This window comes from Pseudomonas monteilii NBRC 103158 = DSM 14164 (genome assembly GCF_000730605.1).
GTDB classification, from domain to species: domain Bacteria; phylum Pseudomonadota; class Gammaproteobacteria; order Pseudomonadales; family Pseudomonadaceae; genus Aquipseudomonas; species Aquipseudomonas monteilii.
The window spans coordinates 1-57671 of record NZ_BBIS01000046.1; the positions used below are offsets into that span (position 1 = coordinate 1).

Sequence of the window (57671 nt, forward strand, 5' to 3'; positions counted from 1 at the left end):
GCTCGATCTTCCAGGCACTACCCTAATATCGACATACACCCACACCCACTCAATCCCTTGTGAACACCCGTTCACCCAGCCCCCTCTCTCCCGTACACTGCGCGATTGCGACAGTGTTTGTCGCATTGCCGAAAACCTTGTCAAAACTGGGTTTTGCGCTGTAACAAGTTGTCGCTTGGCCGCAAGGACAGGCGCGGATCAGTCCTTACAATCCCCCCATCGCTCGCCACTTCCAGGCCAGCGTTCCTCTTCAGGAGACTCAGATGTCCGTTGAGCAAGCCCCGGTGCAACGTGCCGATTTCGACCAGGTCATGGTCCCCAACTATTCTCCGGCGGCCTTCATTCCTGTGCGAGGCGAGGGTTCCCGCGTCTGGGACCAGTCGGGTCGCGAGCTGATCGACTTTGCCGGTGGCATCGCGGTAAACGCCCTGGGCCATTGCCACCCGGCGCTGGTCAAGGCCCTGACCGAGCAGGCCAATACCCTCTGGCACGTATCCAACGTGTTCACCAACGAGCCGGCCCTGCGTCTGGCCCACAAACTGGTGGATGCTACCTTTGCCGACCGGGCGTTCTTCTGCAACTCCGGCGCCGAATCCAACGAGGCTGCTTTCAAGCTGGCCCGTCGCGTTGCACATGACCGCTTCGGCCCGGAAAAACACGAAATCATCGCCACCGTGAACAGCTTCCACGGCCGCACTTTGTTTACCGTCAGCGTCGGTGGCCAGCCGAAGTACTCCGATGGCTTCGGCCCGAAGATCACCGGCATCAGCCACGTGCCCTACAACGACCTGGAAGCGCTGAAGGCACAGATTTCCGACAAGACCTGCGCCGTGGTGATCGAGCCGATCCAGGGCGAGAGCGGCGTGGTGCCGGCCGACAAGGCCTACCTGGAAGGCGCGCGCAAGCTGTGCGACGAGCACAACGCCCTGCTGATCTTCGACGAAGTGCAAACCGGCGTGGGCCGTACCGGTTCGCTGTATGCCTACCAGCACTACGGCGTGACGCCAGACATCCTGACCAGCGCCAAGAGCCTGGGCGGCGGCTTCCCGATCGGCGCCATGCTGACCACCACCGAGCTGGCCAAACACCTGGCTGTCGGCACCCACGGCACCACCTATGGCGGCAACCCGCTGGGCTGCGCCGTTGCCTGTGCCGTGCTGGATGTGGTCAATACCCCGGAAACCCTGGCCGGCATCAAGGCCAAGCATGAGCGCTTCAAGACCCGTCTGGAGCAGATTGGCCAGAAGTACAACCTGTTCAGCCAAGTACGTGGCGTTGGCCTGCTGTTGGGCTGCGTGCTGACCGCAGCCTGGCAAGGCAAGGCCAAGGACGTACTCAACGCTGCCGAAAAAGAAGGCGTGATGGTGCTGCAGGCCGGCCCGGACGTGGTTCGCTTTGCGCCAAGCCTGGTGGTTGAAGACGCCGACATCGATGAAGGCCTGGAGCGCTTCGAGCGCGCCGTGGCCACGCTGACCAAAGGCTGATCCGCCTGCGGCCACTTCGCCGGCCCCAGCCCTGGCTGAGTCGGGCCGGCGATACCCGATTCCAGTGCAGGTGCCTGTGCACCTGCCGTTTTTCCGTGCCGCCGTAAGCGGCCCGTATTCCAAAGGAGTGACACCATGCTGGTGATGCGCCCCGCGCAAATGGCTGATCTGAACGAAGTGCAGCGCATGGCTGCAGACAGCCCCATTGGTGTCACCTCGCTGCCGGACGACGCTGCTCGCCTGGGCGACAAGATCGCCGCTTCCGAGACTTCCTTCGCCGCCGAGGTCAGCTTCAACGGTGAAGAAAGCTACTTCTTCGTGCTCGAAGACAGCGAAACCGGCAAGCTGGCTGGCTGCTCGGCCATTGTGGCGTCAGCAGGCTACTCCGAGCCGTTCTACAGCTTTCGCAACGAGACTTTCGTGCATGCCTCCCGCGAGCTGAAGATTCACAACAAGATTCACGTGCTGTCGCTGTGTCATGACCTGACCGGCAACAGCCTGCTGACCAGCTTCTATGTATTGCCAGAGCTGGTGAACAGTGGCTGGGCCGAGCTCAACTCGCGCGGTCGCCTGCTGTTCATGGCTTCGCACCCGGAGCGTTTCGCCGACTCGGTCGTGACCGAAATCGTCGGTTTCAGCGACGAGCAGGGCGAATCGCCTTTCTGGGATGCCATCGGCCGCAATTTCTTTGACCTCAACTATGCCGACGCCGAGCGCCTGTGTGGCCTTAAAAGCCGCACCTTCCTCGCCGAACTGATGCCGCACTACCCGATCTATGTGCCGCTGCTACCTGATGAAGCGCAGGAAGCCATGGGCCAGGTGCACCCGCGCGCGCAGATCACCTTCGACATCCTCATGCGCGAAGGCTTCGAGACCGAGCACTACATCGACATCTTCGACGGCGGCCCGACCTTGCATGCGCGTACTTCGGGCATTCGCTCGATCGCTCAGAGCCGGGTAGTGCCGGTGAAAATCGAAGAAGCGCCAGCCAAGGGCGGGCGCCCGTACCTGGTGTGCAACGGCCAGCTCCAGGACTACCGCGCGGTGCTGCTGGACCTGGACTGGGTACCCGGCAAACCGGTAAGCCTGAGCGTGGCGGCAGCCGATGCACTGGGTGTGGGGGAGGGCGCCAGCGTGCGCCTGGTGGCGGTCTGAGGTCTGGTGACAGACGTTTCGGGATTGATGCGTTAGCAGAGTTTCGCGCCGGCCGATGCCGTCGCACAAGGAGATAGCATGATCGTTCGTCCTGTACGCAGCAGCGATTTGCCTGCGTTGATCGAATTGGCACGCAGCACCGGTACCACCGGGCTGACCACGCTGCCGGCCAACGAAGAGCGCCTGAGGCATCGCGTTGGCTGGGCGGAAAAAAGCTTCCGTGGCGAGGCCGAGCGTGGCGACACCGACTACCTGTTCGTGCTGGAAAACGACGAAGGCCTGGTGGTGGGCATCAGTGCCATTGCCGGTGCCGTCGGCCTGCGCGAGCCTTGGTACAACTACCGGGTCGGCCTGACCGTCAGTGCCTCGCAGGAGCTGAAGATCTACCGCGAAATCCCCACCCTGTTTCTGGCCAACGACCTGACCGGCAACTCCGAGCTGTGCTCGCTGTTCCTGCGCAGCGACTACCGCTCCGGGCTGAATGGCCGCCTGCTGTCGCGCGCGCGCATGCTGTTCATTGCCGAGTTCCCCGAGCTGTTCGGCAAGAAAATCATTGCCGAGATGCGCGGCATGTCGGACGAGCAGGGGCGTTCGCCGTTCTGGGAAAGCCTGGGCCGGCACTTCTTCAAGATGGAGTTCAGCCAGGCTGACTACCTCACTGGCGTGGGCAACAAGTCGTTCATCGCCGAGCTGATGCCCAAGTTCCCGCTGTACACCTGCTTCCTGTCAGAGGCAGCGCGCAATGTGATCGGCCGTGTGCACAAGGACACCGAGCCGGCGCTGGCCATGCTCAAGCAGGAAGGCTTCAACTACCAGGGCTACGTCGACATCTTCGATGCTGGCCCGGCCATCGAATGCGACACCGCCAAGATCCGCGCCGTGCGCGAGAGCCAGACCCTGGTGCTGGCGGTCGGCACGCCGGGCGATGACGCCACCCCTTACATCATCCATAACCGCAAGCGCGACGACTGCCGTATCACGGCTGCACCTGCGCGATTGGCCGCCGGCACCCTGGTGGTCGACCCGCTGACCGCCAAGCGCCTGCGCATGGGCGCCGGCGACAATGTGCGTGCGGTGCCGCTGTCGGCTAGCCGGGAGGCCCAATAAATGACCACGCATTTCATCGCTGGCAAGTGGCAGGCCGGCCAGGGCGAAACCCTGCAGTCGCTGAACCCGGTGACCCAGGCCGTGATCTGGCAAGGGCAGGGCGCCGATGCCAGCCAGGTGGACGCTGCCGTGCGGGCCGCGCGCCAGGCTTTCCCGGCCTGGGCGCAATTGAGCCTGGAAGCGCGCATCGATGTGCTGGAGAAGTTCGCGGCGCAATTGAAAGCGCACGCCGAAGCCATGGCTCAGTGCATCGGCGAGGAAACCGGCAAGCCGCTGTGGGAATCGGCAACCGAAGTCACCAGCATGATCAACAAAGTGGCGATTTCGGTGCAAAGCTACCGCGAGCGCACCGGCGAAAAGAGCGGCCCGCTGGCCGATGCCACGGCGGTGTTGCGGCACAAGCCCCACGGCGTGGTGGCAGTCTTCGGCCCATACAACTTCCCCGGTCACTTGCCTAACGGCCACATTGTGCCGGCGTTGTTGGCAGGCAATTGCGTGGTGTTCAAGCCCAGTGAGCTGACCCCCAAGGTGGCCGAGCTGACCGTCAATTGCTGGATCGCCGCTGGGTTGCCGGCGGGTGTGCTGAACCTGGTGCAGGGCGCACGCGAAACCGGTGTGGCGCTGGCTGCGAACCCGGGTATCGATGGTTTGTTCTTCACCGGTTCCAGCCGCACCGGCAACCTACTGCACCAGCAGTTCGCCGGCCGCCCGGACAAGATCCTGGCCTTGGAAATGGGGGGCAACAACCCGCTGGTGGTGGACGAGGTCAAGGACATAGACGCGGCGGTGTACACCATTATCCAGTCGGCGTTCATTTCTGCCGGCCAGCGCTGCACCTGTGCCCGGCGCCTGCTGGTGCCGCAAGGTGCCTGGGGTGATGCGCTGATCGCGCGCCTGGTCGAGGTATGCAAAACCATTACGGTAGGTGCGTTCGATGAGCAACCGGCGCCGTTCATGGGCTCGGTGATCTCGCTGCAAGCGGCGCAGGCGCTGATGGCGGCCCAGGCCGAGCTGGTTGCCAAAGGCGGCGTGAAGCTGCTGGAAATGACCCAGCCGCAGGCCGATGCCGCGCTGCTGACCCCGGGCATCGTCGATGTCACTGGCGTGGCCGGGCGACCGGACGAAGAGTTCTTTGGCCCACTGCTGCAAGTCATCCGTTATGCCGACTTCGATGCGGCCATCGATGAAGCCAATAACACCCAGTACGGCCTGGCCGCCGGGTTGTTGTCCGACTCCCGCGCCCGCTACCAGTACTTCTGGCTGCGCAGCCGTGCCGGCATCGTCAACTGGAACAAGCAACTGACCGGTGCCGCCAGCAGCGCGCCGTTCGGTGGTGTGGGGGCCAGTGGCAACCACCGCGCCAGTGCCTATTACGCGGCTGACTATTGCGCTTACCCCGTGGCTTCGCTGGAGACCGCCAGCCTTGCCTTGCCGGCGACGTTGACGCCGGGCGTCACCCTATAACAACAGGTCACGGAGCCTAGCCGATGAAATCCTATGAAGTGAATTTTGATGGCCTGGTGGGGCCTACCCACAACTATGGCGGCCTGTCCTACGGCAACGTGGCTTCGCAAAGCAACAGCCAGCAGGGTTCCAGCCCGCGCGAAGCCGCACGCCAGGGCCTGGCGAAAATGAAGGCCCTGGCCGACCTGGGCTTCAAGCAAGGCGTGCTGGCGCCGCAGGAGCGCCCGGATGTGGCCGCCCTGCGCCGCCTGGGCTTCAGCGGCAGCGATGCCGAAGTGATCCGGCGTGCGGCTAAAGAAGCGATGCCGCTGCTGGTGGCCAGTTGCTCGGCGTCGAGCATGTGGGTGGCCAACGCGGCCACGGTCAGCCCCAGTGCCGACACCGCGGATGGCCGCGTACATTTCACCGCTGCCAACCTGAACTGCAAGTACCACCGCAGCATCGAGCACCCGACCACCAGCCGTGTGCTGGGCGCCATGTTCAACAACGAGAAACACTTTGCTCACCACGCAGCATTGCCTGCCGTGGCACAGTTCGGTGACGAGGGCGCGGCCAACCACACGCGCTTCTGCCGTGCCTATGGCGAGGCGGGCGTGGAGTTCTTCGTTTACGGCCGCAGTGCCTTCGACAGCCGCTACCCAGCGCCGCAGAAGTACCCGGCCCGGCAAACCCTGGAGGCCTCGCAGGCCGTGGCCCGGCTGCATGGGCTGAGTGATGATGGTGTGGTCTACGCTCAACAGAACCCTGCGGTGATCGACCAGGGCGTGTTCCACAACGATGTGATTTCGGTGGGCAACGGCGAGGTGCTGTTTTACCACGAGGACGCCTTCCTGGAGACCGACACGGTGCTTGGCCAGCTGCGAGCTAAACTGGCCAGCAAGGGTGGCAACTTCCAGGCTATCTGTGTGCCACGGGCGGCGGTGACGGTTGAGGATGCGGTGCGTTCCTACCTGTTCAATAGCCAGCTGCTCAGCCGCGACGACGGCTCCATGCTGCTGGTGGTGCCGGAAGAGTGCCGCAACAACGAGCGGGTCTGGGCCTACCTGGGCCAGCTGACCAGTCAGGGCGGCCCGGTGAAGGAGGTCAAGGTGTTCGACCTCAAGCAGAGCATGCAGAACGGTGGTGGCCCGGCTTGCCTGCGTTTGCGTGTGGCGTTGAAGGAATCGGAACTGGCAGCGGTCAACCAAGGCGTTATCATGACCGCCCCGCTGTACGACACCTTGGTGGGGTGGGTCGACAAGCATTATCGCGATCGCTTGAGCGACGCGGACCTGGCCGACCCACAACTGCTGGTGGAATGCCGTACGGCACTGGACGAATTGACCCAGATCCTGAAGTTGGGTTCGGTGTACCCGTTCCAACGACAACCTTGAAGAGAGACTTTGCAATGACCGACGCCCTGCGCCTGATCCTCGAAGATGAAGACGGCACCCAGCTGGAAACCTCCTGCACCCGTTTTGCCGTGGTCTGGCAAGGCAAGGAAGTGTGGATTCAGCAGGACGGCCGTGGCCAGCTGCTGATCGGTGTGGACGTCGAGGAAGACGACACCGAGTATGCCAACCTGCTGCTGCGCCCGATGGCCACCAATTTGGTCAGCCTGCAGCTGGAAATGGAGCCGGCTGAGGTTGGCGAAGACGACGATCACGTCCATGGCCCCGACTGCGGCCACCACCACTAAGGAAGCCCCTATGCTCGCCCTTGGCAAATTGCTTGAGCTGACCCTCACCGATCACGAACCGGCCGAGAAGACCCAAGTGACACCCAAGGGCGCGCGTTTGCGCTGGCTGGGGGAGGGCGCGCTGGAAGTGCGCCCTGCCGAGAACGAGGACTGTGGGCTGGACTTGCTGTTGTCCGCCGGCATCCATGGCAACGAAACGGCGCCGATCGAATTGCTCGAGCGGCTGCTGCACGGCGTGGCCAATGGCAAGATCAAGCCCAGGGCACGGTTACTGTTCCTGTTCGGCAACCCGGCGGCCATCCGCAAGGGCGAGCGCTTCATCGAGCAGGACATCAACCGGCTGTTCAACGGCCGCCATGAGCTTTCCAGTGGTTTCGAGGCATTGCGTGCCGCCGAACTGGAACAGTTCGCCCGGGTGTTCTTCAGCAAGCCGGGGCGTAGCCGCCTGCATTACGACCTGCATACCGCCATTCGCGGTTCGAAGATCGAGCAATTCGCCTTGTACCCTTATAAAGAGGGGCGCAAGCATTCCCGTCGTGAGTTGGCGCGCTTGGCGGCAGCGGGCATGGAGGCGGTGCTGTTGCAGAGCAAATCCTCCATCACCTTCAGTGCCTTCACCTATGAACAGCTGGATGCTGAAGCCTTCACCCTTGAGCTTGGCAAGGCTCGCCCGTTCGGTCAGAACGAGCAAGTCAACCTCGACAAGCTGGAAGAGCGGCTGGTCCGCATCATCGAGGCGACCGAGCCAGAGGGCGAGGGTTCGCTGGATGGCCTGCAACTGTTTAGCGTGTCTCGCGAGATCATCAAGCACAGCGACAGCTTCCACCTGCACCTGCCCGCGGACATCGAGAATTTCTCCGAGCTGAGCAAGGGTTACCTGCTGGCCGAAGACCTGGCCGAGACGCGCTGGGTGGTAGAGGAGGAGGGGGCGCGTATCATCTTCCCGAACCCGAAGGTGAAGAATGGGCTTCGGGCCGGGATTCTCATCGTACCGGATTCTGGCGCGCGCCTGTCCTGACGCTGCTCAGTCTGGAAATGCCACTTCCCCGGTCGGATCACCAACACTGAGATCGACAAGAGCACTGTACAGTACCGTGAACAGTGCGGTGACGGCATCCTCTCCATGGGCATAGGGGTCGTACAGTATGCTGGTGATGGCTGTAGCCCCCTCTACACCTGTCCTGGGGTCCCAACCCTGGCCATGCACAGCATTATTCCCGGCATACAGCTGCATCAGGATCAACCGCTCACCTTGTGGGTCGCCTTTGCGAGCAGATTGCAGTAGCTCTCTCAGCGCGGGCTGCCCAGCCAGCAGGGCAAGTTGCGCGAGCACGCGAAACTGGAACTGTGGCGTTCCGTAGATCGAAAGGTTGGGTATTTGTGTGTCGATCAGGGTTTTGTCCTGAGTCGCTTCGGTGTCCAGGCGTAGCGAGCCGCTAAAGTGCGCGTCAATACCGGTTGGCGCCTGCTTGCCTGCAAACTGCAGTACCAGTTCTTGCTGGTCCGAGCTTGGCTCGGTCAGGTAGGGTTGGCCGGCAATCTCGATGCGAATGCAGCGGACTTCGCTCACCCGGATGTTGTCGGTTTTGGACCAGATGACGATCTCATCACGGCTGGCCACTGGTTCGAAGTCATTCTTCGCGTCTGTGAGTCGCCGTTGAATCTCTACCTCTGGGGTCTCAAGCAACGGGTAAATGTCCTGATCCTGCCGATAGGGCGTCGTGCCTTCGTTCAGCTCGACATAGCATAGACCGCTGCACGCTGTGCTACGGCCATTGAGGAGCACACTTGGAGTCGGGTTGGTCATGATGTATCTCCTGAGGTGGGAGATCAGTGTGTCGAGAGCGCTGCGAGGCAGTTGGTACATAATTGACGCACGGTTCATCTCTTGCGCCTGGCGCCCTGATACCTGCCGATCAGCGCCTAGTCGTTGTCGTCGGGCGAATGACATCGACATTAAGCGCATTTCATGCTCCGATTGACGGTTTATATCGTATAAACACACTACACCCAGGCATCAGGCTGGATATAATGGCGCCCTTTGCCGTCGTTTCGTCACCCCGACGCCGCCGTATCCGTGGAAGAACCTATGAAAAGCGCAGAAATCCGTGAAGCCTTCCTTCGCTTCTTCGAAGAGCAGGGCCATACCCGAGTCGCCTCCAGTTCGCTGATTCCGAACAACGACCCGACCCTGCTGTTCACCAATGCCGGCATGAACCAGTTCAAGGACTGCTTCCTCGGTGCGGAGAAGCGCGCCTACACCCGTGCTGTCAGCAGCCAGAAGTGCGTGCGCGCTGGTGGTAAGCACAACGACCTGGAAAACGTTGGTTACACCGCGCGTCACCACACCTTCTTCGAAATGCTGGGCAACTTCAGCTTCGGCGACTATTTCAAGCGCGATGCCATCACCTTCGCCTGGACCTTCCTGACCTCGGACAAATGGCTGAACCTGCCCAAGGAAAAGCTCTGGGTCACCGTCTACGCCACTGACGACGAAGCCTACGACATCTGGACCAAGGAAGTCGGTGTGCCGGAAGAGCGCATGGTGCGTATCGGCGACAACAAAGGTGCCCCGTACGCTTCCGACAACTTCTGGACCATGGGTGACACTGGCCCGTGCGGCCCATGCACCGAGATCTTCTACGACCACGGCGCAGACATCTGGGGCGGCCCACCCGGCTCGCCAGAAGAAGACGGCGACCGTTACATCGAGATCTGGAACAACGTTTTCATGCAGTTCAACCGCACCGCCGACGGCGTCCTGCACCCGCTGCCAGCGCCGTCGGTAGACACCGGCATGGGCCTGGAACGTGTCAGCGCCGTGCTGCAGCACGTGCACTCGAACTACGAGATCGACCTGTTCCAGAACCTGCTGGCGGCGGCTGCCAAGGCCATCGGTTGCAGCAACGACGGCCAGGCCTCGCTGAAAGTGGTGGCCGACCATATCCGTTCGTGCGGCTTCCTGATCGCCGACGGCGTGCTGCCGTCCAACGAAGGCCGTGGCTATGTGCTGCGCCGCATCATTCGCCGCGCCTGCCGTCACGGTAACAAGCTGGGCGCCAAGGGCAGCTTCTTCTACCAGATCGTCGCCGCACTGGCCGCCGAAATGGGCGAGGCCTTCCCAGAGCTGAAAAGCCAGCAGGCGCACATCGAGCGCGTGCTCAAGGCCGAGGAAGAGCAGTTTGCCAAGACCCTGGAGCAGGGCTTGCGCATTCTTGAGCAAGACCTGGCCCAGCTCAAAGGCGACGTGGTACCGGGTGACGTGGTGTTCAAGTTGTACGACACCTACGGCTTCCCGATGGACCTGACCGCCGACATCGCCCGTGAGCGCGAGCTGACCATCGACGAAGCCGGCTTCGAGCGCGAAATGGACGCCCAGCGTGAGCGCGCCCGTTCCGCCAGCGCCTTCGGCATGGACTACAACAGCCTGGTCAAGGTCGACAGTGCCACCGAGTTCCTCGGCTACGACGCCACTGAAGGCCAGGGCAAGATCATCGCCTTGTACAAGGACGGCCAGTCCGTCGACCAATTGGGTGAAGGCGAGCAGGGCGTGGTTGTGCTCGACCGTACGCCGTTCTACGCCGAATCCGGTGGCCAGGTGGGTGACACCGGCTTCCTGCAGGCTGGCGCTGCGCGCTTCGACGTGCGCGACACCACCAAGACTGGTGGTGCCTTCCTGCACCACGGCGTGGTCGCCAGCGGTGCGCTGGTAATCGGCTCGCCGGTCGAGGCCAAGGTCGATGCCGACGTGCAGCACGCCACCTCGCTGAACCACTCCGCCACCCACCTGCTGCACGAAGCGCTGCGCCAGGTGCTGGGCGAGCACGTACAGCAGAAGGGCTCGCTGGTCGACAGCCAGCGCCTGCGTTTCGACTTCAGCCACTTCGAGGCGGTAAAACCGGAGCAGATCAAGGCCCTGGAAGACATTGTCAACCGCGAAGTGCGCAAGAACACCCCGGTAGAAACCGAGCTGACCGACATCGAAACCGCCAAGGCCAAAGGCGCCATGGCGCTGTTCGGTGAGAAGTACGGCGACACCGTGCGTGTACTGAGCATGGGCGGTGATTTCTCGGTGGAGCTGTGCGGCGGTATCCATGCCAAGCGCACCGGTGACATCAGTCTGTTCAAGATCATCAGCGAAGGCGGCGTGGCCTCTGGCGTACGCCGTATCGAAGCCGTTACCGGCGCAGCAGCGCTGGCCTACCTGAACGCTGCCGAAGAGCAGGTCAAGGAAGCCGCGCAACTGGTGAAAGGTAACCGCGACAACCTGATCGACAAGCTGTCGGCTGTGCTTGAGCGCAACCGCCAGCTGGAGAAGCAGCTGGAGCAGCTGCAGGCCAAGGCCGCCAGCGCCGCCGGGGACGATCTCTCCAACGCGGCCGTTGAGGTCAAGGGCGCCAAGGTGCTTGCTGCCCGCCTGGATGGGCAGGACGGCAAGGCCCTGCTGGCCCTGGTCGATCAGCTGAAGAACAAGCTCGGCCACGCAGTGATCCTGCTGGGCAGCGAGCATGAGGGCAAGGTTGTGCTGGTGGCCGGCGTAACCAAGGACCTCTCCAGCCAACTCAAGGCTGGCGATCTGATGAAACAAGCCGCTGCGGCGGTGGGTGGCAAGGGCGGTGGCCGTCCGGACATGGCCCAGGGTGGTGGCGTCGATGTCGCTGCACTGGACCAGGCCCTGGCGCTGGCCGTGCCATTCGCAGAGCAGGGACTTTGAGATGAAGGCGCCGGCGGTCTAGTCGCCGGCCTCTTCATGTTGGATTGTTTTTTGGGGCCCTGTATGGGCTGAGGCACCATTGAAATGGCGTTGATCGTACAGAAATTTGGCGGCACCTCTGTCGGTTCCATCGAGCGGATCGAGCAGGTAGCCGAAAAGGTCAAGAAACACCGTGAAGCGGGCGACGACCTGGTGGTTGTATTGTCGGCCATGAGCGGTGAAACCAATCGCCTGATCGACCTGGCCAAGCAGATCACTGATCAGCCAGTTCCGCGTGAACTGGACGTGATCGTGTCGACCGGTGAGCAGGTCACCATCGCCCTGCTGACCATGGCCTTGATCAAGCGTGGTGTGCCAGCGGTGTCCTACACCGGCAACCAGGTGCGCATCCTTACCGATAGCGCGCACAACAAGGCGCGCATCCTGCAGATCGACGACCAGAAGATTCGCGCCGACCTCAAGGAAGGCCGCGTGGTCGTGGTGGCGGGCTTCCAGGGTGTGGACGAGCACGGCAACATCACCACCCTGGGCCGTGGCGGCTCCGACACCACCGGCGTGGCCCTGGCGGCAGCGCTGAAGGCGGACGAGTGCCAGATCTACACCGACGTCGATGGCGTCTACACCACCGACCCACGCGTCGTGCCGCAGGCCCAGCGCCTGGAGAAGATCACCTTCGAAGAGATGCTGGAAATGGCCAGCCTCGGTTCCAAGGTGCTGCAGATCCGTTCGGTGGAGTTCGCCGGCAAGTACAACGTCCCGCTGCGCGTGCTGCACAGCTTCAAGGAGGGTCCGGGTACCCTCATTACCATTGATGAAGAGGAATCCATGGAACAGCCGATCATTTCCGGTATCGCCTTCAACCGTGATGAAGCCAAGCTGACCATTCGCGGCGTGCCGGACACCCCGGGCGTGGCCTTCAAGATCCTCGGCCCGATCAGCGCTTCGAACATCGAAGTGGACATGATCGTGCAGAACGTTGCCCACGATAACACCACCGACTTCACCTTCACCGTACACCGCAACGAGTACGAGAAGGCGCAAAGCGTGCTGGAAAACACTGCTCGCGAAATCGGTGCCCGTGAAGTGATCGGCGACACCAAGATCGCCAAGGTCTCGATCGTTGGCGTCGGCATGCGTTCGCACGCCGGTGTGGCCAGCCGCATGTTTGAAGCCCTGGCCAAGGAGAGCATCAACATCCAGATGATCTCCACCTCCGAGATCAAGGTCTCGGTAGTGATCGAAGAGAAGTACCTGGAGCTGGCCGTACGCGCGCTGCACACCGCGTTCGAGCTCGACGCTCCTGCCCGACAGGGCGAGTAAGGCGCTGCCTGGAAGGGCGCGGCTGGTGCCGCGCCCTTCGCGTTTCTGCTCGCCACGCAGGCCCTGTCCTGCCCTGTGTGGCGCGTAACCGGGGTCCCGTCGTCGTCCACGACTGGCCCTGATACCCAAGACTGTTACCCCTGAATGTTTTGCGTAAGGAGAAAGCTATGTTGATTCTGACTCGTCGGTGCGCCGAGAGCCTGATCATTGGAGACGGCGAGATCACCGTGACGGTGCTTGGCGTCAAAGGCAACCAGGTGCGTATTGGCGTCAGCGCCCCGAAAGAAGTGGCTGTTCACCGCGAGGAAATCTACCTGCGGATCAAGAAGGAGAAGGATGAAGAGCCAAGCCTTTAATTTTTTTGAAGTTTTTTTCAAAAAAAGGGTTGCAAAGGTGAAAGAGGTTCTTTAATATTCGCCTCGTGTTGCGGTGAGGTGGCCGAGTGGCCGAAGGCGCTCCCCTGCTAAGGGAGTATACCTCATAAGGGTATCGGGGGTTCGAATCCCCCCTTCACCGCCATTATTTGCGTAGGGCGCTGTAAACAGTAAGAACGCTAAGTCGTTGATTTTAAACGAAAACGTTCTTGAAAAAATGTTTCAGCGACCTATAATGCGCGGCAAGACACGGACTCATAGCTCAGCTGGATAGAGTACTCGGCTACGAACCGAGCGGTCGCAGGTTCGAATCCTGCTGAGTCCGCCACTTTTGAAGTGGCTTTGTTTGCAAGGCTGCTTCAATCAACCAGCGGTATCTGGTCTAAAACTGCCAATCGCGGACTCATAGCTCAGCTGGATAGAGTACTCGGCTACGAACCGAGCGGTCGCAGGTTCGAATCCTGCTGAGTCCGCCACTTTCTTGAAGTGGCTCTGCTTGCAAAGCTGCTTCAGTCAACCAGCGGTAACCTGGTCTAAAACTGCCAATCGCGGACTCATAGCTCAGCTGGATAGAGTACTCGGCTACGAACCGAGCGGTCGCAGGTTCGAATCCTGCTGAGTCCGCCACTTTCTTGAAGTGGCTCTGCTTGCAAAGCTGTTTCAGTCAACCAGTGGTAACCTGGTCTAAAACTACCACCACGGACTCATAGCTCAGCTGGATAGAGTACTCGGCTACGAACCGAGCGGTCGCAGGTTCGAATCCTGCTGAGTCCGCCATACCCCATCAAGAAGCCCGCTCATTTGAGCGGGCTTTTTGTTTTTCTGCGCCAATGAATTGTTGGTGATGTCGATCTACGCTCTTCTGTAATGATTGTGGTGTAGCTTGGCGCCGCCGTGCGGCAACCAAAACAAATGTGCTTTCCCATCCACAACAACCGTCGCACTGATAGCTTCGAGCGTTGTCCTAGCTTTATCACGCAAACGATTGTTCTGGCCAAAAATTTAAGCGATCTGACAGCTTTAGCAGTGTATGATTGCGCCCGTCAGCCCCGCCGGGGCTTGTGGAAAACCACCATGGACTTACCCAGTAGTTACTCGCTAACACGATTCATACAGAAAGATCTGACCGATTGATTCCCCCGGCGTGCTCCGCTGCTGGGAGTGGAGCTCGCCTATGACTGAAGTAGAAGTAAAAAAAGCGCAAGAGAGCCTGCAGGATCGCCTGGCTCAGGTGGTCGAACTGCTGCAGCGCCAGCGTGTGGTCGAAGACCTGACTCACCGCCAGGAAGGCGCGCACAACGACCTGGTGGAAAACCTCGTCCACCGCCAGAACCTCGTCGAGCTGCAGCGTAAGCTCGATGACCTGCACCCCGCCGACATCGCCTATATCCTCGAAGCCTTGCCCCTGGAAGACCGCCTGACGGTCTGGCAGCTGGTGCGCTCGGACCGCGATGGCGACATCCTGCTGGAAGTATCCGACTCGGTTCGTCAATCGCTGATCGCTGACATGGACGATCACGAGCTGCTGGCCGCCGCCAAGGAAATGGACGCCGACGAGCTGGCCGACCTGGCCCCAGAGCTACCGCGCGACGTTATCCATGAGCTGATGGAAACCCTCGATGCCCAGCAACGCGAACGTGTGCGTTCGGCGCTGAGCTACGACGAGGAGCAGGTCGGTGCGCTGATGGACTTCGAGATGGTCACCATCCGCGAAGACGTCAGCCTGGAAGTGGTGCTGCGCTACCTGCGCCGCCTGAAAGAGCTGCCCAACCACACCGACAAACTGTTCGTGGTCGATTACGACGGCATCCTCAAGGGTGTGTTGCCTATCAAGCGCCTGCTGGTCAACGACCCGGAGAAGAAGGTGGCGGAGGTCATGGCGACCGACCCGGTATCCTTCCAGCCCGAGGAAGATGCCTATGATGCGGCGCAGGCTTTCGAGCGTTACGACCTGGTATCGGCACCTGTCGTAGACAAGGGCGAGCGCCTGATCGGCCGTTTGACCATTGACGAGATGGTCGACCTGATCCGTGAAGAGAGCGAGAGCGAAGTCCTCAACATGGCGGGTCTGCGTGAAGAGGAAGACATCTTCGCCTCGGTCTGGCGCTCGTTCCGCAACCGCTGGGCGTGGCTGGCGATCAATCTGATTACCGCGTTCCTCGCTTCGCGAGTGATCGGGGTGTTCGAGGGTTCGATCGAGAAGCTGGTGGCGTTGGCTGCGTTGATGCCGATTGTTGCGGGTATTGGTGGCAACTCGGGTAACCAGACCATCACCATGATTGTCCGCGCCATGGCCCTGGACCAGGTATCGCCGGGCAATACCAGCCGCCTGATGCGAAAAGAACTGGCGGTGTCGCTGATCAACGGCCTGGTGTGGGGCGGAGTGATTGGTGCCGTGGCTTTCTGGTTATACGGCAGCTGGTCGCTGGGCGTGGTGATGACTGCAGCGATGACCTTGAACCTGTTACTGGCGGCGCTGATGGGTGTGCTCATCCCGATGACGTTGGCCCGCTTGGGGCGCGACCCGGCGATGGGGGCGAGTGTGATGATCACTGCCGTGACCGACAGTGGCGGCTTCTTCATCTTCCTTGGCCTGGCCACATTGTTCCTTCTCTAAGCCCATACACAATCCTTTGCAGGAGCGGCCTTGTGCCACGAAAGGCCGCTCCTGAAAAGGGCTGCGTTTGCTTCAGATAGCCCCATAAAAAAAGCCAGCTTACGCTGGCTTTTTTGTGCTCGCTTGCAGGCCTCAGGAGGCGTCGGCGGCCATTTCCACATCGTGAGCGATGAGGGCGACCAAGGCATTCTGCTGGCGGTGGGACAGTTGGCGGAAGCGCTGCAGCAACTCGCGCTCATGCAAGGACAGCTCAGGGCTGTCCAGGCGCATGCTCAGCTCGTCACCCAACGCACCTTCCTGGATAAGGCTCTGCTCCAGGCGCGCGATGATTTCGGAGTTCATGCTGCGGTGATGGTTGCGCGCTACCTCGGCAATGCGCTCACGCATTCCGTCTGGCAGGCGGACGACGAACTTGTCAGCGGTGCGGCTCGAATAAATAGCCTGTTTCATTGGGCGCATATAAATTGACCGGAGTTTGGTTCAGGGGAAGCGGTTCTCAAATTGGCCGCACGGGGTGGAAATACGACCGTGGCGACGACAAAATGTTCAACCGTCAGTGAAAAATGGATGCTCATCTTGCCTCATGGTCGCCGTTTCCTTGGCGTCAATTCTGTGACAAATAGTGGGCCGGATAGAGGCTTTATGCCAGTACCAATTATCAGAAATGAGCACTGGTTTGAAAAGTTTTACATGCTCCGGCTTGCCTGACCGTCAGTCTTTTGCCGTCAAAAACTGGTAAAACACAGCAAAAGGACAGGAAAACCCCTAGAATGCGCCGGTTTACCTCCATAGAGCATAGTGGCTATGCAACATGACGCAAGCGACCGCCGATCAGGGACAGGCCGGCTGATATTTCTGGTAGGACCGTCAGGTTCGGGAAAAGATTCCCTGATCGACGCTTCGCGTGAGCGGCTGGCGGCCGCCGGGGTAGAGGTTGCCCGTCGGGTCATTACCCGCTCGGCCGAAGCCAAGGGCGAAGCTGCCCAAGGGGTTACGGCGGAACAGTTTGAAACCCTGCGTGAGCAGGGGGCATTTGCCATGTGCTGGTGGGCCAATGGCCTGGGGTATGGCATTCCTCGGCAGGTGGATGAGTGGTTGGCGGCGGGCAAGGCGGTGCTGGTGAATGGCTCGCGGGCTTACCTGCCCGAAGCGCGTCAGCGTTACCCGGACATGTTGGCAGTGCTGGTCGAGGTCAGGCCGGAGGTGCTGCGCCAGCGCTTGCTAGCCCGGGGCCGCGAAAGCGTCGAGGAGGTTGAACAGCGGTTGGCGCGCAGTGCTCGTTTGCAGGTGTTGTCCGATCCTTCGGTGCATGTGCTGGACAACTCGACAAGCCTGGAGGCAGCGGTCGCGGCCCTGTTCGGGTTGCTTCGCGATGAAGGTGTGCTGCCGCCGGTGTAGCAGTGCCAGAAAAGGATTACGCGAAAAAGCCAGGTAGAGGCATGACAAACGCCAGCATGCTGGTTAACATGCTGGCCGTCCCGCTGTGCAGCGCTCGCTGCCGGTGCTTGCGTCTCAGTAGCTCAATTGGATAGAGCATCCCCCTCCTAAGGGGAAGGTTGCAGGTTCAATTCCTGCCTGGGACGCCATTTCCTGTTTGCCGACAACGTTCCCCTAAGCAGGCACTGTCGTGCGCCTGCGTCCACGCGTGGCAAATAGCTACCAGGCTGCCACCATGGACAATAAGGCCAAGGACCTCAAACGATTTCTATGCACAACATCCTGCTGATTTTTCCTAAGGACTGTTGCGCTTCATGTCGCACGGCTGACACTTTCTCCTAAAGCCCCCAGTGCTTCAACGCCCACAACACCCCCATGCCCACAACCAGCGTCAGCATCGTGCTGCGTGTGCGCCAGGCTACCAACGCAGCCAGGACCGCCGCGGGTATCTGCGGGTTCGTCCAGTCGAACCCGGCATGCCGGTCAGGGAAGACCACGGCCGGCAACACCAGCGCAGCCAGTACACTGGCCGGCACATAGGCCAATGCGCGGCGAAACAGAGGCGGGATGCGCAACACCGTGTGCAGTTCGATGAACGACAGCCGGATGGCGAAGGTGCCCAGGCCAATCAGCACGAAGGTTATCCACTGGGTCGTTTCGCTCATGATGCTTTCTGCTCTGTATGGGCTTCAGGTACGGCGTGTTGTTTTTGCCGACTCTCGATGGCCAGCCCGGCGATGATTCCGCCGACGGCACCGGTCAGCAGGCCAAGGTTGTAGGGCAGGTCAACGGCCAGCACCGCAAGCACGCCACCGGTCAGCGCGGCGCCGAGCATGGCGGTATTGCGAATGCCGGGTATCAGCAAGGCCAGAAAAGACAACGGTATGGCAAAACCCAGTGACCAGTCTTCCGGAATGCCTGCGCCCAGGTACATGCCCGCCAGTACCGAGAGGTTCCAGCCGAACCACATGGTGATCGCCGTGCCGGCGTAATAGGGGTAGGCATGCTGGCCTAGTCCGCCTGTGCCCATTTTCAGTGTGCACAGGGCGAAGGACTGATCCGACAGCATGAACGCCATTGGCCATTTGTGACGGCGCGGGAGGTGGCCCAGGTGTGGGGCCAGGCTGGCGCTGTACATCAGAAAACGCAGGTTGATCACCAGTGCGGTGACCACCATCGTCACTGGCAGGGCGGCGTTTTGCATCAATTGCATCACCACCATTTGCGCAGAGCCGGAGTAGAACAGCAAGGTCATGCCAATGGCGTCGGCGGGTGACAGGCCCATGCCGATTGCCGTAACCCCAGTGATCAGGCCAAAAGGCACAATGCCGGAGGTCAACGGCAGAACGCTTTGTGCGCCCTGCTTGAATGCTTGGGTCGCGCTTGGGGACTGCATGGGAGTTCCTTGAAGCTGTTCGGAGGGTGCATGGACACCCTCACGTTAATGCGCCTGACAGTTGGCCACAACGTCAGATTTCTGAAATAGTAGGCCTAAAAAATATAGGCCTCATACCGTGTATCTCGACAGCCCCACCCGGCACTCGCTCCAGCTCAATGCCTTGCGTGCCTTCGAGGCGTCTGCGCGCCTGGGCGGTTTCGCGCGTGCCGCCCTCGAACTCAAGGTCACCCCAGGGGCCATCGCCGCCTTGGTCAAGACGCTGGAAAACGAATACGGCGCTGCGTTGTTCGAGCGCCATGCCAAGGGCGTACGCCTGACGCCCCTGGGTGAGAGCGTGAAAAGCCAGTTCACCGAGGCGTTCGATGCAGTGGAAGCTGCCGCGCGCACGTTACGGCGGCTGGCTGCGCCGCAGCGTGTGCACATTGTAACGTCGCCGGCCCTGGCGCAGTTGTGGATAGGGCCCCGCCTGCCGGAACTGACCCGCCTGCTGGCGCCCATCGAGATTTCGGTTACGGCGGTGGATGAGCCGCCCAACCTCAAACGCAGCCCATTCGACCTGTGCCTGTTCTACACCGAAAAACCCGAACGCTGGCAGCGCAGGATCGCCACGGAAGAAGTGTTGCCCGTATGCGTACCCGCCTTGGCAGAGAGCATCATCACCCCTGCGGACCTTGCCAATGCCCGTTGCATTGCTGACGTAGGCTGGAATGACTGGGCGGTGTGGGCCGGCGCAGCCATGCCGGGGCACAATTTCGTGGCCCGTGGGCCGGGTTTTTCCCTGTACTCGATTGCATTGCAGCAGGCGTTGCTGGCTGCCGGTGTGCTGATCGGGCGCAGAAGCCTGGTGCAACGCTATCTGGACAGCGGCGAACTGGTGGCGCCCATCGACTGCGCGGTGCCTTTGGGCATGACCATTGCCGCGTGGCGATTACCGGGTGCCAAGGGCAACCAGGTGGTGGCTGCGGTGGAGGAGGCGCTGCTGCAGTTGGCTTGAGCCTTGGCGCTGCCTGTCGGGTGGCGCCCCCGACAGGCCTCGTCGCCAATCCTCACACGTGGCTTATCGCGTCTTCATTGCCATCTGATGTGCCGTCTGCCTGGGAGAGCTGTTCTTGTGCTTTCTCCTGGACCTGGTTCTCGATCTCCTCTTGCAAGCGCTGAGCGATCAACTCGCCGACCTTGGCCTTCACCTCTGGCGGCAGGGCTTCGTACTGCGCTTCGGTCAGGCCAATTTCGCTGAGCAGTTTTTCCTTGATCATCTCGCCGTGCGATTTGGACATCAGCTCCTGAAACGCTTGCCGGGCAGTGCTGGTGGTCAGTTGCTCCGTGCTTTCCTGCCCGGTTACGCCAGAGCCAAGGTTTTGCAGCATCACCTTGAGTTTGGCGAAAGCCTCCTCCCGGGCATCCTCAGCGTTCTGCTGCGCCGTGTTGCCTTGGTTTTGCTGCTGGGCTGTCGTGCTGGCGGTGGTGATTGCCGTGCGGAAATCCGTAGCCTGCGCCACAGCCTGTTCATCGTTGGTGCGCTGTGGTTGATGGAGCGTGGGCTGCCAGCTGACGCCGTTGTGGGCGATTATCATGTTTCCTCCTTGGAAATCGTGTTGGTAGGCGTTAAGCGCAAAAGCCATGCCAGCGCTATGCCGGCTGGAAATTGGGCGTTGGAGCTATTCCGGTTGCACGCTGGCGGGCATATGCTTGCCCGTCACAGGCATGATTTTGCCGCGTGCGGCAATAACCACCATTGTCGGCAGCCCCTTGACCGGAGCGCAGTTGCTGGGCATCAGGGAGAGCGTCCATGAATCAGGAAACCAGGCCGGCCCCCGCTGGCTTCAGTGAACAGCAGTTGCACACATTGTTCGAGTTGATCAGCGATGGCATCTGGGACTGGAATGCCAACACCGGCTACGTCTATCGCAACCCGGGCTGGTACGCGATGCTCGGCTACGCCAGCCACTCCATGGCCAACTCGGTACTGACCTGGGAAAGCGTGATTCACCCGGAAGACTACCCACGGGTAATGGCGCATTTCGAGGCGTACATCAGTCAGCGCAACGAGCGCTACCTCATCGAATACCGCTGCCGTTGCCACGATGGCAGCTACCTGTGGATCGAAGACAGCGGCTACATCATCGACCGTAACGAAGACGGTTCGGTGGCGCGCATGCTCGGTGCGCACCGCAACATCGACGCCGGCAAACGCCTGGTGGCGCAGCTGGAGCAGAAGAACCAGTCGCTGGAAGGGCAAGTGGCCGAGCGCACCCGTGAGTTGTCCCGGGTGAACCAGCAGTTGCAGCGGCAACTGGACGAGAACCGTGAGTTGGCCGAGCGCGATGCGTTAACCCGCATTGCCAACCGCTATCGGTTGGAAAAGGCCTTGCAGCTGGAGTGCGAGCGGGCTCAGCGTTTCCGCCAGCCGTTGTCGCTGATCGCCATGGACCTGGATGATTTCAAACCGATCAACGACCGCTACGGGCATGCCCGGGGCGATGCAGCGCTGGTGCGGATGGTCGACAGCCTGCGGACCTGCCTGCGCGAACTGGACCTGTTGGCGCGCTGGGGCGGGGACGAGTTCGTTATCGTAATGCCGCAGAGCACGCTGGGCGAGGCGCTGGATGTCGCCGGGCGCTTGCGCCAGGTGATGGCGCAACTGGAGCCGGTGGGCGAATGCCGACTGACCATGAGTTATGGCGTGGTGCAGTGGCAGGAAGGGGAGGACCAGCATGCACTGCTGGCACGGGCTGACAAGGCGCTGTACCGGGCCAAGGGGGCTGGCAAGAACGCCATTGCAGAGTAACCGGTGCTGGCCGCATGAATGAAAAAAGACCCGCAGCGCCTCTCGGCGCGGCGGGCCAAATCGGCCTCGGCCGCTTCAGTGTCAGATATGCAGGGCGTGGCCCAGGGCACGCAGTGCCGCTTCCTGTACCGCTTCACCCAGGGTCGGGTGGGCATGGATGGTACCGGCCACATCCTCCAGGCAGGCACCCATCTCCAGCGACTGGGCAAACGCCGTGGACAGCTCGGAAACCGCCACGCCAACCGCTTGCCAGCCCAGGATCAGGTGGTTGTCACGCCGCGCGACCACGCGCACGAAACCGCTTTTCGACTCCAGGCTCATGGCCCGCCCGTTGGCGGCGAACGGGAACTGCGCGACGATGCAGTCCAGGCCTTGCTGACTGGCCTGTTCCGGCGTCTTGCCGACCACGACCACTTCCGGGTCGGTGAAGCACACGGCGGCTATCGCAGCGGGTTCGAAGCGGCGTGCTTTGCCGGCGATGATCTCGGCCACCATCTCGCCCTGGGCCATGGCCCGGTGCGCCAGCATCGGTTCGCCGGCCACGTCGCCGATGGCCCAGACGTTGTGCATGCTGGTCTGGCAGCGCTCGTCGATGGCAATGGCGGCACCATTCATCTTCAGGTCCAGGCATTCCAGGTTGAAGCCCTTGGTGCGTGGGCGGCGGCCCACGGCTACCAGCACCTGGTCGGCTTCCAGGCGCAGTTGTCCGCCCTTGCCATCGTTGGCCAGCAGGCAGCCATTTTCGTAACCTTCGACGCTGTGGCCAAGGTGCAGGGCGATACCCAGCTTTTTCAGCGACTCGGCCACCGGGGCGGTCAGTTCGCTGTCGTAAGTCGGCAGGATGCGCTCGCGCGCTTCCACCACGCTGACCTGCGCGCCGAGCTTGCGGTAGGCGATGCCCAGCTCCAGGCCGATGTAGCCACCGCCCACCACCACCAGGTGTTGCGGCAGGGCTTTCGGTGCCAGGGCCTCGGTTGAGGAAATCACCGGCCCACCCAAGGGCAGCATCGGCAGTTCGATACTGCTGGAGCCCGTGGCCAGCAACAGGTGCTCGCACTGGATGCGCTGGCCATCCACCTCGACCTGCTTGCCATCAAGCACCTTGGCCCAGCCGTGCACCACCTTCACCCCGTGCTTTTTCAGCAGGCCGGCGACACCGGTGGTGAGGCGGTCGACGATGCCGTCTTTCCAGGCCACGCTCTGGCCGATGTCCAGGCGTGGCGAAGCCACGCTGATGCCCAGCGGCGAGGGTTCGGTAAAGCGCGAGGCCTGGTGGAACTGCTCGGCCACATGGATCAGCGCCTTGGACGGAATGCAGCCGATGTTCAGGCAGGTACCGCCCAGCGCCTGGCCTTCCACCAGCACGGTAGGGATGCCCAGTTGCCCAGCGCGGATGGCCGCCACATAGCCGCCAGGGCCGCCGCCGATGATCAACAGGGTTGTCTGGATAGTCTGTTGCATGCTCACTCCACGAACAGGCAGGCGGGTTGTTCGAGCAGGCCACGCACGGCCTGGATGAACAGGGCGGCGTCCATGCCATCGACCACGCGGTGGTCGAACGAGCTGGACAGGTTCATCATCTTGCGCACGACGATCTGGCCGTCGATCACCACGGGCCGCTCAACCATGCGGTTGACACCGACGATTGCCACTTCCGGGGTGTTGACCACCGGCGTGCTGACGATGCCGCCCAGGGCGCCGAGGCTGGTCAGGGTAATGGTCGAACCGGACAGCTCTTCGCGGCTGGCCTTGTTGTTGCGCGCAGCGTTGGCCAGGCGTGAAATCTCACCGGCATTGGCCCACAGGCTGCCCGCTTCGGCGTGGCGCAGCACAGGTACCATCAGGCCGTTGTCACCTTGTGTGGCGATGCCCACATGCACCGCGCCATGGCGGGTGATGATCTGCGCTTCGTCATCGTAGGTGGCGTTGATCTGCGGGAAGTCACGCAGCGCCACGACCAGGGCGCGCACCAGGAACGGCAGCAGTGTCAGCTTGCCGCGGCTGTCGCCATGCTTGCTGTTGAGCTGCTGGCGCAGGGCTTCCAGGGCGGTGACGTCGATTTCTTCCACATAGCTGAAGTGCGCGACCCGGCGCTTGGCGTCCTGCATGCGCTGGGCGATCTTGCGGCGCAGGCCGATCACCGGCACCTGCTCGCTGTCGGTGCGCCTGGCATAGCCATTGGGGGTTTGCCCGGCAGCGCTTTGCGGTTTGCTCATGAACGCGTCGAGGTCTTCGTGCAGGATGCGCCCGGCCGGGCCGCTGCCGTGTACATAACGCAATTCGATGCCGGCATCGAGGGCACGTTTGCGCACCGCCGGCGAGGCCAGCGGCTTGTCGCCCGGCTGGCGCGGCACGATGGGCGCTGCGTCGTGGCTGGCTGACGCCTGGTACGCCGCCGGTTTAACGTCTTTCTGTGGTTCAGGTTTAGCGGCTACCGGTGCCGCAGGCACTTCGGCCGGCTTGGCTTGCGGCACATCCACATGGTTGCCGCTGCCTTCCACTTCGATGCGGATCAGCTCACTGCCGACCGCCATCACTTCACCTGGCTGGCCACCTAAGGCCAGCACCTTGCCGCTGACCGGCGACGGGATTTCCACGGTGGCCTTGTCGGTCATGACGTCGGCTACTACCTGGTCCTCGGCGATGATGTCGCCCACCTTGACGAACCATTCCACCAACTCGACCTGCGCGATGCCTTCGCCAATGTCCGGCATCTTGATGACGTGCGTGCCCATTCAGACCTCCATGACCTTTTTCAATGCCGCACCTACCCGCGAAGGCCCTGGGAAGTAAGCCCATTCCTGCGCGTGAGGGTAGGGGGTGTCCCAACCGGTGACGCGCTCGATCGGCGCCTCCAGGTGGTGGAAGCAGTGCTCCTGCACCAGCGACACCAGTTCTGCGCCAAAGCCACAGGTACGGGTGGCCTCGTGTACTACCACGCAACGGCCGGTCTTTTTTACCGACTCGACGATGGTGTCCAGGTCTAGCGGCCACAGGCTGCGCAGGTCGATCACTTCGGCATCCACGCCACTTTCTTCGGCGGCCACCTGGGCCACGTACACGGTGGTGCCATAGGTGAGCACGGTCACGTCATTGCCGGGGCGGGTGATGGCGGCCTTGTCCAGTGGCACGGTGTAGTAGCCATCGGGCACGGCGCTGTGCGGGTGTTTCGACCACGGCGTAACCGGGCGGTCATGGTGGCCGTCGAACGGGCCGTTGTACAGGCGCTTGGGCTCCAGGAAGATCACCGGGTCGTCGCATTCGATCGAGGCAATCAGCAGGCCTTTGGCGTCGTACGGGTTAGATGGCATCACGGTGCGCAGGCCGCACACCTGAGTGAACATCGCTTCCGGGCTCTGGCTGTGGGTCTGGCCGCCATAGATACCGCCACCGCAGGGCATGCGCAGGGTCAGCGGGGCGATGAACTCGCCGGCCGAACGGTAGCGCAGGCGGGCCATTTCAGAAACGATCTGGTCGGAGGCCGGGTAGAAGTAGTCAGCGAACTGGATTTCCACCACCGGGCGCAGGCCGTAGGCACCCATGCCCACGGCGGTGCCGACGATCCCGCTTTCAGAGATGGGCGCGTCGAACACGCGGGACTTGCCGTACTTGGTCTGCAGGCCTTCGGTGCAGCGGAACACGCCGCCGAAGTAGCCGACGTCCTGGCCGTACACCACCACATTGTCGTCGCGCTCAAGCATGACATCCATGGCCGAGCGCAGGGCCTGGATCATGGTCATGGTAGTGGTGGCCATGGCGGTTTCCGGGTTGATGCTGTTGTTGTGGTCGTTCATCTCAAACCCCCAGTTCCTGGCGTTGGCGGCGCAGGTGGTCGGGCATCTCCTTGTACACGTCCTCGAACATCGAGGCGGCGCTCGGGATGTGACCGTTGGCCAGGGTGCCGTACTGCTCGGCTTCTTTTTGCGCAGCAATCACGGCCGCTTCGAACTCGGCCGTGGTGGCCTGGTGTTCTTCTTCGGACCAGTGGCCGATCTTGATCAGGTGCTGCTTCAGGCGGGCGATCGGGTCACCCAGCGGGAAGTGGCTCCAGTCATCGGCAGGGCGGTACTTGGACGGGTCGTCCGAGGTCGAGTGCGGGCCGGCACGGTAGGTGACCCACTCGATCAGGCTCGGGCCCAAACCACGGCGGGCACGTTCGGCAGCCCAGCGCGAAGCGGCGTAAACGGCGACGAAGTCGTTGCCGTCCACCCGCAGCGAAGCGATGCCGCAGCCCACGCCACGGCCGGCGAAGGTGGTCGACTCGCCACCGGCGATGGCCTGGAAGGTTGAGATGGCCCACTGGTTGTTGACCACGTTGAGGATCACGGGGGCGCGGTAAACGTGGGCAAAGGTGAGGGCGGTGTGGAAGTCTGACTCGGCCGTGGCGCCGTCACCGATCCAGGCCGAGGCAATCTTGGTATCGCCCTTGATGGCCGAGGCCATGGCCCAGCCGACGGCCTGCACGAACTGGGTCGCCAGGTTGCCGCTGATGGTGAAGAAGCCAGCCTCGCGCACCGAGTACATGATCGGCAGCTGGCGGCCCTTGAGGGGGTCGCGTTCGTTGGACAGCAACTGGCAGATCATCTCCACCAGCGACACGTCGCGGGCCATCAGGATGCTTTGCTGACGGTAGGTGGGGAAGCACATGTCGGTGCGGTTAAGCGCCAGCGCCTGGCCGCTGCCGATGGCTTCTTCGCCCAGGCTCTGCATGTAGAAGGACATCTTCTTCTGGCGCTGGGCAACCACCATGCGGCTGTCGAAAATCCGCGTCTTGAGCATGGCGCGCATGCCTTGGCGCAGGATCTGTGGGTCGATGTCTTCGGCCCACGGGCCTTGGGCGTCGCCTTGCTCGTCGAGCACGCGGACCAGGCTGTAGGACAGGTCGGCGGTGTCGGCAGCGTCGACATCGATAGGGGGTTTACGGGCTTGACCTGCATCGTTCAGGCGCAGGTAGGAAAAATCGGTCTGGCAGCCTGGCCGGCCGGTGGGCTCGGGCACATGCAAACGCAGGGGGGCGTACTCGTTCATGCTTTTTACGCTCGCTCGGGTATTTGTTTTTGTGAGCTCTGAAGCGGCCGCCGCTGAGTACCGGCTTGTGACTGGTAAGTCAGCGTCCCCTACATCTTAGTGGTCCGGCAGGAGAATTTTTCTCTCAAGTTGATTGCCTTTGCCGAGCGGGGCAGATAAACATTCCGCATAAACACAAAAAACCGGTGATTTTGTCTCATGCGCAAACTCGATCGTACCGATATCGGCATTCTCAACAGCCTGCAGGAAAACGCCCGCATCACCAACGCCGAGCTGGCACGCTCGGTCAACCTGTCGCCCACGCCCTGTTTCAACCGGGTGCGGGCCATGGAAGAGCTGGGGGTGATCCGCCAGCAGGTGACCTTGTTGTCGCCCGAGGCGTTGGGGCTGGATGTGAATGTGTTCATCCATGTCAGCCTGGAAAAGCAGGTAGAGCAGTCGCTGCACCGCTTCGAGGAAGAAATTGCCGAACGGCCCGAGGTGATGGAGTGCTACCTGATGACGGGCGACCCGGATTACCTGTTGCGGGTACTGCTGCCGAGTATTCAGGCGCTGGAGCGGTTTCTCGATTACCTCACGCGGTTGCCGGGGGTGGCGAATATACGCTCGAGTTTTGCCTTGAAGCAGGTGCGGTACAAAACCGCTTTGCCCCTGCCGGCCAATGGCATGACCTTGCGGGAGTAGTGGCCAGCACAGGTGTTAAAGAGGGTGCTTGATATTTTAAACACCCCCAGCCTATGTTGTTGTCAGCGCACAACAACAAGGACAAGCGTCATGAGCACCGCTCAGCTTCAGGGCATCGATGAAATCGAATGCGTCACCCCCGACCTCAACGGCGTGCCGCGCGGCAAGGTGATGACCGCCGAGGGCTTCCTCGAAGGCCGCCGTCTGCAGATGGCACGCGGGGTGTTGCTGCAATGCATCATGGGCGGTTACCCGCCGGCGAAGTTCTATGGCAGCGACGACGGCGACCTGGCACTGGTCGCCGAACCCAGCCAGGTCCATCGCCTGCCCTGGAGCAACGACGGCCGCGCCCTGGCCATTTGCGACGCCAATGAACTGGATGGTCGTCCCTCGGCACTGTCCACCCGTGGCCAGCTCAAGGCCGTGATCGCCCGCTATGCGGCGCTGGGCCTGGCCCCAGTGGTGGCGACCGAGCTCGAATTCTTTGTCTTTGCCCCCAACAGCGACCCGCAGCAACCGTTCCAGCCCCCCGTAGGCATCGATGGCCGCCGTGAGCTTGGCCACTCGGCGTTCAGTATCAGTTCCAACAACGGCCTGCGCCCGTTCTTCAAGGAGGTGTACCGGTGCATGGCCGCGCTCGGCCTGCCGCGCGACACCTTCATGCATGAAATGGGTGTCAGCCAGTTCGAGATCAACCTGCTGCACGGCGACCCGCTGCTGCTGGCCGACCAGACCTTCCTGTTCAAACACCTGCTCAAGGAAGTGGCACTCAAGCACGGGCTGACCGTGGTGTGCATGGCCAAACCGCTGGCGCGCACGCCTGGCAGTTCCATGCATATTCACCAGAGCCTGGTCGATACCGGCAGCGGGCGTAACGTGTTCAGCGATGAGCAGGGCCAGCCTACCGAAACCTTCCACCATTTCATTGGCGGCCTGCAGGCATGCATGGCCGACTTCACTGCGCTGTTTGCGCCCAACGTCAACTCGTACCAGCGGCTGTGCCACCCCTATGCTTCGCCGAACAACGCCTGCTGGTCCGAGGACAATCGTGCAGCAGGCCTGCGCATCCCGGCCAGTGCACCGGTAGCGCGGCGGGTGGAAAACCGCTTGCCCGGCGCCGACGCCAACCCCTACCTGGCCATCGCCGCCTCCCTGGCCGCGGGGTTGCATGGCATCGAGCAGCGCCTGCAACCTTCGCCGGCGATTCAGGGCGAGTTCGAAGTGCCGGAGCACTTGAGCTTGCCATGCACCCTCCATGCGGCGCTGGAGCGTCTCAAGCGCAGCGCGCTGGCGCGGGAACTGTTCGGCGGTGAGTTCATCGAAGGCTACATCGCCAGCAAGACCCTGGAGCTGACCGATTTCTTCGACGAAATCACCCCGTGGGAGCGCCGGGTGCTGGCGGCACAGGCCTGATCGCGACACGACCTGCACCGGACACGCCCCGGCTGCACCATTTTGCAGTCGGGGGCCTGCACTGACCGGCGTTTGCCCTTATGCTGCTAGCACCTACCGCCACCTGACCAGGGAGCATTGCGGGACGTATGCGAAATGTATGGAAGCCGTTTCAGTCGTTGTATTTCGCCGCGCTGATGATGTTGATCGGCTCGGGCCTGCTCAGTACCTACCTGGCGTTGCGCCTGGCGGCCGACCACGTCGACAGCCTGTGGGTGGGCGCGTTGATGGCGGCCAACTATTTTGGCCTGGCGGTGGGCGGCAAGGTCGGCCACCGGCTGATCGGCCGGGTAGGGCACATTCGCGCCTATGCCACCTGCGCCGGCATCGTCGGTGCGGCAGTGCTTGGCCATGGCCTGACCAGCTGGCTGCCGGCCTGGGTCGGGCTGCGCATGATCGTGGGCCTGGGCATGATGTGCCAATACATGGTCATCGAGAGCTGGCTCAACGAGCAGGCTGACGTGAAGCACCGTGGCGCGGTGTTCAGCGGCTACATGATCGCATCGTACCTGGGGCTGGTGCTTGGCCAGCTGATCCTGGTGGTGCACCCCGCGCTTGGCCCGGAGCTGCTGATGCTGGTGGCGATGTGCTTTGCCTTGTGCCTGGTGCCGGTGGCGATGACCCGGCGCATTCACCCGGCGCCCTTGCGCCCGGCGCCGATGGAGCCGAAGTTCTTTATCAAGCGTGTGCCGCAATCGCTCAGTACGGTATTGGGCTCGGGATTGATCGTCGGCTCGTTCTACGGCCTGGCGCCCTTGTATGCCTCCAGCCAAGGGATGACCACCGAGCAGGTCGGTCTGTTCATGGGTAGCTGTATTTTCGCTGGCCTTTTGGTGCAGTGGCCACTGGGCTGGTTGTCTGACCGTTACGACCGGGCGGTGCTGATTCGCAGCGTGGCAATAGGCCTGGCGTTGGCTGCTGCGCCCTTGGCGATACTGCCCAGTGTGCCGCTGGAGTTGCTGTTCGGTATCGGCTTTTTGATTTCGTTGCTGCAGTTCTGCCTGTACCCGCTGGCGGTGGCGTTTTCCAACGACCACGTGGAAAGCGAGCGGCGGGTGTCGCTGACCGCCATGCTGCTGGTGACCTACGGTGTGGGTGCGTGCATCGGGCCACTGGCGGCGGGCGTGCTGATGAAGGTGCTGGGCGCACAGATGCTGTATGCGTTCTTTGTGTTCTTCGCCCTGGTGCTGGTGTGGCGCATTCGGCCGAAAGCGGTTACCGGGCTGCACCAGGTTCAGGATGCGCCGCTGGGCCACGTGGCGATGCCGGCGGCCGGTTCGCCGTTGTCGGCAGCGCTGGACCCACGGGTGGATGAGCAGACCGTACAGGACATGATGCAGGCGCCGGTAGCGGCTGAAGATACCGAGGATGAAGAGAAGGGGGCTGAGCCACAGGCCGCTGAACCGCAGGAGGCCAGCAAGTCGGTGTAAGCCAGTACCGGCCTCTTCGCGGGGCAGGAAGAGCACAAATGAAAACGCCACCTCAGCAGGTGGCGTTTTTGCTTAACAGCTAGCCGACGATCAGTAGTCGTCCTTGTCGAACCGCCGCGCCTCACGCTGCAGCTGGTACACAAAGCTCTCGATCTTGCGCTGTGCCTGCCCGCTCAGGTTATGGAAGCGTACGCCGGCAAAGGTGGTGTTGATGCGCTCTTCATAGTGCAGGTGGCGCAGTTCGACCATGGTGTCCACCAGGCCCAGCGGGTTGCCCGCCTTGAAACGCTCGTACACCTGGCCCAGTTGCAGGCGGTCTTCGACGTTGCCTTCAAAGCGCAGTTTGCAGCCGGTAGCCGAGATATCCAGCAGTTTGCCGCGCAGGGCGCCGTTGCCCTTCAGGTGAGCGCCGTCGAGGATGATATCGACCAGCTGCGACAACTTCAGCGCGGCGCGGAAGGCATTGCGGCGCTGGTGGTAGGTCATCTCTTCTGGCATGGGGCCGCTGTAGCAGCGGTGGCCGTCGACTTCGGTAATCTTCAGCGCGTGGTTGCATTCCCAGGCGATGCGCACGCCATCGTGGAAACCTTCGATGCGGAAGTGCTCGCCGTTCTCGATGAACTTCTCACCATCGCGGGGGATCATTTCGTCCAGGGCCAGGGTGTTGCTTTCACGGTCCACATGCACCACATAGCTCTGAAAGCGCTGGCTACGGTCGTGGAAGGTGATGATGAGGGGGTCGTGGCTTTCCTGCAGCTGCCGCAAGTTGGCCGCAATCTCCAAAGGGGTGCTCAGCACCTTTGGCGGTTGCGGGGCATCGGATTCATTGAACACGGCTTATCGTTCTCCAGGCAAAAGCGACACACGCAAGTAACGGCATTTTGCCAGTATGTTCCGTGCCTTGATAGAAAAATCACACTTGGCTGAGGGCCCGTGGCTTGGCCAGCGGCGAGGTGCTGCCGCGGCTGTCGTACAGCGACGGCGAATCGCCGCCCATGAGGATCCGGATCTGGTTGCTGGTGACGTGTTGCTGCACCTGGATGATCCGGCCATTGGTCTCGTTAAGCTGTTGGCAGGCTTGCATCAACTGGCTGATCACGTCGAGTTGTTGCAGGATCAACTCACCGTTGGGCGATTGTGCCGCCACCGCCTCCACACCGGCGCGGTCTGCGCTCAGGCCAAGGCTGGTAAGCAGGTTGTTGCGCCGCAGGCCTTGCTGCTCGAGCAACACGATCAATGACTGCTTGCGGGCCAGAATACTTTCCAGCGGGGCCATATCGCGGCCATGCAGGGCTACAGACTCCTTTTGCAGGAGGTCGAGCAGTTCCTGCATCGGGGCAATGTCGTCTTCGATCAGTTGCAGCAAGGTGATGTCGTGCATGGCTAACTCTTGGCTTTTCTAGCGTCCGTGAAGTCAGCGCGCCGTACGGTCAGCGCTGGGCTTCGAAATCGAGCAGTTTGCTGGCGACCCGGCCAGCATCGACCTGGTAGCTGCCGTCGGCGATCGCCTGTTTCAACTGGGCCACGCGGGCGCTGTTGACCACGGGCTCGTCGCGCAGCTTGTCGCTGATCTTCTGCAACTGCTGGGCCTCTTGGCTGAGGTGCACCGCTTCTCCGCTGGCGCTGGTGGCGCTGGCCGCTTCCTGGCTGGCTGCCGGCTTTTCGGCGCTGCCCGACGCGGAGTTGCCGCGCACACCGCCCGTGACGGACGGCGAGTTATTCAAACGACTGAAGTCGATGACCATGATCAGAAACCTCTGGGTATTTGGACGCTTGCCTTGTTTTCGGCCAACCCGATAGAAACTTTAGGCACAAATGCATCGCCGCCTGTCGGCAGGCTCGCGTAACCCGTTTTCTGACACAGTTTAGGAAATGCGGTTCCTCACCGCCAGCGCAATCGGGCGGCTGGCTTACATACTGACCTCGACCTGGCCGGGGCCGGTCACCCTGGCCTTGACCACCCGCTTGGAATTGAGGTTGCGTACCCGGATCTGCTCGCTCAGGCCGCCCTTGCTCAGGGCCTCGCCCGGCATACGCACGCTCAGGCTGCCGCTGCGTGCAATGATCACCACCTGGTCACCCTTGCGGACCACTTCGGCCTGTTCCAGGTGTTGTGGGGTGAGCACCTGGTCGATCACCGTGGGGCGCAGCATCTTCATGCCCACTGCCTGGTCCAGTTCAGTCAGAAAGCCCTGGCCAAGGGTGCCGACATCGCGCTCGCGCAGGGCCACGTCGCCTTCGCCAACCGTGTTGTCGCGCTTGAGCGGGCGGGTTACCACCACCACGTCGCGGAACAGCCGTACGGTAGCCGGCACAAACACTGTCCACGGGGCTGCGCTGTCGCAGCGAACCCGCACCGTCACCCGTCCCAGTGGCTGCGCGGGGCTTTCCAGCGAGGCGTCCAGTGGCTGGCTGCACAGCGGCATGCGCAGGCGCGGGTCCAGCGGGTTGACCTGGATTTCGTAACGGCCTGCGGTCTGGGTGGTGGCCAGGTAATCTTCTACGGTGAATTCAAGAAACCCTTGGGTGACACCGATAAGTTGTTCAGGCAAGGTGAACGCGTCCGCTAACGTACGAACGCCGGGCGCCAGCAGGCACAGCGTGGCCAGCAAGCCGGTCAGCAGGCGCGTCAATCGTCGGAAAAATGTCGTTTTCGTGTGCATGACGCTCAAAAAAGCAAAGCCCGTGCCGACTCGCTACCTGAGTTGCAACGAAAGGCTGAAAGATTAAGGAGTCTGGCATGGCGGGTGTTATGGATTCGGTCAACCAGCGCACGCAGCTGGTGGGGCAGAATCGCCTGGAATTGCTGCTGTTTCGCCTCAATGGCGAGCAGCTTTACGGCATCAACGTGTTCAAGGTCAGGGAAGTGCTGCAATGCCCTGCGCTGACCCTGCTGCCCAAGGCGCACCCGGTGGTGCGTGGCGTTGCCAACATTCGCGGGGCGACCATCCCGATTCTCGACCTGTCGATGGCCACCGGGTTGCGGCCGCTGCAGGAAGACACGCGCAACAGCTTCGTGATCATCACTGAGTACAACACCAAGACCCAGGGCTTCCTGGTGCACTCGGTGGAGCGCATCGTCAACATGAACTGGGAAGAGATCCATCCGCCACCCAAGGGCACTGGCCGTGACCACTACCTGACGGCGGTCACCCGGGTGGACAACCGGATGGTCGAGATCATCGATGTGGAGAAGGTGCTGGCCGAAGTGTCGCCATCGTCGGAATCGGTATCGGCCGGGGTGATCGACGCCGAAGTGCAGGACAAGGCCGTGCTGATGAGGGTGCTGACCGTCGACGATTCGTCGGTAGCGCGCAAGCAGGTCAGCCGTTGCCTGCAGACCGTGGGGGTGGAGGTGGTGGCGCTCAATGATGGCCGTCAGGCCCTGAACTACCTGCGTCAGCTGGTGGACGAGGGCAAAAAGCCGGAAGAAGAGTTCCTGATGATGATCTCGGACATTGAAATGCCGGAAATGGACGGCTATACGCTAACGGCGGAGATCCGCAGCGACCCGCGCATGCAAAAATTGCACATCTGCCTGCATACTTCGCTCTCCGGGGTGTTCAACCAGGCAATGGTCAAGAAGGTCGGCGCCGATGACTTCCTGGCCAAGTTCAAGCCGGACGACCTGGCCCAGCGGGTGGTCGACCGGATCAAGGCAGCGCATTGAAGCAGCCGGGGGCAGGCCCCCGGCACCAGTGATTGAAAAGAGGCGGCAGTAGTGTCTACGGGTAATTTGGATTTCGAACAGTTCCGGGTATTCCTGGAGAAAGCCTGTGGCATCCTGCTGGGCGAGAATAAGCAGTACCTGGTTTCCAGCCGTCTCAACAAGCTGATGGAACAACAGGGCATTAAGAGTCTGGGCGAGCTGGTACAGCGCATCCAGGCCCAGCCGCGCGGCGGTTTGCGCGAGCAGGTGGTGGATGCCATGACCACCAACGAGACCCTGTGGTTTCGCGATACCTACCCGTTCGAAGTGTTGAAGAACAAGGTGATTCCCGAGTTCATCCGCAACAACCCTGGCCAGCGCCTGCGCATGTGGTCGGCGGCCTGTTCGTCGGGGCAGGAGCCGTATTCCATCTCGATGGCCATCGACGAGTTCGAGCGCAGCAATCTGGGCCAGCTGAAGATGGGGGCGCAGATTGTGGCCACCGACCTGTCAGGCACCATGCTCACCAACTGTAAGACCGGTGAGTACGACAGCCTGGCGATTGCCCGCGGCCTGTCGCAGGAGCGCCTGCAGCGCTACTTCGACCCCAAGGGGCCAGGACGCTGGGCGGTGAAGCCGGCCATTCGCAGCCGCGTCGAGTTCCGCTCGTTCAACCTGCTCGACAGCTATGCCAGCCTGGGCAAGTTCGACATCGTGTTCTGTCGCAACGTGCTGATCTACTTCTCGGCGCAGGTGAAGAAGGACATCCTGCTGCGCATTCACAGCACCCTGAAGCCGGGTGGCTACCTGTTCCTCGGCGCCTCGGAAGCCCTGAACGGGTTGCCGGATCATTACCAGATGGTGCAGTGCAGCCCGGGGATCATCTACCAGGCCAAGTAAGCACAAAGGCCGGCAGCGAAAGTTGCCGGCCTTTTTGTTTGCCTGTACCGGCCTCTTCGCGGGCGCGCCCGCGAAGAGGCCGGTACAGGGGAAAGACTGACGTCAATTTTTTGATTTGCCGCTTTTGCCACCCGCCAATTGCCGCTTTCACCGCCCAAGGCGGAAGGCCTTTGCCGCTTTTCTGGCATCACCCTGACACCACCGTCCCTCGAAAGCCTGTGTTTCCGGGCTTTTCACGCGTTGGCACAGCCCTTGCTATACCTTGCTCAACGACATTCCGGTCAACCTCTGAAGGTTTCCCCGACATGAGCATCAGCTTCGACAAGGCGCTTGGCATTCACGAAAAGGCACTGGGCTTCCGCGCCCAGCGCGCTGAAGTGCTGGCCAACAACATCGCCAACGCCGACACGCCCAACTACAAGGCGCGTGACATGGACTTTTCTTCGGTGCTCGCCGCCGAAACCAGCAAGCAGCAAAGCGGCCGCTTCGCCATGGACCGTACCAACAGCCGGCACATCGAAGCCGAAGGCCTCGCCATCGCCGCTGACGATACCCTCAAGTACCGCACGCCGCTGCAGCCGTCGATCGACCAGAACACCGTGGACGCGCAGATCGAGCAATCGAACTACACCGAAAACGCCATCGGCTTCCAGGCCAGCTTCACGTTGCTCAACAGTAAATTCAAAGGGCTGGTTTCCGCCCTGCGGGGAGAATGACCATGTCCCTTTCCAGTGTTTTCAACATTGCCGGTAGCGGTATGAGCGCGCAGAACACGCGCCTGAATACCGTGGCGTCCAACATCGCCAACGCCGAGACCGTGTCTTCGAGCATCGACCAGACCTACCGCGCTCGCCACCCGGTGTTCGCCACCACCTTCCAGGACGCACAGGCCGGCAGCAGCCAGTCGCTGTTCGAAGACCAGGGTGAGGCAGGGCAGGGCGTGCAGGTAAAAGGCATCGTCGAAGACCAGAGCACCCTGGAGGCCCGTTACGAGCCGAACCACCCGGCGGCGAACAAGGACGGCTACGTCTACTACCCGAACGTCAACGTGGTCGAGGAGATGGCTGACATGATCTCTGCCAGCCGCGCGTTCCAGACCAATGCCGAACTGATGAACACGGCCAAGACCATGATGCAGAAAGTGCTGACCCTGGGGCAGTGATAAGGAATTCGGACCATGGCAATCGATACTAACGGTGTGAACCTCAATGACGTGCTGTCGGCGTCGGGCGTGGGCACCAGCACCAAAAAGACCACGGACACTGCATCCAAGACTGGCACCGATTCGCTCGGCAAAGATGCTTTCCTGCAGTTGCTTGTCACCCAGATGCAGCACCAGAACCCGCTGGACCCGCAGGATAACGGCGAGTTCGTTGCCCAGCTGGCGCAGTTCAGCAGCCTGGAAGGTATTACCTCGCTGAACGACTCGGTCAGCGCCATCACCAGTGCCATGGCTTCGTCCCAGGCGCTTCAGGCATCGTCGCTGGTAGGGCGGTCGGTGGTGGTTCAGAACGACAAGGCCGTGGTTGACACCGCTGAAAGCTTCAATGCCCAGTTCGTTGTGCCCCAGGCCATCAGTGAAGCGAAGATCACCATCAAGGACAAGGACGGCAACACGGTCAAGACCATCGAGTTGGGTGAGCAGAAAGCCGGTTACGCCGACTTCATCTGGGACGGTACCAACAACAGTGGCGAGAAAGTGGACCCGGGCACTTACACCTTCACTGCAAGCACCACAGTCGATGGCAAGGCGGTGCAAATGAGCACGCTGTTGCCGGCCAAGGTCACCAGTGTCAGCTTCAGTGCCTCGGGCGAAATGGTGCTCAACCTTGCCGGTGTAGGCAAGGTCTCCCTCTCCGACGTGCAAACCATCGGTATCTAAGGCCCGCTAGAGCGGCAAAAGGAGCGAATTCATGTCTTTCAATATCGGCCTTAGCGGTCTGTACGCAGCCAACAAGCAGCTGGATGTCACCGGCAACAACATCGCCAACGTCAATACCACGGGCTTCAAGTCCTCGCGCGCCGAGTTCGCGGATGTGTATGCAGGCGCCAACCGCCTGGGTGTGGGCAAGAATCAGGTGGGCAATGGTGTGCGGCTGGCGGCCATTTCTCAGCAGTTCACCCAAGGTGATGTAAACACCACGGGCAACGTGCTGGACATGGGCATCCAGGGGCAGGGCTTCTTCGTGCTGTCTGACAACGGCTCGAAGGTATACACCCGGGCGGGCTCCTTCCAGCCAAGCAAGGACAACTTCGTCGAAACCTCCGATGGCCTGCGCCTGCAAGGTTACATGGCGGATGCCACCGGCAAGATCCAGAAAGGCGTCCTGACCGACCTGAAGATCGATACGTCGGCATTGCAGCCCAAGCCGACCTCGTTGATCGACCAGGGCATCAATCTGAACTCCTCGGCGGCCTCGATTCCTTTCCTGGTGTATGACAACACCAAGCCGCCGTCCATGGCTGCATTCGACCCGGCGGACCCAAGCACTTATCAGCGCTCCAGCACCAGTACCGTGCTGGATGCTAACGGTGTTCAGCACGAAGTGCAGCAGTACTACCGCAAGACCGACACCAACGAATGGACCATGTACACGCTGGTCGACGGTCGCAACCCGTTCGACCCGGCCAGTACCACCCCGCTGGCCGGCACCATCAACTACAACAGTGATGGCACCATCGGCTCCATGGTGGCTGACACCACGGGCGTGCCAAGTGGTGCTTCGTTCACGGTCAGCAATGGCGCGTTTGCCATGACCGGCTGGGTGCCGGCCACTCAGGATGCCAATGGTGACTGGGTTGCCAGTGGTGCGGCAGGTACCGACCAGTCGCTGGGTGTCACCTCGCCTGCCTTGGTGGCGAACAAGCCGTTCGACCCTTCCGACGATACGACCTATACCCGCTCGTTCCCGACCAAGGTGTATGACAGCCAGGGCAACGAACACACCATGGAGCAGTTCTATCGCAAGACCGGTACCAACGAGTGGACCATGTACACCCTCGTTGACGGGCGCAACCCTTTCAATCCGGGCAGCACAGAGCCGCTGGTGGGCACGATCGCATTCAACAGCGATGGCTCGGTCAACTCGATGACAGCCGACAACACCGGGCACCCAGCGGGCACCTCGTTCACGGTCGTCAACAATACCTTCAGCATGATTGGCTGGGTGCCGGCAGCCGAAGATGCTTCGGGTAACTGGAGTGCCAACGGTGCGGTGGGCGATGCTGCCGGCATGAAAATGTCGATGGCCAGCACCACCTCCTACAACACTGAAACGGCGCGTATGTCTCAGTCCCAAGACGGTTATGCCACGGGCATCCTGTCCAACCTGAGCATCGACGCGACGGGTGTATTGTTCGCCTCCTTCAGCAATGGCCAGTCGCGCGCCATTGGTCAGGTAGCGCTGGCGAGTTTCGCCAACGAGCAGGGGCTGCAGCAAATCGGCAGTACCCGTTGGACCGAGACCTACAACTCGGGCATTCCGGGTATCGACTCGCCGAAAACCGGTACCTTGGGCGCGATCGAGTCCAACTCGCTGGAAGGCTCCAACGTCAACCTGACGCAGGAGCTGGTTGATCTGATCAAGGCGCAGAGCTACTACCAGGCGAACGCCAAGACCATTTCGACCGAAAGTACCGTCATGCAGACCATCATTCAGATGACTTGATCGTGATTGTTTGAGTGCGTACAGGCGAACCCCTTTCTCGTGAAGGGGTTCGTCGTTTTTGCAGGAGGGGTGATGAAAAGGCTGTTTGTCGCAATGCTGGTTGCCTGCTGTCTTGGTCAGCTGCAGGCGGCGCCAGCGCCTTACTGGCGATGGGAAAGCCTGGTGGATGGGCGTCTGGTGTGTTCGCAGTGGTCGCCAGGTGAGGGCTGGAGGCGCTTTGCCGGGCCTTACAACAATGCGCGTTGCCGTGACCTGCCGTAGGCACGGGGTTGCCTGTAGATGAACCCGTTTTGCCGCCAGCGGCAAAGCAGCGCCGGATAACCGGCGGCTGTCGCCGCCCGGGCTTTCCCAATTGCCCGTATTCATGGGCTTTTTCGTGCTTTTGGCAAGTTGGTTCGGAACTTGCTTTAGCCCCTGTAGAGCAACGGCGAACGGCAACCGGCCGCCAGTGCAACGGAGGATGATTGTGGACAAGATGCTTTATGTGGCCATGACCGGGGCCAGCCAGAACGCGCTGGCGCAGAAGGCGCATGCCAACAACCTGGCCAACATTTCTACCAATGGTTTTCAGCGTGACCTGGAGCAGGCGCGTTCGATGCCGGTGTTCGGTGACAGCTTTCCGGCGCGTGCCTTTGCCATGACCGAGCGCCCGGGCACCGATTTCAGTGAAGGCCCGATGGTGGAAACCGGCCGCGACCTGGATGTGACCGTGAGCGGTAATGGTTTCATCGCCGTGCAAGCGCCAGATGGCAGTGAAGCGTATGTGCGTACCGGTAGCCTGAACATCGACGCCCTCGGGGTGTTGCGTGCTGGCAACGGCATGCCTGTGCTCGGCAACGGCGGCCCTATTGCCATCCCGCCAGAGCAAAAGGTCGAAGTCGGCTCCGATGGCACCATCAGCATCCGCTCCATGGGTGAAGACCCACGGGTGATGGCAGAAGTCGACCGCATCAAGCTGGTCAACCCCGACACCAAAGGCCTGACCAAAGGCCAGGACGGGCTGATTCACACCACGTCTGGCCAACCCGCCGATGCCGACATCAACGTGCGGGTGGTATCGGGCTTTCTGCAAGGCAGCAACGTCAACGCTGTCGAGGAAATGACCTCTGTACTGGCGCTGTCCCGTCAGTTCGAACTGCACGTCAAGATGATGAACGCGGCCAAGGAAGGCGATGAAGCCATGGCGCGTGTTTTGCAACTCGGCTAACCACATTTGAACGGGTGCCGTAAATCAGGCGCACGAGGAGAACACTAAATGCTTCCGGCTCTCTGGGTCGCTAAAACCGGCCTGTCCGCACAGGACACCAACCTGACGGTCATCTCCAACAACCTGGCCAACGTCTCGACCACCGGCTTCAAGCGTGATCGTGCCGAATTCCAGGACCTGCTGTACCAGATCAAGCGTCAGCCAGGTGCGCAGTCTACCCAGGACAGCGAGCTGCCGTCGGGCCTGCAGGTCGGTACCGGTGTGCGCATTGTCGGCACGCAGAAAAACTTCCAGACCGGCAGCTTGCAGACCACGGAGAACCCGTTGGACATGGCCGTCAATGGCCGTGGCTTCTTCCAGATCCTGCAACCTGACGGCACCGTCTCCTACACCCGCGACGGTACGTTCCACCTGAACTCCGACGGCCAGATCGTCAACGCCGATGGCCTGGCGCTGGAGCCTGCCATCGTGGTCCCGAACGACGCCCAGACCTTCACGGTCGGCCAGGACGGCACCGTGTCGATCACCACCGCCGGCAACCCGGCTGCGCAGGTTATCGGCAACATTCAGACCGCCGACTTCATCAACCCGGCTGGCCTGCAGGCAATGGGTAACAACCTGTTCCTGGAAACCGCTGCCAGTGGTGCGCCGCAGGTCGGCACCCCAGGCCTCAACGGCTTCGGCACTACCCTGCAGCAGACGCTGGAAAACTCCAACGTCAGCACGGTGGAAGAGCTGGTGAACATGATCACCACCCAGCGTGCCTACGAGATGAACTCCAAGGTCATCTCCACCGCCGACCAGATGCTGTCGTTCGTGACCCAACAGCTCTAAGCCCTGTCGCTTCGTTACACCCGTGAGGTATGCATCATGAATCGTCTGTTGTCCGTGTTCGCCCTGGGGGGGGCGGTGTTGCTGGCAGGTTGCGTCGGCCCGACGCCCAAGCCCAACGACCCGTACTATGCGCCGGTCCTGCCGCGCACCCCGTTGCCGGCGGCGGCCAACAACGGTTCGATCTACCAGGCCGGTTTCGAGCAGAACCTGTACAGCGACCGCAAGGCGTTCCGGGTAGGTGACATCATCACCATCACGCTCAACGAACGCACGTCCGCCAGCAAGAACGCCGGTTCGCAGATCCAGAAAAACAGCAACGCCAACATCGGCCTGACCTCGCTGTTCGGCACTACGCCAAACACCAACAACCCGTTTGGCGGCGGTGATCTGTCACTGGAGGCCGGCTACAACGGCGAGCGCACCACCAAGGGGGATAGCAAGGCTACCCAGGGCAACACCCTGACCGGCTCCATCACCGTCACCGTGGCCGAAGTGCTGCCCAACGGCATCATCGCCGTGCGTGGCGAGAAGTGGCTGACCCTGAACACAGGCGAAGAACTGGTGCGTATTGCCGGCATGATCCGCGCTGACGATATCGCCACTGACAACACCGTGCCGTCCACCCGTGTAGCCGATGCGCGCATCACCTATTCCGGTACCGGCTCGTTCGCCGATGCCAGCCAGCCCGGGTGGCTGGACCGCTTCTTCATCAGCCCGCTTTGGCCTTTCTGAGTACGGATGACCATGTTCAACGTGAGGCAGCTGATTGCCACAACCCTGCTCTTGTCCTGTGCGTTCGCTGCCCAGGCCGAGCGCCTGAAGGACATTGCCAGCATCTCTGGCGTGCGTTCCAACCAGTTGATCGGTTACGGCTTGGTGGTAGGGCTGAACGGCACGGGTGACCAGACCACCCAGACGCCATTCACCCTGCAAACCTTCAACAACATGCTGTCGCAGTTCGGCATCAAGGTGCCGGCCGGCTCCGGCAACGTGCAGCTGAAAAACGTCGCGGCGGTGTCGGTGCATGCCGACCTGCCGGCGTTCGCCAAGCCTGGCCAGGTGGTGGACATTACCGTTTCCTCGATCGGTAACTCGAAGAGCCTGCGCGGCGGCAGCCTGCTGATGACCCCGCTCAAGGGTATCGATGGCAACGTCTACGCCATTGCCCAAGGCAACCTGGTCGTCGGCGGCTTTGATGCAGAAGGCCGTGACGGCTCGAAGATCACCGTCAACGTTCCGTCGGCCGGCCGTATTCCGGGTGGTGCCAGTGTCGAGCGTGCGGTGCCGAGCGGCTTCAACCAGGGTAATACCCTGACCCTGAACCTCAATCGCCCCGACTTCACCACCGCCAAGCGTATCGTCGACAAGGTCAACGACCTGCTCGGCCCTGGTGTGGCACAGGCCGTGGACGGTGGTTCGGTGCGCGTCAGTGCCCCGATGGATCCAAGCCAGCGCGTGGATTACCTGTCGATCCTGGAAAACCTCGAAATCGACCCGGGCCAGGCCGTGGCCAAGGTAATCATCAACTCGCGCACCGGCACCATCGTCATCGGCCAGAACGTCAAGGTGTCGCCAGCGGCGGTCACCCACGGCAGCCTGACCGTGACCATTACCGAAGACCCGATCGTAAGCCAGCCCGGGCCGTTCTCCAACGGCCAGACCGCCGTGGTGCCGCGTTCGCGGGTCAATGCCGAGCAGGAAGCCAAGCCCATGTTCAAGTTCGGGCCGGGCACCACGCTGGATGAAATCGTCCGCGCGGTAAACCAGGTGGGCGCAGCGCCTGGCGACCTGATGGCGATCCTTGAAGCCCTGAAACAGGCCGGCGCCTTGCAGGCCGACCTGATCGTGATCTGAGGACGGCGCGGATGAACAGCAAAAGCTTGGTTTCCGGCAGCGCCGACAGCGGTGCCTACACCGACCTCAATCGCCTGAGCTCGCTCAAGCATGGCGACCGCGACAGCGATGCCAACGTGCGCAAGGTCGCCCAGGAGTTCGAGTCGCTGTTCATCAGCGAAATGCTCAAGGCCTCGCGCAAGGCCAGCGACGTGCTGGCCGACGACAACCCGATGAACACCGAAACGGTGAAGCAGTACCGTGACATGTATGACCAGCAACTGGCTGTGAGCATGTCGCGCGAAGGTGGCGGTATCGGGCTGCAGGATGTGCTGGTGCGCCAGCTGTCGAAGAACAAGGCCAGCCCGGCCAGCACCAGCCCGTTCGCACGTACCGAGGGCAATGCCCCTGCGTTGTGGGGCAACAAGGTGGCCGAGCCGGTGCATGCCGCCCAGTCGACCGCGACCCGCAACGACGTCGCAGCACTCAATTCACGGCGCCTGGCACTGCCGAGCAAACTCACCGACCGCTTGCTGGCCGGCATCGTGCCGTCGGCGGCCACTGCCAACACCGCCACTGTGCCTGCCCGTGACGGCCAGCAAGTGGCCAAGGCCTTCGCCGTGCCGGACAACGGCCTGCGCATCGTCGGCCGCGCCGTGGCCCAGCCGCCGCTGGCGCCGAACAAAGCCTTTGGCGACAGCGATGAATTCGTCGCCACCATGCTGCCGATGGCCGAACAGGCGGCCAAGCGCATTGGTATCGACCCACGCTACCTGGTGGCCCAGGCCGCACTGGAAACCGGGTGGGGCAAGTCGGTCATGCGCAACACCGACGGCAGCAGCAGCCACAACCTTTTCGGTATCAAGGCCACTGGCAACTGGGACGGCGGCGAGGCGAGGGCGATTACCAGCGAGTACCGTGATGGCCAGTTCGTCAAGGAGACGGCGGTGTTCCGTTCGTACGATTCCTACCAGGACAGCTTCCACGACCTGGTCAGCCTGCTGCAGAACAATTCACGCTATCAAGATGCGGTGAAGGCCGCCGATAAACCAGAACAGTTCGTGCAAGAGTTGCAAAAGGCCGGGTATGCCACCGACCCGAATTACGCCAGCAAGATCTCGCAGATCGCAAGACAGATGAAGTCGTACGAGCACTACGCAATGCTCGGTACCGCAACAAAACTTTAAGGGTATGGAACCATGGCGAGTCTGATCAACATTGGTATGTCGGGGCTGGGTGCCGCGCAGTCGGGGATGTACACCCTCGGTAACAACATCGCCAACGCCGATGTCGAAAGCTACTCGCGCCAACAGAACGTGCAAAAGACCAAGGGCGGGCAACAAGTCGGCCAGGTGTTCATTGGCACGGGCACTACGTTGGCGGACGTGCGCCGGGTGTACAACGCGTTCATCGAGAACCAGCTGCGTACCACCACCTCGCTGAGCAGTGAGGCGTCCTCGTACCTGGATCAGATCACGCCGCTGGATACTTCGCTGTCCAGTAGCGATACCGGTATTACGGCTGCGCTGAAAACATTCTTCACCGCCATGCAGGATGCGGCTGCCAAGCCGGCGGAAGACTCTTCGCGCCAATTGCTGTTGTCCAGCGCACAGTCCCTGGCCAAGCGTTTCAACACCTTGTCGTCACAGCTCAATCAGCAGTTGAGCAACGTAAACAGCAACATGTCCGGGATTGCCGATCAGGTCAACAACCTGACCAAGACCATCGCGGAACTGAACACGCAGATCACGCGGGTCGGTGCCACTGCCGGCCAGCCCAACGATCTGCTCGACCAGCGTGATGGTGCGGTGCGTGAGCTGAACAAGCTGATTGGTACCGACGTGGTCGAGCGTGAAGGCAACTACGATATTTACCTGAAGAACGGACAGGCGCTGGTGCTGGGCAAGACCACACAGACCTTGGGCGTGGAACCGAGCGCGGCCGACCCGACCCGTTCGAGCCTGATCCTCAATCGCGGCTCGACCAAGATGGACATTACCAGCAGTGCCACGGGTGGCGAGCTCGGTGGTTTGATCCGTTACCGTACTGAAACCCTCGACCCGGCCCTCAATGAGTTGGGGCGCGTGGCGCTGGCAGTGGCCGATGCCATCAACAGCCAACTGGCCCAGGGCGTCGACAAGAACGGCAACTTCGGCGCCACGTTGTTTGGTGATATCAACAGTGCCAAGGCCGTCAGCGAGCGCAGTATCGCCAAGTCGACCAACAGCGCCGGCTCCGGCAACCTTGATGTCACCATCAAGGACACCGGCAAGCTGTCCACCAGCGATTACCAGGTAACCTTCACCAGTGCCACGGGCTACAGCGTGCGCAAGCTGCCGGAAGGCACCGAGATGGGGCGCTACGACCTCAGCGATGACCCCGCACCTGTGATCGACGGTTTCACCTTGTCGCTCAACGGTGGAGGCTTGGCTGCCGGCGACAGCTTCAAGATTACCCCGACTCGCAATGCCGCCGCAGGCATCGAAACTGTCCTTACCGACCCCAAAGGCTTGGCGCTGTCGTCACCGCTTACCGCCACCAGTGGCTCGGGCAACAAAGGCACCGGCGTGATCAACCAGCCGACGCTGACATCGAAACTTGACATCTATGATGCTGCCCAGCGTTCGCAGTTGCAGGCGGGCCTGACCTATTCGACCCCGGTCAAGCTGGTGTTCGGTGATGACACCACCTCGCCCCAGGCCTACAAGATGTACGACGCCAAGGGCACTGAGATTGGCAGCGGCACCATCGTGCCGGGCCAGGAGAACAAGCTGCAGTTGTCGGTGCCGATGGTGGATGGCAATGGCAACTCACTGGGCGGCAACTTCACTTTTGAAATGAGCGTTTCCGGCGCGCCACAGAACGGTGACAGCTACACCGTGGCCTTGACCGGCGCAGGCTCGTCGGACAACCGCAATGCTCAGGCGGTCATTGACCTGCAGACCAAGTCCACGATCGAAGTGGGTGCCAATGGCAAGGGCATCAGCTTCACCGATGCCTACGCCAAGCTGGTGTCCAACGTCGGTGGCAAGGCCGGCCAGGCGCAAATGGACAGTGACGCCACCAATGCATTGCACACCTCGGCACTGGACAGTCGCAACGGCCTTTCGGGCGTGTCGGTGGACGAAGAGGTCGGCAACCTGGTCAAGTTCCAGCAGTACTACACCGCGTCGTCGCAGATCATCAAGGCGGCTCAGGAAACTTTCGCCACCCTGATCAACAGTCTTTAAGGAGCCGTAGATCGTGAGCGTACGCATCTCTACTTCGCAGTTTTACAACACCAACCAGGCCAACTATCAGAGCAACTTTGCGAAGACGGTGAAGAGCCAGCAGGAGGCCAGCGATGGCATCCGCGTGCGCTCCGGCAAGGACGATCCTGTGGGCGCTGCGCGTTTGCTGCAGCTTGAGCAGCAGCAGAGCATGCTGAAGCAGTACTCGAGCAACACTGTCAATGTGCGTAACGCGCTGGGGGCTGCGGAAAGTACACTGACTTCGATTGGCAATATCTTGCAGCGTGTCAACGAACTGGCGGTCGGCTCGGGTAACGGCGCGTTCACGGACTCTGATCGTAAGGCGAATGCTGACGAATTGGCTTCGCTTGAGGACCAGCTGTTTAACCTGATGAACAGCCGGGACGAAAGCGGCAAATACATCTTCTCGGGCTCCAAGGGCGATACGCCGCCTTACGTTCGCAATGCGGACGGTACCTACAGTTACCAGGGCGATCAAGGCAAGTTGAACCTGCAGGTGGGTGACATGCTCAGCCTGGCTGCCAACGAGACCGGTTATGACGCCTTCGAGCAAGCGCTCAATACCAGTCGGACCCAGACTCAGCTGACTGCGCCGGCGGTCGATGATGGGCGTATCAACCTGTCCAATGGTCAGGTTGCTGGTAGCTCTACCTACAATGATCGGTTCCGTGGCGGCGAGCCATACACGATCGAGTTTCTCAGCAGCACTGAGTACAAGATCACCGACGCTGAGGGTAATGACGTTACGCTCGAGGCGAGTGGGGGAGGGAAGTTTGACCCTAATGCCGAGGGGGCTGGTATCAGCTTCCGTGGCGTTGATCTGCGCTTGGATATCACCTACAAGGATGGCGACAAGGGTAACGAAGATGCCGTAATTGCAGGCCATCAGTTCACCCTGAGTTCCAAGCCCGATGAAGTGTCGGGTGCGCGCAGCCCAGGTAACGCCTCTTCGGAGCAGATTATAGGTGCTACCATCACTGACCAGAATGCATACGAGGCAGCATTCCCGTCAGGGGGCGCAGTGCTCAAGTTCACCAGCAGTTCGACGTTCGAGCTCTATGCATCGCCAGTAACCGACGATAGCCGCCCAGTGGCCAAGGGATCGCTGGGTGGTCCCAATGGCACTACCGCAACCGCCGCCGGGGTCAGCTTCGAGCTTTCCGGGCCGCCGAGTGCAGGTGATTCGTTTGGGGTGAAGGTGGACACTCACCAGACCCAGAACGTGCTTGATACCATCAGCAAGTTGCGCGCGGCGTTGAGTACGCCGCAGGACAACGATCCGGTCGCCCGGCAGAACTTCCTGGCTGCGCTGGATTCGGCTGGGGGTAACATTATCAGCGCGATCAATCAGGTGTCGTCGTCGGTCAGTGCCATCGGTGGTCGTGGCCAGGCGCTGGACGTTCAGTCGGAGACCAACGAGGCGCTGAGTACCGAGAACGCCAAGACCCAGAGCTCGATCCGTGAAAGCGACCCGGCCGAAGTGATGCTGCGCCTGCAGATGCAGACCAACATGTTGCAAGCTTCGCTGCAGGCCTATGCAAAAGTTGCCGGGCTTTCGCTGGTCAACTACATCTGATTTTTCCCCTCCTGTTACAACCCTGCCGCGCTGGAGCTCCTCATCCAGCGTGGCGCCTTCCTCCAAGGCCCCGCCGTGAACGAACAGTCTCTCGTCAGCATTGTTATCCCAGCCTATAGCCCTCGGTTTTTCTCCATGGCATTGCAGAGTGCGCTGGCACAAACCCATGAGCATCTGGAAGTGCTGGTATGCGACGACAGCGAAGGCGACGAAATTGAAGAGATCGTGCGCTCTCTGGAGGTGATGAGTGACAGGTCGGTGCGTTACATGCGCAACCCGCGGCGCCTTGGCTTTGTGGGGAATCTCGTGCATGCTGTGCGGATGGCATCCGGGCGTTGGGTAAAGGTGCTGTGCGACGATGACCGGCTGCTGCCGTTGTGCGTGGCGCGTCAGGTACAAGCCTTCGAGGAGCATCCCGAGGTGAGTCTGGTGCTGGCACAGCGCATGTTTGCCGACGCGAACAATTACGTGCTGCCGATGCGCCTGGCCAATGCCCGCTTTGCCGGGGTCGACAGTCTGTTTCATGGTGATGATCTGCTCTCGGTGCTGGCCGATAACCCGGTGAGCTTTGTCGGTAACCTATCTGCGGCGATGATGCGTCGCGATCAGGCGCTGAAGTTTCTGAGTGCCTTGACCGAGTATGAGCAAGGCTTTACAGCCTTGTTGGACATGGCGCTGTTTTGCTGCCTCCTGCGCACCGGACCTTTGGCGATGGTCAGCGATGTGCTGTTGATCGAGCGCCTGCATGCCGAGCGGCTGAGCAAACAGCCGGCCTTTCAGGCAGCGCTGGCGCAGGAGTGGAACTGGCTGCAGCAGATGCTGCGCCAGCGCGGCGGCGAGGCTGCACCGGCGCATGGCTGGGTACGCCACCTGCCGATGTATGCTATTGCCGATGCGGCGGGCAACTGGAAAGAGATGAATCTCGTATTGCTGTTGAGCAACTGGCAGAACACCATGCATCGCCGTATCGGCAGTGATTGCGAGAGTTATGACGAGCTTTACCAACAGTGGCTCGAAGAGCGGCAGCTGCGCCGCTCGCAAATCAAGCGGCTGCCGCAAACTATCGAGTCGTGGTCAAGTACTCCGCAAATCACGGTCATCGTGCTCGATCAGGGCGGTAGTTTCGATGATGTCAGTGTCACGCTACAGAGTGTTCAGGGGCAGTGTTATGGCGCCCATGAACTTGTGCTGTTTTCCAATCGTGAAGCATGCACTGGCGTCACTCAATACGCTCTGAGTGATAACTGGGCCGCTCAGCTCAACGATTGGCTTGCAACGCAGCCCGATACCCGATGGTTCTACGTGTTGCGGGCCGGCGACAGGCTGGTGGAATCGGCACTGTTGCTGCTGGCGGAGCGAGTTGCGGTGCTGCCGGGACTTGCGTGCATCTATAGCGATGAAGATGCCTGGGTCGATGGCAAACCCTGCGAGCCGGTTTTCAAGCCGGACTTCAATATCGACCTGATGCGCAGCTACCCCTACGTCGGGCGCACTTTGGCGTTCGAATGTGAGGCAGTCAGGGCGGTGGGGGGCTTCGATGCCGGGTTCGATGAGCTGGCCGCGCACGATGTGCTCTGGCGATTGGTAGAAACCCGCGGTCCCCATTCAATCGAACATATTGCGGAGATCCAGGTGCACTCGGCGTTTGGTTTCGCTCAATGGTTGTCTTGGGATGCAGTGATCGATCAAAGCGAGCGGGTAGCCAGCGCGCATCTGAGTCGCTTGGGTATTGCTCATCAGATACGCCATGACGACATGCCATTGCTCAATCGAATTGACTATCAGCAGGCTGCTCAACCATTGGTTACCCTCGTGGTGACGTGCGACCAGCGTCTGGAAGTATTGCAGCGCAGCGTGATGTCGGTCATGGAGCGTACGGCTTATCCGAATTACGAATTGGTGTTGGTGGCCGCTGAACGGGTGGAGCCTGCCCTAAACAGCTGGCTCGATGCGATGGCCGAAGTGGGTGGCGCCATGCTGCGTATTCTGCGCCTGGCCGATGGTGATGACGCCGCCACAATGATCAACCAGGCCGCTACCATTGCCCGGGGCGAGTTCCTGTTGATGCTGGCCAGCGGGCTTGAGGTCTGCGAAAGGCAGTGGCTGCACGAAATGCTCAACCATGCTCGGCGCCCGGAGGTGGCGATCGTCGGTGCCAAGGTGCTGGATGTATACGGCAAGGTGGTGCATGCCGGCCTGGTGCTGGGTGGCAGCGGCGCAGCAGGGCCAGTATGTGTCGGTGATGACGGAGACAGCCGTGGTTATCTGCAGCGCTTACAGGTGGTGCAGAACTGGACTGCCGTATCAGGTGACTGCCTGATGGTCCGAAAACAGGTTTTCGATGACCTTGGGGGCCTGGACATTGCCCAGTTTTCGATGGGTCTGGGCGAAGTCGACTTGTGCCTGAGGTCCGGGCGCCAAGGCTATCTGGTGGTCTGGACCCCTCACGCCAAGCTTCGCATGATCGGCGCAGCGCCGGCGTCAGCGCCGGAGAAGAAAGCCCTCGCAGAACAGTCTGCGTTCTTTGATCGTTGGTTGCAGGTGGTTGTGCGCGATCCGGCCTACAACCCCAACCTGAGCCTCGGGCGCATCAACTTCAGCCTGGACCCCAGCCTCCAGGGAAGCTGGAATCCCTTCTGTGCGAGGACTTTGCCGTCTGTGCTGGCGTTGCCCATCAACGCTTCTGCCGTTGGCGGCTACCGGGTAAATGAACCGTTTACCCGGTTGGAAGCCGCGGGGCGTATCGTCGGGCGCCTAGCCTACGAAGTGCCGAGCCCGGTGCAGCTTGTACGTATGGATCCGGATATCATCGTGGTGCAACTACGGCATACCGAAGAAGCGGTTCGTGATGTTGAACGCCTGGCAAAATATTCGAACGCTCGGCGCATCTTCGAAATTGACGACTATGTGCTTCAGGCGCCGAAGAAGAACAGCCACGCACGCAATAAGCCGAAGGATATCGAACAGCACCTGCGCAAGGGCATCAGCTTGTGTGACCGCGTGGTGGTGACCACGCAGGCCCTGGCAGATGCGCTGTCGTCGATGCACAGTGATTTTCGTGTCGTGCCGAATATGCTAAATCCACAGGTATGGCTTGGTTTGCAGAGCCATCGGGGGACTGGCATTAAGCCACGCGTGGGGTGGGGTGGAGGGACCAGCCACGGCGGAGATCTGGAAATCATCGCCGAAGCCGTGCGCGAGCTTGCCAGTGAAGTGCATTGGGTTTTCTTTGGCATGTGTCCCGATGAACTTCGCCCATACATTCACGAGTTCCACCCAGTGGTGAATCTTGCCGACTACCCAGCCAAGCTGGCGAGCCTGAACCTCGACCTAGCCTTGGCGCCGCTGGAATTCCATATCTTCAACGACTGCAAGAGCAACCTGCGGTTGCTGGAGTATGGCGCGTGCGGTTATCCCGTTATCTGTACCGATACCGAAGCCTATCGTGGCTACCTGCCTTGCACGCGAATCCGAGGCAACAGTACGAGGGAGTGGATCGAGGCAATTCGCATGCACTTGGCCGATCCTCAGGCCAGTTATCGTATGGGTGACGAATTGCGTGAGGTCGTACTGCGCGATTACGTGCTGCGTGATGACAACCTGCGGCACTGGGAATGGGGTTGGCTGGCCGACTGAGCAAAGCCCCCCCGAGTCGCTGCGCGTCAGACGTTGGCCGGCCCGCTGTGCGAGTCCGGCTCGCATACAGGGTGGTTCCTGCAAAAAACCCGCACGCCCTCAGTGTAGATTGGCGCACTTCCTGCAGTACTCATTGGATATCGCCATAAATCCTTCGCTCTGGCGGTCCGAGGGGCGCGAAGTACATGAGGAAATCGATGAAGGCAGTCATTCTGGCGGGTGGACTCGGCACGCGGATCAGCGAAGAGTCGCACCTCAAGCCCAAACCGATGATCGAGATCGGTGGCAAGCCAATTCTTTGGCACATCATGAAGCAGTATTCTGCGCACGGGATCCACGACTTCGTCATCTGCCTGGGCTACAAGGGCTACGCGATCAAGGACTTCTTCGCCAACTACTTTCTGCACACTTCTGATGTCACTTTCGACATGCGCGCTAACCGCATGGACGTGCACCAGAACTACAGCGAGCCATGGCGGGTGACCTTGGTCGATACTGGCGAAGAAACTATGACCGGTGGCCGGCTGCGGCGTGTCGCCAAATACCTGGAAGACGACGAGGCGTTCTGCTTCACCTACGGTGACGGGGTCTCGGACCTGAACATCGGGGCGCTGGTCGACTTCCACCTTGGTCACGGCAAGCTAGCCACCGTCACTGCAGTGCAGCCGCCGGGCCGTTACGGCGCACTGGAGCGTGAAGGCAACCTGGTTCGAGGCTTTAGCGAGAAGCCTCGGGGCGATGGCGGTTGGATCAATGGCGGCTTCTTCGTGTTGTCGCCCAAAGTCATTCCTTATATTTCCGGGGATGCCATGCCATGGGAGTCCGAACCTCTGGCCACCTTGACCAAGCAAGGCCAACTGATGTCGTTTGAACACGATGGCTTCTGGCACCCGATGGACACCCTGCGTGACAAAAACTACCTGGAGCAGTTGTGGAATAGTGGGGAGGCACCATGGAAACAGTGGGCCTGAGCCCGGCATTCTGGGCCGGCAAGCGCGTCTTGGTCACTGGCCACACCGGTTTCAAGGGCGGCTGGCTGGTACTTTGGCTGCAGAGCCTAGGCGCTCAGGTCACCGGCTTCGCCCTCAACCCGTCAACTGAATCGAGCCTGTTCGAACTGGCACGGGTTGGCGAGGGTATCGATGACCGCCGTGGCGATGTACGTGACCTGGGTGCTCTACTGGAACTGGTTGCCGAAGTACAGCCAGAAATCGTCCTGCACCTGGCGGCACAACCGCTTGTGCGAGAAGGCTACCGCGACCCGCTCGGCACCTATTCGAGCAATGTCATGGGTACGCTCAACCTACTTGAGGCCGTGCGTCAGGTTGGTGGTGTACGCGCCTGTGTGGTGGTGACCACTGACAAGGTCTACGCCAACCAGGAGTGGGCCTGGTCCTATCGCGAGAACGAAGCGCTGGGCGGCCACGACCCTTACAGCAGCAGCAAGGCCTGCTGCGAGATCCTCGCGCAGTCTTACGCAGCGTCCTTCTTTCCAGCTGAGCGCCATGCCGAGCATGGCCTGAGCCTGGCCACGGCTCGTGCTGGCAACGTGCTGGGGGGCGGCGATTTTTCACCTGAGCGGTTGATCCCCGACGTGCTCAAGGCGTGGTCTGCTGGCGAGCCGGTAACTCTGCGCTTCCCCCAGGCAGTGCGCCCCTGGCAGCACGCCCTGGAGCCGCTGGCCGGCTACTTGCAACTGGCCGTAGGCCTGTACGAGCAAGGCCCGCGATTTGCCGGTGCGTGGAATTTTGGCCCCGGTGACGATGACATGTGCAGTGTCGGTGAAGTAGTGCAGTTGCTGGCCAGTCAATGGCCGCAGACTCCTGGCGTCAACTTCGAGAAGAGCGAGCTGCACGAAGCCGGGCTGTTGCGCCTGGACAGCTCGCGTGCACGCCAGCTGCTGGCATGGCGCCCGCGCTGGTCGCTCAACGAATGCCTTGAGCGGACTCTGGGCTGGCACTTGGCCTGGAAGAAAGGCATGGACATGCGAGCGGTCAGCCTGGCCCAGCTGAGCCTGTATCAGGAGTCCCTGTGAGCCAGTACACCTTGCACCCCTTGCCGTTGTTGGGCCTGGCCCGCATCGAGCATCGCCGGGTTGAGGACGCCCGTGGCGCTTTTTCACGGTTGTATTGCGAAGACAGCCTGGAGCGTTTCGGCGTGCCGTTCCACATCCGCCAGATCAACCGTTCGCTGACACGCGAACGCGGCAGCGTGCGCGGCCTGCATTACCAGGCCGGGCCGCAGCCGGAGAGCAAGTACATCACCTGCCTGCAGGGTGACGTGTGGGATGTGGTAGTTGATCTGCGCGCCGGTTCATCGACTTTCCTGCAATGGCATGCGGAGCACCTCAAGGCCGGGGAGGGCAGCAGCCTGCTGGTGCCGGCCGGTTTCGCCCATGGCTTCCAGGCGCTGAGCGACGATGCCGAACTGCTCTACCTGCACAGCGCCGACTACGCGCCGGAGCACGAGGGGGGGCTGTCGGTGCTCGACCCGCGCCTGGCGATCGCCTGGCCATTGCCTGTGATCAACCTCTCGTCCCGGGATGCAATGCATCCTAGGCTGGACCAATGCTTCACCGGAGTGACTGTATGAATTGCCGTGGTTGTGGCAGTGCTCTGCACCTGCCTTTGATCGATCTGGGCACCTCGCCACCTTCCAATGCCTACCTGCGTCCTGAACAGCTCGCCGGAGCCGAACAGTGGGTGCCGTTGAAGGTGGCAGTGTGTGAGCAGTGCTGGCTGGTACAGACCGAGGATTACACGCGCGCTGAGCAACTGTTCGACGCCGACTACGCATACTTCAGTTCCTATTCCAGCTCGTGGCTGGCCCACACCGAGGCCTACGTGGCGGGTATGGTCGAGCGCTTCGGGTTGAACGTCAGTAGCCGCGTGGTGGAAATCGCTGCCAACGACGGCTACCTGCTGCAGTACGTAGCTGGTCGCGGTATCCCTTGCCTGGGGATCGAGCCTACCCGCAGCACCGCTGAGGTCGCGCGTGCCAAGGGCCTGGAGATCCGTGAAGTGTTCTTCTGCCGCAACGTGGCAGAGCAACTAGTCGCAGAAGGCTGGAGTGCTGACCTCATGGCGGCCAACAACGTGCTCGCTCATGTGCCGGACATCAATGACTTCCTCGGCGGTTTCGCCACTTTGCTCAAGCCGGCCGGTGTGGCCACGTTCGAATTTCCGCATTTGCTGTCGCTGATTACCCAGCACCAGTTCGACACGCTTTATCACGAGCACTATTCCTACTTGTCGCTGACGGCGGTGCAGATCCTCTGTCAGCGCAACGACCTGGAAATATTCGACGTGCAGGAACTCCCGACCCACGGTGGTTCGCTGCGGGTGTTCGTGCAGCGCATCGATGGCCAGCGCCGCGTGGTAGAACCGGAGGTCGCCAACCTGCTGGCGCTGGAAACCGATGTGGGTGTGCGCAGTTCAGGCTTCTACTCGACCCTGGCGCCTGCCGCCGAACGCATCAAGCTGCAGTTGCTGCGCTTTCTGCTCGAGGCCAAGGCCGCCGGCAAGCGGGTGGTCGGTTACGGTGCTGCCGCCAAAGGCAACACTTTGCTCAACTACGCCGGGGTCAAGCCCGACCTTCTGGCCTGGGTGGCTGATGCCAGCCCGCACAAGCAGGGCAAGTTCCTGCCGGGTAGTCGCATCCCGGTGGTGGCGCCCGAGCGTCTGGCCGAGGAGCAGCCGGACTACGTGCTGGTGCTGCCCTGGAACCTGCTGCGCGAAGTCAGCGAGCAGCAAGCCGGCATTCGCGAGTGGGGCGGACAGTTCGTCATCGCCGTGCCTGAGTTGACCGTGCTATGAGCACGCTGCATGTACTGGTGACCGGTGCCAGTGGTTTTGTTGGCCGACATCTGGTGGCTGAGCTGTTGGTTCGAGGTTTCCGCGTGCGCGCCTTGGCCCGTGACGTGGAGCGCGCGCGGAGCATGCCGTGGTTCGACCAGATTGAGTTCGTCGCCGGTGACCTGCAACAGGCAGACGCCGGGCAGGTGGCCAGCTGGGTCGATGGCATTGATGTACTGGTTCACCTCGCCTGGTCGGGGCTGCCTAACTACAAGGCACTGTTCCATTTGGAGCAGAACCTGATGGCCGACTATGGCTTCATCAAGCATGCGGTCGAGGCGGGGGTGCGCCAGGTGTTGGTCACGGGCACCTGCTTTGAATATGGCATGCAGAGCGGTCCGTTGGATGAACAGTGCCCGGCGCGTCCCGCCAATCCCTACGGTCTGGCCAAGCATAGCCTGCATCAGTTCCTTCAGGCGCTGCAGCTACATCGACCGTTCACGCTGCAGTGGGCACGGCTGTTCTACCTGCATGGTGAGGGACAGAACCCCAACAGCCTGCTGGCAGCGCTCGATCGTGCCATTGACAGCGGCGAGAAGACCTTTGCCATGTCTGCTGGTGAGCAGTTGAGGGATTTCCAGCCGATTACCGAAGCGGCGCGCCAGCTCGCCGGACTGCTGCTCTGCCGTGAGTTTTCCGGGGTGGTCAATTGTGCCAGTGGTCAGCCGACTTCCGTGCGCAGTCTGGTCGAGCAGCGCCTGCACGAGCGCGGTGCTGAGCTGCAACTGAACCTTGGCCATTACCCATATCCGACCCATGAGCCGATGGCGTTCTGGGCGGTGACCGACCGTATGCAACACCTGCTGCAATCCACTGCCCAGCCCGCGCGCCGCTAGAGCTGCCGGGTCAACACTTTCATGAGGCTTCACATGAGCGTCAAGACGCCACAACAAGCATTCGCCGAAGAATGTCAGGCCGAGATCCACGATCAAGGTAACAACGCTGCACTGTGCGAGCTGGCTCAGACCTTCTATAACGAATCGGCCAAGCACAAGTACACCTATCACTTCAGCTGGATGGGGCGCCCGATCATCCAGTTGCCCCAGGATATGGTGGCGATGCAGGAGCTGATCTGGAAGCTCAAGCCTGACCTGATCATCGAATGTGGCATCGCCCATGGCGGCTCGATCATCTACTACGCGTCGGTGATGGAGCTGGTGGACCACGGTGAAGTGCTGGGTATCGATCGCGATATCCGCCCGCACAACCGCGAGGCCATCGAGAGCCACCCGATGTTCAAGCGCATCAGCATGATCGAAGGCTCCAGCATCGACCCGGCGGTAGTCGAGCAAGTTCGGGCGCTGGCCGAGGGTAAGAAGGTCATCGTCGTGCTCGATTCCAACCACACTCACGAGCACGTGCTGGCCGAGCTGCGCGCCTACGCGCCGTTGGTGTCGCAAGACAGCTATTGCGTGGTGATGGATACGGTGGTCGAAGACATGCCTGCCGATGCATTCCCTGATCGCCCCTGGGGTATTGGCGACAACCCGCGCACTGCGGTGAGGGCCTACCTGGAAGAAACCGAGGACTTCGTTATCGATGCCGACATCCACGACAAGCTGCTGATCACCGTGGCGCGTGACGGCTACCTGCGTCGCGTGCGTTGAACCCTCGAACAGCCAGGAGCAGACATGCAGGCCAAAGCACAGCATCCAGATGATGCATCACTCAAGAACCGCCTCACTTTGGTGGTGCTAACCCACAATCGCCCGGATTTTTTGCGTCGGACGTTGTTCTATTACCGTAACTACTCGGCCAGCATTTTGGTGCTGGATTCATCGCTCAAGGCCGATGAGCAGATCGCTTTCGACTACCCAGAGGTTGATTACCGGCACCTTCCGCAATTTTCCTACACCGCGTTGCAGGACAAACTGACTTACGGTGTCAATGAGGTCGTTACGCCGTTCATGACGTTCCTGGCGGTCGATGACTTCCTGTTGCATGAGGGCATGACCCGCTCGCTGCAGTTCCTTGAGCAACACCCCGACTATGGTGTGTGTCACGGCTACGGCATGATGTACCTGGCCCGCGGCACCCAGGTGGATTATTACAAGCGCGACAATATCGTGCAGGAGGACTACTGTGCAGAGGATCCGGAGCAACGGCTGCTGGAGTTCATGGGGCAGTTCCTCCCGCCGTTCTATGCAGTGACTCGCACCGATCTGTTGCAGCAGTGGTATGCGTTGCTGCCAGCTGGCACCAACTTCGAGTGGCAGGAAATCGGCCATTCCTTCTACCTGCTGGCCAATGCCAAGGCGCGCATCCTGCCGATCCCCTATGCGGTGCGCGAGGTCAATTACAACGGTTCTGAACATGGCACCAATGTCCTTACCGTGCTTGCCTTGCAGGATGAGCAATCGCGCCAGGGGCGTGAGGATTTTGCCGAGTTCCTGGCGTCGATCCCGACGGCCTTGAGTGCCAAGGGCGCAGCAGCAGTCAAGCAGATTGCGCTGGAAAGCTTCAGGCAAATGGCAGAGGGTTTGCTCAGTGGCAGATCCCTGGAGGCTTGCCCGATCATTCGTTCGCAGTGGCAGCGGCCAAATGACGAGCCTCAGCGGATCTTTGGCGAGCGCCAGTTTGTCGAGCTCCCGTTCTACAACAAGCCGATGTTCGACTTGATGACGGAGTTCGAGTTCCTTATCCATACCATGCCGGCCGGTCGCCAGCAGCTCATCGAGCTGGAGCCGATCCTGCGGGGCCAGTGGCAGTTGTTGCAGGACCACGCTGGGGACGATGAGGGTGCTGTGCGCGATCGTCTTTGGGACGCTCTGGTGATCAGCCCATTCAACCAGACAGTGGTCAGGCGCCTGCTTGCAGTACTTGAGCTGGATGACGAGAAAAAGGCCGAAGCTGCCCAGTTGCACGGCTGGTTGCAACGGTTGCAATCGGTACCCTGTTTCGATAGCCAGGCGTTGCTCGCCAGCATGCCTTCCGGTCGCTTGCTCAACTGGCTCAAGGCTCGCGAGCCTAGTGCCGAGCTTGCTCAGCGGGCGGCGAAGCGGCTGGAGCAGGGGGGGCCAAGCTTCGGTATCCTGCTGCTTGATCTGCAAGCCGACACGGCCAAGCTCCAGGCGACCTTAGACAGCCTCATGCATGGGTATTCACGGGCTTTCAAGGTAGTGGTATTTACCT

General features: G+C 61.3%; 52 protein-coding genes and 6 tRNA genes (1 of these 58 running past the window's edge). 45 read left to right on the plus strand and 13 right to left on the minus strand.

The annotated features are described in order from the left end of the window. Positions 1–263: 263 nt before the first annotated feature. From PM2_RS22445 to astE, 7 genes are all read left to right on the plus strand, one after another. Positions 264–1484: an aspartate aminotransferase family protein gene (locus tag PM2_RS22445; RefSeq protein ID WP_016711849.1), complete on the plus strand. Its 1221-nt coding sequence runs from the start codon at positions 264–266 to the stop codon at positions 1482–1484. 135 nt (positions 1485–1619) lie between these two features. Then, the gene (gene aruF / locus PM2_RS22450) at positions 1620–2639 is read left to right on the plus strand and encodes an arginine/ornithine succinyltransferase subunit alpha (protein ID WP_016711848.1); all 1020 of its coding nucleotides are present in this window, start codon (positions 1620–1622) and stop codon (positions 2637–2639) included. Positions 2640–2717: 78 nt separating this feature from the next. Continuing rightward, on the plus strand, positions 2718–3746 hold the full coding sequence (gene astA, locus PM2_RS22455; protein ID WP_016711847.1) for an arginine N-succinyltransferase: 1029 nt from the start codon (positions 2718–2720) through the stop codon (positions 3744–3746). Beyond that, positions 3747–5210 carry a succinylglutamate-semialdehyde dehydrogenase gene (gene astD / locus PM2_RS22460; protein WP_016711846.1) on the plus strand — a complete coding sequence of 488 codons (1464 nt, stop codon included), beginning with the start codon at positions 3747–3749 and terminating at the stop codon, positions 5208–5210. Between the two features lie 23 nt (positions 5211–5233). Continuing rightward, complete coding sequence (gene astB / locus PM2_RS22465) at positions 5234–6583, plus strand: N-succinylarginine dihydrolase (protein ID WP_016711845.1); 1350 nt, start codon at positions 5234–5236, stop codon at positions 6581–6583. A 14-nt stretch (positions 6584–6597) separates the two neighbouring features. Then, the gene (locus tag PM2_RS22470; RefSeq protein WP_003256592.1) at positions 6598–6888 is read left to right on the plus strand and encodes a topoisomerase II; all 291 of its coding nucleotides are present in this window, start codon (positions 6598–6600) and stop codon (positions 6886–6888) included. Positions 6889–6898: 10 nt separating this feature from the next. Beyond that, positions 6899–7906, plus strand: coding sequence for a succinylglutamate desuccinylase (gene astE / locus PM2_RS22475; protein WP_016711844.1), 1008 nt, complete (start codon positions 6899–6901; stop codon positions 7904–7906). Positions 7907–7912: 6 nt separating this feature from the next. On the opposite strand, the gene PM2_RS22480 is transcribed toward astE, so the two are convergent. Beyond that, the gene (locus tag PM2_RS22480; protein WP_233425963.1) at positions 7913–8695 is read right to left on the minus strand and encodes a hypothetical protein; all 783 of its coding nucleotides are present in this window, start codon (positions 8693–8695) and stop codon (positions 7913–7915) included. 282 nt (positions 8696–8977) lie between these two features. Between PM2_RS22480 and alaS the strand changes: the two genes are divergently transcribed. From alaS to mgtE, 9 genes are all read left to right on the plus strand, one after another. After that, complete coding sequence (gene alaS / locus PM2_RS22485) at positions 8978–11602, plus strand: alanine--tRNA ligase (protein WP_025753867.1); 2625 nt, start codon at positions 8978–8980, stop codon at positions 11600–11602. An 84-nt stretch (positions 11603–11686) separates the two neighbouring features. Beyond that, positions 11687–12922, plus strand: coding sequence for an aspartate kinase (locus PM2_RS22490; RefSeq protein WP_016711842.1), 1236 nt, complete (start codon positions 11687–11689; stop codon positions 12920–12922). A 167-nt stretch (positions 12923–13089) separates the two neighbouring features. Continuing rightward, positions 13090–13278 carry a carbon storage regulator CsrA gene (gene csrA, locus PM2_RS22495; protein ID WP_003254503.1) on the plus strand — a complete coding sequence of 63 codons (189 nt, stop codon included), beginning with the start codon at positions 13090–13092 and terminating at the stop codon, positions 13276–13278. A gap of 72 nt (positions 13279–13350) precedes the next feature. Beyond that, a tRNA-Ser gene (locus tag PM2_RS22500) sits at positions 13351–13441 on the plus strand. A 106-nt stretch (positions 13442–13547) separates the two neighbouring features. Next, positions 13548–13624, plus strand: a tRNA-Arg gene (locus PM2_RS22505). Positions 13625–13695: 71 nt separating this feature from the next. Beyond that, positions 13696–13772 (plus strand) — tRNA-Arg (locus PM2_RS22510). A gap of 74 nt (positions 13773–13846) precedes the next feature. Then, positions 13847–13923, plus strand: a tRNA-Arg gene (locus PM2_RS22515). Positions 13924–13996: 73 nt separating this feature from the next. Next, a tRNA-Arg gene (locus tag PM2_RS22520) sits at positions 13997–14073 on the plus strand. A gap of 397 nt (positions 14074–14470) precedes the next feature. Next, on the plus strand, positions 14471–15913 hold the full coding sequence (gene mgtE / locus PM2_RS22525) for a magnesium transporter (RefSeq protein ID WP_016711838.1): 1443 nt from the start codon (positions 14471–14473) through the stop codon (positions 15911–15913). Between the two features lie 132 nt (positions 15914–16045). On the opposite strand, the gene PM2_RS22530 is transcribed toward mgtE, so the two are convergent. Next, on the minus strand, positions 16046–16372 hold the full coding sequence (locus PM2_RS22530) for an Arc family DNA-binding protein (protein WP_003254499.1): 327 nt from the start codon (positions 16370–16372) through the stop codon (positions 16046–16048). 345 nt (positions 16373–16717) lie between these two features. Here PM2_RS22530 and phnN point away from each other — a divergent pair, with 345 nt between their 5' ends. After that, positions 16718–17311 (plus strand): phosphonate metabolism protein/1,5-bisphosphokinase (PRPP-forming) PhnN, encoded by a 594-nt coding sequence (gene phnN / locus PM2_RS22535; protein ID WP_016711837.1) that lies wholly within the window; start codon positions 16718–16720, stop codon positions 17309–17311. A 111-nt stretch (positions 17312–17422) separates the two neighbouring features. Continuing rightward, positions 17423–17499, plus strand: a tRNA-Arg gene (locus PM2_RS22540). A 189-nt stretch (positions 17500–17688) separates the two neighbouring features. On the opposite strand, the gene PM2_RS22545 is transcribed toward PM2_RS22540, so the two are convergent. Both PM2_RS22545 and PM2_RS22550 read right to left on the minus strand, forming a co-directional pair. Next, a complete protein-coding gene (locus PM2_RS22545; RefSeq protein WP_016711836.1) occupies positions 17689–18015 on the minus strand; it encodes an AzlD domain-containing protein in 327 nt (108 codons plus the stop codon). After that, positions 18012–18746: an AzlC family ABC transporter permease gene (locus PM2_RS22550; protein ID WP_016711835.1), complete on the minus strand. Its 735-nt coding sequence runs from the start codon at positions 18744–18746 to the stop codon at positions 18012–18014. Before PM2_RS22550 ends, PM2_RS22545 begins: the two co-directional genes overlap by 4 nt. A 118-nt stretch (positions 18747–18864) precedes the next feature. On the opposite strand from PM2_RS22550, the gene PM2_RS22555 reads away from it, so the two are divergent. Continuing rightward, the gene (locus PM2_RS22555; RefSeq protein WP_016711834.1) at positions 18865–19743 is read left to right on the plus strand and encodes a LysR family transcriptional regulator; all 879 of its coding nucleotides are present in this window, start codon (positions 18865–18867) and stop codon (positions 19741–19743) included. Positions 19744–19795: 52 nt separating this feature from the next. Here PM2_RS22555 and PM2_RS22560 read toward each other — a convergent pair whose 3' ends face one another. After that, the gene (locus PM2_RS22560) at positions 19796–20323 is read right to left on the minus strand and encodes a hypothetical protein (RefSeq protein ID WP_028699584.1); all 528 of its coding nucleotides are present in this window, start codon (positions 20321–20323) and stop codon (positions 19796–19798) included. Between the two features lie 215 nt (positions 20324–20538). Here PM2_RS22560 and PM2_RS22565 point away from each other — a divergent pair, with 215 nt between their 5' ends. Beyond that, positions 20539–21537, plus strand: coding sequence for a sensor domain-containing diguanylate cyclase (locus PM2_RS22565; protein ID WP_016711831.1), 999 nt, complete (start codon positions 20539–20541; stop codon positions 21535–21537). A gap of 81 nt (positions 21538–21618) precedes the next feature. Here PM2_RS22565 and lpdA read toward each other — a convergent pair whose 3' ends face one another. Genes lpdA through PM2_RS22585 form a run of 4 tightly spaced genes read right to left on the minus strand, consistent with a single transcriptional unit; the run spans position 21619 to position 26565 of the window. Further along, a complete protein-coding gene (gene lpdA / locus PM2_RS22570; RefSeq protein WP_028699583.1) occupies positions 21619–22998 on the minus strand; it encodes a dihydrolipoyl dehydrogenase in 1380 nt (459 codons plus the stop codon). A 2-nt stretch (positions 22999–23000) separates the two neighbouring features. Beyond that, positions 23001–24272, minus strand: coding sequence for a dihydrolipoamide acetyltransferase family protein (locus PM2_RS22575; RefSeq protein ID WP_028699582.1), 1272 nt, complete (start codon positions 24270–24272; stop codon positions 23001–23003). Beyond that, positions 24273–25331 (minus strand): alpha-ketoacid dehydrogenase subunit beta, encoded by a 1059-nt coding sequence (locus PM2_RS22580; RefSeq protein ID WP_012273542.1) that lies wholly within the window; start codon positions 25329–25331, stop codon positions 24273–24275. It abuts the gene before it with no gap. A 1-nt stretch (position 25332) separates the two neighbouring features. Then, positions 25333–26565: a 3-methyl-2-oxobutanoate dehydrogenase (2-methylpropanoyl-transferring) subunit alpha gene (locus PM2_RS22585; protein WP_016711828.1), complete on the minus strand. Its 1233-nt coding sequence runs from the start codon at positions 26563–26565 to the stop codon at positions 25333–25335. Between the two features lie 198 nt (positions 26566–26763). On the opposite strand from PM2_RS22585, the gene bkdR reads away from it, so the two are divergent. From bkdR to PM2_RS22600, 3 genes are all read left to right on the plus strand, one after another. Further along, positions 26764–27249 (plus strand): Bkd operon transcriptional regulator BkdR, encoded by a 486-nt coding sequence (gene bkdR, locus PM2_RS22590; protein WP_012273540.1) that lies wholly within the window; start codon positions 26764–26766, stop codon positions 27247–27249. A gap of 171 nt (positions 27250–27420) precedes the next feature. Next, entirely contained in the window at positions 27421–28662 is a 1242-nt protein-coding gene (locus tag PM2_RS22595) for a glutamine synthetase family protein (protein ID WP_161775525.1), read from the plus strand. 128 nt (positions 28663–28790) lie between these two features. Then, positions 28791–30131, plus strand: coding sequence for an MFS transporter (locus PM2_RS22600; protein ID WP_016711826.1), 1341 nt, complete (start codon positions 28791–28793; stop codon positions 30129–30131). A 90-nt stretch (positions 30132–30221) separates the two neighbouring features. On the opposite strand, the gene PM2_RS22605 is transcribed toward PM2_RS22600, so the two are convergent. The 4 genes from PM2_RS22605 to flgA all read right to left on the minus strand — a co-directional run bounded on the left by PM2_RS22605 (position 30222) and on the right by flgA (position 32794). Beyond that, positions 30222–30965, minus strand: coding sequence for a flagellar brake protein (locus PM2_RS22605; RefSeq protein WP_016711825.1), 744 nt, complete (start codon positions 30963–30965; stop codon positions 30222–30224). Between the two features lie 79 nt (positions 30966–31044). Then, positions 31045–31512 (minus strand): flagella synthesis protein FlgN, encoded by a 468-nt coding sequence (locus PM2_RS22610; protein WP_028699581.1) that lies wholly within the window; start codon positions 31510–31512, stop codon positions 31045–31047. Between the two features lie 49 nt (positions 31513–31561). After that, entirely contained in the window at positions 31562–31876 is a 315-nt protein-coding gene (flgM, locus tag PM2_RS22615) for a flagellar biosynthesis anti-sigma factor FlgM (protein ID WP_016711823.1), read from the minus strand. Positions 31877–32041: 165 nt separating this feature from the next. Beyond that, positions 32042–32794 (minus strand): flagellar basal body P-ring formation chaperone FlgA, encoded by a 753-nt coding sequence (flgA, locus tag PM2_RS22620; protein ID WP_016711822.1) that lies wholly within the window; start codon positions 32792–32794, stop codon positions 32042–32044. A gap of 77 nt (positions 32795–32871) precedes the next feature. On the opposite strand from flgA, the gene PM2_RS22625 reads away from it, so the two are divergent. The 22 genes from PM2_RS22625 to PM2_RS22730 form a co-directional block, all read left to right on the plus strand. Then, positions 32872–33801: a chemotaxis protein CheV gene (locus PM2_RS22625; RefSeq protein ID WP_010955104.1), complete on the plus strand. Its 930-nt coding sequence runs from the start codon at positions 32872–32874 to the stop codon at positions 33799–33801. Positions 33802–33852: 51 nt separating this feature from the next. Beyond that, positions 33853–34680 carry a protein-glutamate O-methyltransferase CheR gene (gene cheR, locus PM2_RS22630; RefSeq protein ID WP_004575768.1) on the plus strand — a complete coding sequence of 276 codons (828 nt, stop codon included), beginning with the start codon at positions 33853–33855 and terminating at the stop codon, positions 34678–34680. A 305-nt stretch (positions 34681–34985) separates the two neighbouring features. Further along, the gene (flgB, locus tag PM2_RS22635; protein WP_016711821.1) at positions 34986–35396 is read left to right on the plus strand and encodes a flagellar basal body rod protein FlgB; all 411 of its coding nucleotides are present in this window, start codon (positions 34986–34988) and stop codon (positions 35394–35396) included. Between the two features lie 2 nt (positions 35397–35398). Continuing rightward, the gene (flgC, locus tag PM2_RS22640) at positions 35399–35842 is read left to right on the plus strand and encodes a flagellar basal body rod protein FlgC (protein WP_027609421.1); all 444 of its coding nucleotides are present in this window, start codon (positions 35399–35401) and stop codon (positions 35840–35842) included. A 15-nt stretch (positions 35843–35857) separates the two neighbouring features. After that, on the plus strand, positions 35858–36562 hold the full coding sequence (flgD, locus tag PM2_RS22645; RefSeq protein ID WP_016711819.1) for a flagellar hook assembly protein FlgD: 705 nt from the start codon (positions 35858–35860) through the stop codon (positions 36560–36562). Between the two features lie 31 nt (positions 36563–36593). Beyond that, positions 36594–38348: a flagellar hook-basal body complex protein gene (locus tag PM2_RS22650; RefSeq protein WP_016711818.1), complete on the plus strand. Its 1755-nt coding sequence runs from the start codon at positions 36594–36596 to the stop codon at positions 38346–38348. 72 nt (positions 38349–38420) lie between these two features. Next, on the plus strand, positions 38421–38609 hold the full coding sequence (locus tag PM2_RS22655; RefSeq protein WP_016711817.1) for a hypothetical protein: 189 nt from the start codon (positions 38421–38423) through the stop codon (positions 38607–38609). Between the two features lie 205 nt (positions 38610–38814). Beyond that, positions 38815–39555, plus strand: coding sequence for a flagellar basal body rod protein FlgF (locus tag PM2_RS22660; RefSeq protein WP_027609423.1), 741 nt, complete (start codon positions 38815–38817; stop codon positions 39553–39555). Between the two features lie 48 nt (positions 39556–39603). Then, positions 39604–40389 carry a flagellar basal-body rod protein FlgG gene (flgG, locus tag PM2_RS22665; protein WP_012051601.1) on the plus strand — a complete coding sequence of 262 codons (786 nt, stop codon included), beginning with the start codon at positions 39604–39606 and terminating at the stop codon, positions 40387–40389. Between the two features lie 36 nt (positions 40390–40425). Continuing rightward, the gene (gene flgH / locus PM2_RS22670; RefSeq protein WP_016711815.1) at positions 40426–41121 is read left to right on the plus strand and encodes a flagellar basal body L-ring protein FlgH; all 696 of its coding nucleotides are present in this window, start codon (positions 40426–40428) and stop codon (positions 41119–41121) included. A 12-nt stretch (positions 41122–41133) separates the two neighbouring features. Further along, on the plus strand, positions 41134–42243 hold the full coding sequence (locus PM2_RS22675) for a flagellar basal body P-ring protein FlgI (RefSeq protein WP_027609424.1): 1110 nt from the start codon (positions 41134–41136) through the stop codon (positions 42241–42243). A gap of 11 nt (positions 42244–42254) precedes the next feature. Then, the gene (gene flgJ / locus PM2_RS22680) at positions 42255–43409 is read left to right on the plus strand and encodes a flagellar assembly peptidoglycan hydrolase FlgJ (protein ID WP_028699580.1); all 1155 of its coding nucleotides are present in this window, start codon (positions 42255–42257) and stop codon (positions 43407–43409) included. 12 nt (positions 43410–43421) lie between these two features. After that, positions 43422–45452, plus strand: a complete 2031-nt coding sequence (gene flgK / locus PM2_RS22685; RefSeq protein ID WP_028699579.1) for a flagellar hook-associated protein FlgK — start codon at positions 43422–43424, stop codon at positions 45450–45452. Between the two features lie 13 nt (positions 45453–45465). Beyond that, entirely contained in the window at positions 45466–47049 is a 1584-nt protein-coding gene (locus PM2_RS22690) for a flagellar hook-associated protein 3 (protein WP_028699578.1), read from the plus strand. A gap of 75 nt (positions 47050–47124) precedes the next feature. Beyond that, positions 47125–50685, plus strand: a complete 3561-nt coding sequence (locus PM2_RS22695) for a glycosyltransferase (RefSeq protein ID WP_028699577.1) — start codon at positions 47125–47127, stop codon at positions 50683–50685. Between the two features lie 197 nt (positions 50686–50882). Continuing rightward, a complete protein-coding gene (gene rfbF, locus PM2_RS22700; RefSeq protein WP_028699576.1) occupies positions 50883–51656 on the plus strand; it encodes a glucose-1-phosphate cytidylyltransferase in 774 nt (257 codons plus the stop codon). Beyond that, positions 51638–52720 (plus strand): CDP-glucose 4,6-dehydratase, encoded by a 1083-nt coding sequence (gene rfbG / locus PM2_RS22705; RefSeq protein WP_028699575.1) that lies wholly within the window; start codon positions 51638–51640, stop codon positions 52718–52720. Before rfbF ends, rfbG begins: the two co-directional genes overlap by 19 nt. Beyond that, a complete protein-coding gene (locus PM2_RS22710) occupies positions 52717–53277 on the plus strand; it encodes a dTDP-4-dehydrorhamnose 3,5-epimerase family protein (RefSeq protein WP_028699574.1) in 561 nt (186 codons plus the stop codon). Before rfbG ends, PM2_RS22710 begins: the two co-directional genes overlap by 4 nt. After that, a complete protein-coding gene (locus PM2_RS22715; RefSeq protein WP_028699573.1) occupies positions 53274–54500 on the plus strand; it encodes a class I SAM-dependent methyltransferase in 1227 nt (408 codons plus the stop codon). Before PM2_RS22710 ends, PM2_RS22715 begins: the two co-directional genes overlap by 4 nt. Beyond that, complete coding sequence (locus tag PM2_RS22720) at positions 54497–55375, plus strand: NAD-dependent epimerase/dehydratase family protein (RefSeq protein ID WP_033740603.1); 879 nt, start codon at positions 54497–54499, stop codon at positions 55373–55375. Before PM2_RS22715 ends, PM2_RS22720 begins: the two co-directional genes overlap by 4 nt. 33 nt (positions 55376–55408) lie before the next feature. Further along, positions 55409–56146 (plus strand): cephalosporin hydroxylase family protein, encoded by a 738-nt coding sequence (locus PM2_RS22725; RefSeq protein ID WP_028699571.1) that lies wholly within the window; start codon positions 55409–55411, stop codon positions 56144–56146. Positions 56147–56170: 24 nt separating this feature from the next. Beyond that, positions 56171–57671, plus strand: partial view of a TIGR00180 family glycosyltransferase gene (locus tag PM2_RS22730; RefSeq protein WP_028699570.1) — the 5' portion only. 1424 nt of this gene lie beyond the right edge of the window; 1501 of the gene's 2925 nt are visible here — the first part of the coding sequence; it begins with the start codon at positions 56171–56173; its stop codon lies off the right edge, out of view.

Excerpts from the sequence above, each read along its gene's own strand:
- PM2_RS22445 (WP_016711849.1), top strand. The coding sequence starts at position 264 with ATGTCCGTTGAGCAAGCCCCGGTGCAACGTGCCGATTTCGACCAGGTC.
- aruF (WP_016711848.1), top strand. The coding sequence starts at position 1,620 with ATGCTGGTGATGCGCCCCGCGCAAATGGCTGATCTGAACGAAGTGCAG.
- astA (WP_016711847.1), top strand. The coding sequence starts at position 2,718 with ATGATCGTTCGTCCTGTACGCAGCAGCGATTTGCCTGCGTTGATCGAA.
- astD (WP_016711846.1), top strand. The coding sequence starts at position 3,747 with ATGACCACGCATTTCATCGCTGGCAAGTGGCAGGCCGGCCAGGGCGAA.
- astB (WP_016711845.1), top strand. The coding sequence starts at position 5,234 with ATGAAATCCTATGAAGTGAATTTTGATGGCCTGGTGGGGCCTACCCAC.
- PM2_RS22470 (WP_003256592.1), top strand. The coding sequence starts at position 6,598 with ATGACCGACGCCCTGCGCCTGATCCTCGAAGATGAAGACGGCACCCAG.
- astE (WP_016711844.1), top strand. The coding sequence starts at position 6,899 with ATGCTCGCCCTTGGCAAATTGCTTGAGCTGACCCTCACCGATCACGAA.
- PM2_RS22480 (WP_233425963.1), bottom strand. The coding sequence starts at position 8,695 with ATGACCAACCCGACTCCAAGTGTGCTCCTCAATGGCCGTAGCACAGCG.
- alaS (WP_025753867.1), top strand. The coding sequence starts at position 8,978 with ATGAAAAGCGCAGAAATCCGTGAAGCCTTCCTTCGCTTCTTCGAAGAG.
- PM2_RS22490 (WP_016711842.1), top strand. The coding sequence starts at position 11,687 with ATGGCGTTGATCGTACAGAAATTTGGCGGCACCTCTGTCGGTTCCATC.
- csrA (WP_003254503.1), top strand. The coding sequence starts at position 13,090 with ATGTTGATTCTGACTCGTCGGTGCGCCGAGAGCCTGATCATTGGAGAC.
- mgtE (WP_016711838.1), top strand. The coding sequence starts at position 14,471 with ATGACTGAAGTAGAAGTAAAAAAAGCGCAAGAGAGCCTGCAGGATCGC.
- PM2_RS22530 (WP_003254499.1), bottom strand. The coding sequence starts at position 16,372 with ATGCGCCCAATGAAACAGGCTATTTATTCGAGCCGCACCGCTGACAAG.
- phnN (WP_016711837.1), top strand. The coding sequence starts at position 16,718 with ATGCAACATGACGCAAGCGACCGCCGATCAGGGACAGGCCGGCTGATA.
- PM2_RS22545 (WP_016711836.1), bottom strand. The coding sequence starts at position 18,015 with ATGAGCGAAACGACCCAGTGGATAACCTTCGTGCTGATTGGCCTGGGC.
- PM2_RS22550 (WP_016711835.1), bottom strand. The coding sequence starts at position 18,746 with ATGCAGTCCCCAAGCGCGACCCAAGCATTCAAGCAGGGCGCACAAAGC.
- PM2_RS22560 (WP_028699584.1), bottom strand. The coding sequence starts at position 20,323 with ATGATAATCGCCCACAACGGCGTCAGCTGGCAGCCCACGCTCCATCAA.
- PM2_RS22565 (WP_016711831.1), top strand. The coding sequence starts at position 20,539 with ATGAATCAGGAAACCAGGCCGGCCCCCGCTGGCTTCAGTGAACAGCAG.
- lpdA (WP_028699583.1), bottom strand. The coding sequence starts at position 22,998 with ATGCAACAGACTATCCAGACAACCCTGTTGATCATCGGCGGCGGCCCT.
- PM2_RS22575 (WP_028699582.1), bottom strand. The coding sequence starts at position 24,272 with ATGGGCACGCACGTCATCAAGATGCCGGACATTGGCGAAGGCATCGCG.
- PM2_RS22580 (WP_012273542.1), bottom strand. The coding sequence starts at position 25,331 with ATGAACGACCACAACAACAGCATCAACCCGGAAACCGCCATGGCCACC.
- PM2_RS22585 (WP_016711828.1), bottom strand. The coding sequence starts at position 26,565 with ATGAACGAGTACGCCCCCCTGCGTTTGCATGTGCCCGAGCCCACCGGC.
- bkdR (WP_012273540.1), top strand. The coding sequence starts at position 26,764 with ATGCGCAAACTCGATCGTACCGATATCGGCATTCTCAACAGCCTGCAG.
- PM2_RS22595 (WP_161775525.1), top strand. The coding sequence starts at position 27,421 with ATGACCGCCGAGGGCTTCCTCGAAGGCCGCCGTCTGCAGATGGCACGC.
- PM2_RS22600 (WP_016711826.1), top strand. The coding sequence starts at position 28,791 with ATGCGAAATGTATGGAAGCCGTTTCAGTCGTTGTATTTCGCCGCGCTG.
- PM2_RS22610 (WP_028699581.1), bottom strand. The coding sequence starts at position 31,512 with ATGCACGACATCACCTTGCTGCAACTGATCGAAGACGACATTGCCCCG.
- flgM (WP_016711823.1), bottom strand. The coding sequence starts at position 31,876 with ATGGTCATCGACTTCAGTCGTTTGAATAACTCGCCGTCCGTCACGGGC.
- flgA (WP_016711822.1), bottom strand. The coding sequence starts at position 32,794 with ATGCACACGAAAACGACATTTTTCCGACGATTGACGCGCCTGCTGACC.
- PM2_RS22625 (WP_010955104.1), top strand. The coding sequence starts at position 32,872 with ATGGCGGGTGTTATGGATTCGGTCAACCAGCGCACGCAGCTGGTGGGG.
- flgB (WP_016711821.1), top strand. The coding sequence starts at position 34,986 with ATGAGCATCAGCTTCGACAAGGCGCTTGGCATTCACGAAAAGGCACTG.
- flgC (WP_027609421.1), top strand. The coding sequence starts at position 35,399 with ATGTCCCTTTCCAGTGTTTTCAACATTGCCGGTAGCGGTATGAGCGCG.
- flgD (WP_016711819.1), top strand. The coding sequence starts at position 35,858 with ATGGCAATCGATACTAACGGTGTGAACCTCAATGACGTGCTGTCGGCG.
- PM2_RS22650 (WP_016711818.1), top strand. The coding sequence starts at position 36,594 with ATGTCTTTCAATATCGGCCTTAGCGGTCTGTACGCAGCCAACAAGCAG.
- PM2_RS22655 (WP_016711817.1), top strand. The coding sequence starts at position 38,421 with ATGAAAAGGCTGTTTGTCGCAATGCTGGTTGCCTGCTGTCTTGGTCAG.
- flgG (WP_012051601.1), top strand. The coding sequence starts at position 39,604 with ATGCTTCCGGCTCTCTGGGTCGCTAAAACCGGCCTGTCCGCACAGGAC.
- flgH (WP_016711815.1), top strand. The coding sequence starts at position 40,426 with ATGAATCGTCTGTTGTCCGTGTTCGCCCTGGGGGGGGCGGTGTTGCTG.
- PM2_RS22675 (WP_027609424.1), top strand. The coding sequence starts at position 41,134 with ATGTTCAACGTGAGGCAGCTGATTGCCACAACCCTGCTCTTGTCCTGT.
- flgJ (WP_028699580.1), top strand. The coding sequence starts at position 42,255 with ATGAACAGCAAAAGCTTGGTTTCCGGCAGCGCCGACAGCGGTGCCTAC.
- flgK (WP_028699579.1), top strand. The coding sequence starts at position 43,422 with ATGGCGAGTCTGATCAACATTGGTATGTCGGGGCTGGGTGCCGCGCAG.
- rfbF (WP_028699576.1), top strand. The coding sequence starts at position 50,883 with ATGAAGGCAGTCATTCTGGCGGGTGGACTCGGCACGCGGATCAGCGAA.
- rfbG (WP_028699575.1), top strand. The coding sequence starts at position 51,638 with ATGGAAACAGTGGGCCTGAGCCCGGCATTCTGGGCCGGCAAGCGCGTC.
- PM2_RS22715 (WP_028699573.1), top strand. The coding sequence starts at position 53,274 with ATGAATTGCCGTGGTTGTGGCAGTGCTCTGCACCTGCCTTTGATCGAT.
- PM2_RS22720 (WP_033740603.1), top strand. The coding sequence starts at position 54,497 with ATGAGCACGCTGCATGTACTGGTGACCGGTGCCAGTGGTTTTGTTGGC.
- PM2_RS22725 (WP_028699571.1), top strand. The coding sequence starts at position 55,409 with ATGAGCGTCAAGACGCCACAACAAGCATTCGCCGAAGAATGTCAGGCC.